Annotated in this window: 58 protein-coding genes and 1 pseudogene (1 of these 59 only partly in view); 19 read left to right on the top strand and 40 right to left on the bottom strand. The window is 61.8% G+C overall.

The features are described 5' to 3' along the window. Positions 1–372 carry the 5' portion of a PaaI family thioesterase gene (locus tag ACN50D_RS13515; protein ID WP_003945940.1) on the bottom strand. It extends 87 nt beyond the left edge of the window, so the window shows 372 of its 459 coding nt (coding positions 1–372); it begins with the start codon at positions 370–372; its stop codon lies beyond the left edge, outside the window. Positions 373–457: 85 nt separating this feature from the next. On the opposite strand from ACN50D_RS13515, the gene ACN50D_RS13510 reads away from it, so the two are divergent. From ACN50D_RS13510 to ACN50D_RS13500, 3 genes are all read left to right on the top strand, one after another. Continuing rightward, positions 458–1033: a TetR/AcrR family transcriptional regulator gene (locus ACN50D_RS13510; RefSeq protein ID WP_003945856.1), complete on the top strand. Its 576-nt coding sequence runs from the start codon at positions 458–460 to the stop codon at positions 1031–1033. Between the two features lie 72 nt (positions 1034–1105). Continuing rightward, the gene (locus ACN50D_RS13505) at positions 1106–1609 is read left to right on the top strand and encodes an SRPBCC family protein (RefSeq protein ID WP_042920475.1); all 504 of its coding nucleotides are present in this window, start codon (positions 1106–1108) and stop codon (positions 1607–1609) included. A 28-nt stretch (positions 1610–1637) separates the two neighbouring features. Continuing rightward, a complete protein-coding gene (locus ACN50D_RS13500) occupies positions 1638–2888 on the top strand; it encodes an NADH:flavin oxidoreductase/NADH oxidase family protein (RefSeq protein ID WP_211921462.1) in 1251 nt (416 codons plus the stop codon). Here ACN50D_RS13500 and ACN50D_RS13495 read toward each other — a convergent pair whose 3' ends face one another. Together ACN50D_RS13495 and ald are read right to left on the bottom strand one after the other, a co-directional pair. Then, positions 2889–3764 carry an aldo/keto reductase gene (locus ACN50D_RS13495; RefSeq protein ID WP_063315018.1) on the bottom strand — a complete coding sequence of 292 codons (876 nt, stop codon included), beginning with the start codon at positions 3762–3764 and terminating at the stop codon, positions 2889–2891. It abuts the gene before it with no gap. Between the two features lie 53 nt (positions 3765–3817). Beyond that, positions 3818–4918: an alanine dehydrogenase gene (ald, locus tag ACN50D_RS13490; RefSeq protein WP_003945541.1), complete on the bottom strand. Its 1101-nt coding sequence runs from the start codon at positions 4916–4918 to the stop codon at positions 3818–3820. A 109-nt stretch (positions 4919–5027) separates the two neighbouring features. On the opposite strand from ald, the gene ACN50D_RS13485 reads away from it, so the two are divergent. Then, positions 5028–5549, top strand: coding sequence for an Lrp/AsnC family transcriptional regulator (locus ACN50D_RS13485; protein WP_064443115.1), 522 nt, complete (start codon positions 5028–5030; stop codon positions 5547–5549). Between the two features lie 7 nt (positions 5550–5556). Here the strand turns inward: ACN50D_RS13485 and ACN50D_RS13480 are convergent, their stop codons facing one another. The 3 genes from ACN50D_RS13480 to ACN50D_RS13470 are packed head-to-tail and all read right to left on the bottom strand — an operon-like array spanning position 5557 to position 7964. Continuing rightward, positions 5557–6621, bottom strand: a complete 1065-nt coding sequence (locus ACN50D_RS13480; protein WP_211921466.1) for a maleylacetate reductase — start codon at positions 6619–6621, stop codon at positions 5557–5559. A 1-nt stretch (position 6622) separates the two neighbouring features. Continuing rightward, positions 6623–7411 (bottom strand): pirin family protein, encoded by a 789-nt coding sequence (locus ACN50D_RS13475; RefSeq protein WP_075832188.1) that lies wholly within the window; start codon positions 7409–7411, stop codon positions 6623–6625. A gap of 37 nt (positions 7412–7448) precedes the next feature. Continuing rightward, complete coding sequence (locus ACN50D_RS13470; protein WP_058039213.1) at positions 7449–7964, bottom strand: VOC family protein; 516 nt, start codon at positions 7962–7964, stop codon at positions 7449–7451. Positions 7965–8075: 111 nt separating this feature from the next. Here ACN50D_RS13470 and ACN50D_RS13465 point away from each other — a divergent pair, with 111 nt between their 5' ends. Both ACN50D_RS13465 and ACN50D_RS13460 read left to right on the top strand, forming a co-directional pair. Further along, positions 8076–8546 (top strand): MarR family winged helix-turn-helix transcriptional regulator, encoded by a 471-nt coding sequence (locus ACN50D_RS13465; RefSeq protein WP_064688596.1) that lies wholly within the window; start codon positions 8076–8078, stop codon positions 8544–8546. 62 nt (positions 8547–8608) lie between these two features. Next, entirely contained in the window at positions 8609–9427 is an 819-nt protein-coding gene (locus ACN50D_RS13460) for an HAD family hydrolase (protein ID WP_003945542.1), read from the top strand. 1 nt (position 9428) lies between these two features. Here ACN50D_RS13460 and ACN50D_RS13455 read toward each other — a convergent pair whose 3' ends face one another. The 8 genes from ACN50D_RS13455 to ACN50D_RS13420 all read right to left on the bottom strand — a co-directional run bounded on the left by ACN50D_RS13455 (position 9429) and on the right by ACN50D_RS13420 (position 17822). Beyond that, positions 9429–10316, bottom strand: a complete 888-nt coding sequence (locus ACN50D_RS13455; RefSeq protein ID WP_007734173.1) for an alpha/beta fold hydrolase — start codon at positions 10314–10316, stop codon at positions 9429–9431. A 225-nt stretch (positions 10317–10541) separates the two neighbouring features. Further along, positions 10542–11207 carry a hypothetical protein gene (locus ACN50D_RS13450; RefSeq protein ID WP_054188066.1) on the bottom strand — a complete coding sequence of 222 codons (666 nt, stop codon included), beginning with the start codon at positions 11205–11207 and terminating at the stop codon, positions 10542–10544. 122 nt (positions 11208–11329) lie between these two features. Continuing rightward, entirely contained in the window at positions 11330–12094 is a 765-nt protein-coding gene (locus tag ACN50D_RS13445) for an SDR family NAD(P)-dependent oxidoreductase (RefSeq protein ID WP_042449451.1), read from the bottom strand. Positions 12095–12240: 146 nt separating this feature from the next. Continuing rightward, complete coding sequence (locus ACN50D_RS13440) at positions 12241–13293, bottom strand: acyl-CoA dehydrogenase family protein (protein WP_003945931.1); 1053 nt, start codon at positions 13291–13293, stop codon at positions 12241–12243. Further along, on the bottom strand, positions 13290–14255 hold the full coding sequence (locus tag ACN50D_RS13435; protein WP_007734178.1) for an acyl-CoA dehydrogenase family protein: 966 nt from the start codon (positions 14253–14255) through the stop codon (positions 13290–13292). The genes ACN50D_RS13440 and ACN50D_RS13435 overlap by 4 nt, the downstream gene beginning before the upstream one ends. Continuing rightward, the gene (locus ACN50D_RS13430; protein WP_007734181.1) at positions 14252–15412 is read right to left on the bottom strand and encodes an acyl-CoA dehydrogenase family protein; all 1161 of its coding nucleotides are present in this window, start codon (positions 15410–15412) and stop codon (positions 14252–14254) included. Before ACN50D_RS13430 ends, ACN50D_RS13435 begins: the two co-directional genes overlap by 4 nt. Continuing rightward, positions 15412–16284 (bottom strand): enoyl-CoA hydratase, encoded by an 873-nt coding sequence (locus tag ACN50D_RS13425; RefSeq protein WP_054188068.1) that lies wholly within the window; start codon positions 16282–16284, stop codon positions 15412–15414. Before ACN50D_RS13425 ends, ACN50D_RS13430 begins: the two co-directional genes overlap by 1 nt. Further along, positions 16281–17822: a FadD3 family acyl-CoA ligase gene (locus tag ACN50D_RS13420; RefSeq protein ID WP_007734186.1), complete on the bottom strand. Its 1542-nt coding sequence runs from the start codon at positions 17820–17822 to the stop codon at positions 16281–16283. The genes ACN50D_RS13425 and ACN50D_RS13420 overlap by 4 nt, the downstream gene beginning before the upstream one ends. Positions 17823–17877: 55 nt before the next feature. On the opposite strand from ACN50D_RS13420, the gene ACN50D_RS13415 reads away from it, so the two are divergent. From ACN50D_RS13415 to ACN50D_RS13400, 4 genes are all read left to right on the top strand, one after another. After that, positions 17878–19107 (top strand): acyl-CoA dehydrogenase family protein, encoded by a 1230-nt coding sequence (locus tag ACN50D_RS13415; RefSeq protein ID WP_019746947.1) that lies wholly within the window; start codon positions 17878–17880, stop codon positions 19105–19107. Beyond that, positions 19107–19919, top strand: a complete 813-nt coding sequence (locus ACN50D_RS13410; RefSeq protein WP_003945582.1) for an SDR family oxidoreductase — start codon at positions 19107–19109, stop codon at positions 19917–19919. Before ACN50D_RS13415 ends, ACN50D_RS13410 begins: the two co-directional genes overlap by 1 nt. A gap of 76 nt (positions 19920–19995) precedes the next feature. After that, positions 19996–20667: a TetR/AcrR family transcriptional regulator gene (locus ACN50D_RS13405; protein WP_003945807.1), complete on the top strand. Its 672-nt coding sequence runs from the start codon at positions 19996–19998 to the stop codon at positions 20665–20667. Positions 20668–20678: 11 nt separating this feature from the next. Further along, positions 20679–21827, top strand: coding sequence for an acetyl-CoA C-acetyltransferase (locus ACN50D_RS13400; protein WP_007734192.1), 1149 nt, complete (start codon positions 20679–20681; stop codon positions 21825–21827). 54 nt (positions 21828–21881) lie between these two features. Here ACN50D_RS13400 and ACN50D_RS13395 read toward each other — a convergent pair whose 3' ends face one another. Together ACN50D_RS13395 and ACN50D_RS13390 are read right to left on the bottom strand one after the other, a co-directional pair. After that, on the bottom strand, positions 21882–22199 hold the full coding sequence (locus ACN50D_RS13395) for a DUF4333 domain-containing protein (RefSeq protein WP_020906277.1): 318 nt from the start codon (positions 22197–22199) through the stop codon (positions 21882–21884). A gap of 97 nt (positions 22200–22296) precedes the next feature. Beyond that, a complete protein-coding gene (locus tag ACN50D_RS13390; RefSeq protein WP_007734205.1) occupies positions 22297–23697 on the bottom strand; it encodes a cytochrome P450 in 1401 nt (466 codons plus the stop codon). A gap of 96 nt (positions 23698–23793) precedes the next feature. Here ACN50D_RS13390 and ACN50D_RS13385 point away from each other — a divergent pair, with 96 nt between their 5' ends. Further along, a complete protein-coding gene (locus ACN50D_RS13385) occupies positions 23794–24381 on the top strand; it encodes a TetR/AcrR family transcriptional regulator (RefSeq protein WP_211921469.1) in 588 nt (195 codons plus the stop codon). A gap of 47 nt (positions 24382–24428) precedes the next feature. Here ACN50D_RS13385 and ACN50D_RS13380 read toward each other — a convergent pair whose 3' ends face one another. Both ACN50D_RS13380 and ACN50D_RS13375 read right to left on the bottom strand, forming a co-directional pair. After that, positions 24429–25439 (bottom strand): ABC transporter substrate-binding protein, encoded by a 1011-nt coding sequence (locus ACN50D_RS13380; protein ID WP_047269720.1) that lies wholly within the window; start codon positions 25437–25439, stop codon positions 24429–24431. A gap of 82 nt (positions 25440–25521) precedes the next feature. Then, positions 25522–26400 (bottom strand): bile acid:sodium symporter family protein, encoded by an 879-nt coding sequence (locus ACN50D_RS13375; protein WP_003945620.1) that lies wholly within the window; start codon positions 26398–26400, stop codon positions 25522–25524. Positions 26401–26532: 132 nt separating this feature from the next. Here ACN50D_RS13375 and ACN50D_RS13370 point away from each other — a divergent pair, with 132 nt between their 5' ends. Genes ACN50D_RS13370 through ACN50D_RS13360 form a run of 3 tightly spaced genes read left to right on the top strand, consistent with a single transcriptional unit; the run spans position 26533 to position 28747 of the window. Then, positions 26533–26805 carry a DUF2277 domain-containing protein gene (locus ACN50D_RS13370; RefSeq protein WP_003945457.1) on the top strand — a complete coding sequence of 91 codons (273 nt, stop codon included), beginning with the start codon at positions 26533–26535 and terminating at the stop codon, positions 26803–26805. A gap of 5 nt (positions 26806–26810) precedes the next feature. Beyond that, a complete protein-coding gene (locus ACN50D_RS13365) occupies positions 26811–28232 on the top strand; it encodes an alpha/beta hydrolase (protein ID WP_047269605.1) in 1422 nt (473 codons plus the stop codon). 23 nt (positions 28233–28255) lie between these two features. After that, positions 28256–28747 carry an NUDIX domain-containing protein gene (locus tag ACN50D_RS13360; RefSeq protein ID WP_080961083.1) on the top strand — a complete coding sequence of 164 codons (492 nt, stop codon included), beginning with the start codon at positions 28256–28258 and terminating at the stop codon, positions 28745–28747. 384 nt (positions 28748–29131) lie between these two features. Here the strand turns inward: ACN50D_RS13360 and ACN50D_RS13355 are convergent. From ACN50D_RS13355 to ACN50D_RS13305, 11 genes and pseudogenes are all read right to left on the bottom strand, one after another. After that, a pseudogene (locus ACN50D_RS13355) lies at positions 29132–29458 on the bottom strand (transglycosylase family protein); the annotation flags it as partial. A gap of 484 nt (positions 29459–29942) precedes the next feature. After that, the gene (locus ACN50D_RS13350; protein WP_047269604.1) at positions 29943–30848 is read right to left on the bottom strand and encodes an oxygenase MpaB family protein; all 906 of its coding nucleotides are present in this window, start codon (positions 30846–30848) and stop codon (positions 29943–29945) included. 24 nt (positions 30849–30872) lie between these two features. After that, complete coding sequence (locus tag ACN50D_RS13345) at positions 30873–31430, bottom strand: mce associated protein mas1a (RefSeq protein ID WP_211921470.1); 558 nt, start codon at positions 31428–31430, stop codon at positions 30873–30875. Beyond that, the gene (locus ACN50D_RS13340) at positions 31417–32637 is read right to left on the bottom strand and encodes an MlaD family protein (RefSeq protein ID WP_058227636.1); all 1221 of its coding nucleotides are present in this window, start codon (positions 32635–32637) and stop codon (positions 31417–31419) included. Before ACN50D_RS13340 ends, ACN50D_RS13345 begins: the two co-directional genes overlap by 14 nt. Beyond that, the gene (locus ACN50D_RS13335; protein WP_211921472.1) at positions 32634–33698 is read right to left on the bottom strand and encodes an MCE family protein; all 1065 of its coding nucleotides are present in this window, start codon (positions 33696–33698) and stop codon (positions 32634–32636) included. The genes ACN50D_RS13340 and ACN50D_RS13335 overlap by 4 nt, the downstream gene beginning before the upstream one ends. Further along, a complete protein-coding gene (locus tag ACN50D_RS13330; protein WP_003945762.1) occupies positions 33695–34792 on the bottom strand; it encodes an MCE family protein in 1098 nt (365 codons plus the stop codon). Before ACN50D_RS13330 ends, ACN50D_RS13335 begins: the two co-directional genes overlap by 4 nt. Continuing rightward, complete coding sequence (locus ACN50D_RS13325; protein ID WP_007734231.1) at positions 34789–35844, bottom strand: MCE family protein; 1056 nt, start codon at positions 35842–35844, stop codon at positions 34789–34791. Before ACN50D_RS13325 ends, ACN50D_RS13330 begins: the two co-directional genes overlap by 4 nt. Continuing rightward, the gene (locus ACN50D_RS13320) at positions 35844–36875 is read right to left on the bottom strand and encodes an MCE family protein (protein ID WP_042449469.1); all 1032 of its coding nucleotides are present in this window, start codon (positions 36873–36875) and stop codon (positions 35844–35846) included. The genes ACN50D_RS13325 and ACN50D_RS13320 overlap by 1 nt, the downstream gene beginning before the upstream one ends. Beyond that, positions 36872–38095 (bottom strand): MCE family protein, encoded by a 1224-nt coding sequence (locus ACN50D_RS13315; protein ID WP_211921474.1) that lies wholly within the window; start codon positions 38093–38095, stop codon positions 36872–36874. Before ACN50D_RS13315 ends, ACN50D_RS13320 begins: the two co-directional genes overlap by 4 nt. A 3-nt stretch (positions 38096–38098) precedes the next feature. After that, positions 38099–38956 (bottom strand): MlaE family ABC transporter permease, encoded by an 858-nt coding sequence (locus ACN50D_RS13310; protein WP_211921475.1) that lies wholly within the window; start codon positions 38954–38956, stop codon positions 38099–38101. Beyond that, positions 38956–39765, bottom strand: a complete 810-nt coding sequence (locus ACN50D_RS13305) for an MlaE family ABC transporter permease (protein ID WP_003945485.1) — start codon at positions 39763–39765, stop codon at positions 38956–38958. Before ACN50D_RS13305 ends, ACN50D_RS13310 begins: the two co-directional genes overlap by 1 nt. A gap of 541 nt (positions 39766–40306) precedes the next feature. Between ACN50D_RS13305 and ACN50D_RS13300 the strand changes: the two genes are divergently transcribed. Continuing rightward, the gene (locus tag ACN50D_RS13300) at positions 40307–41566 is read left to right on the top strand and encodes a TetR/AcrR family transcriptional regulator (protein WP_230691623.1); all 1260 of its coding nucleotides are present in this window, start codon (positions 40307–40309) and stop codon (positions 41564–41566) included. Positions 41567–41600: 34 nt separating this feature from the next. After that, positions 41601–42806 carry a winged helix-turn-helix domain-containing protein gene (locus tag ACN50D_RS13295; protein ID WP_007734244.1) on the top strand — a complete coding sequence of 402 codons (1206 nt, stop codon included), beginning with the start codon at positions 41601–41603 and terminating at the stop codon, positions 42804–42806. Positions 42807–43051: 245 nt separating this feature from the next. Here the strand turns inward: ACN50D_RS13295 and ACN50D_RS13290 are convergent, their stop codons facing one another. Both ACN50D_RS13290 and ACN50D_RS13285 read right to left on the bottom strand, forming a co-directional pair. Then, positions 43052–44206: a Rieske 2Fe-2S domain-containing protein gene (locus ACN50D_RS13290; protein ID WP_211921478.1), complete on the bottom strand. Its 1155-nt coding sequence runs from the start codon at positions 44204–44206 to the stop codon at positions 43052–43054. An 83-nt stretch (positions 44207–44289) separates the two neighbouring features. Beyond that, positions 44290–45054 (bottom strand): SDR family NAD(P)-dependent oxidoreductase, encoded by a 765-nt coding sequence (locus tag ACN50D_RS13285; RefSeq protein ID WP_007734247.1) that lies wholly within the window; start codon positions 45052–45054, stop codon positions 44290–44292. A 250-nt stretch (positions 45055–45304) separates the two neighbouring features. Here ACN50D_RS13285 and ACN50D_RS13280 point away from each other — a divergent pair, with 250 nt between their 5' ends. Next, on the top strand, positions 45305–46024 hold the full coding sequence (locus ACN50D_RS13280) for an IclR family transcriptional regulator (RefSeq protein WP_050655743.1): 720 nt from the start codon (positions 45305–45307) through the stop codon (positions 46022–46024). 78 nt (positions 46025–46102) lie between these two features. On the opposite strand, the gene ACN50D_RS13275 is transcribed toward ACN50D_RS13280, so the two are convergent. Genes ACN50D_RS13275 through echA20 form a run of 4 tightly spaced genes read right to left on the bottom strand, consistent with a single transcriptional unit; the run spans position 46103 to position 49606 of the window. After that, entirely contained in the window at positions 46103–47164 is a 1062-nt protein-coding gene (locus ACN50D_RS13275; RefSeq protein WP_007734249.1) for an NAD(P)H-dependent flavin oxidoreductase, read from the bottom strand. Further along, complete coding sequence (locus ACN50D_RS13270; protein WP_003945796.1) at positions 47161–47916, bottom strand: CoA-transferase subunit beta; 756 nt, start codon at positions 47914–47916, stop codon at positions 47161–47163. The genes ACN50D_RS13275 and ACN50D_RS13270 overlap by 4 nt, the downstream gene beginning before the upstream one ends. Beyond that, positions 47913–48821 carry a cholesterol ring-cleaving hydrolase subunit IpdA gene (ipdA, locus tag ACN50D_RS13265; protein ID WP_003945662.1) on the bottom strand — a complete coding sequence of 303 codons (909 nt, stop codon included), beginning with the start codon at positions 48819–48821 and terminating at the stop codon, positions 47913–47915. The genes ACN50D_RS13270 and ipdA overlap by 4 nt, the downstream gene beginning before the upstream one ends. Before the next feature lie 8 nt (positions 48822–48829). Beyond that, positions 48830–49606: a (7aS)-7a-methyl-1,5-dioxo-2,3,5,6,7,7a-hexahydro-1H-indene-carboxyl-CoA hydrolase gene (gene echA20 / locus ACN50D_RS13260; protein WP_003945611.1), complete on the bottom strand. Its 777-nt coding sequence runs from the start codon at positions 49604–49606 to the stop codon at positions 48830–48832. A gap of 102 nt (positions 49607–49708) precedes the next feature. Between echA20 and ACN50D_RS13255 the strand changes: the two genes are divergently transcribed. Further along, positions 49709–50623: an SDR family oxidoreductase gene (locus tag ACN50D_RS13255; protein ID WP_211921482.1), complete on the top strand. Its 915-nt coding sequence runs from the start codon at positions 49709–49711 to the stop codon at positions 50621–50623. A 67-nt stretch (positions 50624–50690) separates the two neighbouring features. Here the strand turns inward: ACN50D_RS13255 and ACN50D_RS13250 are convergent, their stop codons facing one another. The 4 genes from ACN50D_RS13250 to ACN50D_RS13235 all read right to left on the bottom strand — a co-directional run bounded on the left by ACN50D_RS13250 (position 50691) and on the right by ACN50D_RS13235 (position 53581). After that, positions 50691–51362 carry a GNAT family N-acetyltransferase gene (locus tag ACN50D_RS13250; protein ID WP_003945460.1) on the bottom strand — a complete coding sequence of 224 codons (672 nt, stop codon included), beginning with the start codon at positions 51360–51362 and terminating at the stop codon, positions 50691–50693. 94 nt (positions 51363–51456) lie between these two features. Beyond that, the gene (locus ACN50D_RS13245) at positions 51457–51870 is read right to left on the bottom strand and encodes a hypothetical protein (protein WP_042449485.1); all 414 of its coding nucleotides are present in this window, start codon (positions 51868–51870) and stop codon (positions 51457–51459) included. Between the two features lie 57 nt (positions 51871–51927). Next, the gene (locus ACN50D_RS13240) at positions 51928–52416 is read right to left on the bottom strand and encodes a nitroreductase family deazaflavin-dependent oxidoreductase (RefSeq protein WP_050655745.1); all 489 of its coding nucleotides are present in this window, start codon (positions 52414–52416) and stop codon (positions 51928–51930) included. Between the two features lies 1 nt (position 52417). Next, positions 52418–53581 carry a steroid 3-ketoacyl-CoA thiolase gene (locus ACN50D_RS13235; protein WP_003945509.1) on the bottom strand — a complete coding sequence of 388 codons (1164 nt, stop codon included), beginning with the start codon at positions 53579–53581 and terminating at the stop codon, positions 52418–52420. 174 nt (positions 53582–53755) lie between these two features. Here ACN50D_RS13235 and ACN50D_RS13230 point away from each other — a divergent pair, with 174 nt between their 5' ends. Continuing rightward, positions 53756–55006, top strand: coding sequence for a cytochrome P450 (locus ACN50D_RS13230; protein ID WP_211921484.1), 1251 nt, complete (start codon positions 53756–53758; stop codon positions 55004–55006). A gap of 194 nt (positions 55007–55200) precedes the next feature. Here the strand turns inward: ACN50D_RS13230 and ACN50D_RS13225 are convergent, their stop codons facing one another. Continuing rightward, on the bottom strand, positions 55201–55581 hold the full coding sequence (locus ACN50D_RS13225; protein ID WP_020906296.1) for a VOC family protein: 381 nt from the start codon (positions 55579–55581) through the stop codon (positions 55201–55203). Positions 55582–55746: the final 165 nt, after the last annotated feature.

Below are 55746 nucleotides of genomic sequence, written 5' to 3'. Positions count from 1 at the left end.
CCCGCCCACGTGAATTACGCTGCCGTGGGCTGTCAGTTCGTCACCGTCGAGAGGCACCGTGCGGATGTAGTTGAGCTTGAGTTCGAGGGTCGTGTAGCCGACGCCGGCCGGAAGCATCGTGTGTACCGCGCAGCCCATGACCGAGTCGAGCAGCGTTGCGCAGATGCCGCCGTGCACAGTGCCGAGCGGGTTGCTGAAATCGGCACGCGGGGTCAGGGCGAAGCTCACCGATCCCTCGTTGACCTCGCGCATCTCCATGCCGAGGAGGCGTCCGATGCTGGGTCGGTCGTTGACCTGCGTTCCCATCCAGCGGAGAAGTTCGAGGCCTGTCATCTGCGCCGGATCGACAGTCGCGGTTGTCTCGTCACTCATTGTTTCATCCCATCACTATGTAGGTCGTCATACATAACGTAGCGTATGAGTCGACAGGTGTACCGACGGCCGAAGGATCTGTGACATGGCAGAGCTGAGCTCACGTGATCGCATGATTCGCAGTGCGGTTGAACTGATCAGCCGCAACGGTGTCGACGCGACGTCCTTCAGCGACGTCATCAAGCACAGCGGCGCACCCCGTGGGTCGATCTACCACCACTTTCCTGGCGGTAAGACCGAGTTGATGGTCGAAGCCGTGCGCGCGGCCGGTGCGATCATCACCAGACGGATCAGCTCGGCTGCGGCTACCGGTTCCACGGCCGACGTGATCGAAGCGGTCGGAGACATCTGGCGACTCAATCTCACACGCTCGGACTTCGCGATCGGCTGCCCGGTGATTGCCGGCGGGTTGGCGCGTGCCAGTGAGCCAGAAGTCGCGGAAGTGTCGGCTGAGGTCATGTTGGGATGGCAGAAGTTGATCGAATCGCAACTCGAAACTGCGGGTTATCCTGCAGTGCAGGCAAAATCGATGGCAAACCTGACGATCACGTCGGTCGAAGGTGCGGTGGCGGTGTGTCAGACGACTCGAAGTATCGAGCCGCTCGAACAGGTCATCGCTTCACTGCAGGGGCTCTCTCGTTCTGAGGCTTGGTCCGGCTGAGCCTTCGGGGGTTGACTTCGGTCGTCAAGTATCCGTAACTTCATGTAACGGCTAATTGGGCAGGAGTAGGCGATGACACATTGGTTCGACCTCGAACCGGTCGGTGTCGATTTCTTCGACACGGCACCGCATATCTTCACGTACTCGATCGACCTCACCGCCGAACCGGATGACGTCTGGGCTGGTCTGACCGCGGACGAACCGCTGTCGTGGTGCCGGCTGCTCACCAAAGTGCACTACACCTCGCCGCGCCCCTACGGCGTCGGCACGCGCCGAATCGCGGAGGTGGGCGGTGGTGCGATGCAGATGCGCGAAAAGTTCATCACCTGGGACGACGAAACGCGTCGGCACTCGTTTTACGTCGAACAGTCCAATGTTCCGCTGTTCCAATCCTTCGCGGAGGACTACCGCGTCGACGAGCTCGCAGTGGGTTCGAGACTGCAGTGGAATTTTGCATTCTCGCCGCGTCCGAAGCTGTCGCTCGCGGTGCGTGGCGGGCTACCGGTCAACTCACTGATCTTCTCGAGCTTCGTGCGCGATACCAAGCGGCACTTCGGTTCTGCGCCACGCCATTGACTTTCTTCCCTTCATACGAGAGGCATCCATGACCACACTCGGAGAATCGTTGACTTTGCCCTGCGGGCAGATCCTGCGGAATCGGACCATGAAAGCTGCGCTCAGCGAGGCTCTGGGTGACCGCACTCATGGACCGTCCACTCGCTTGGAAACGCTGTACGGTCGTTGGGGCAGTGGCGGGTTCGGTTTGCTGATCACCGGCAATGTCATGGTCGATCGATCGCAGATCGCCGAACCGGGCAATGTCGTCGTCGACGACGATCGTGATGCCGAAGCACTGACTGCCTGGGCCAAGACCGCCAAGAACGGCGGCGCCGAGATCTGGATGCAGCTGAACCACCCAGGGCGGCAATCCAACCCGATTGCCAGCAGAGGTAGACCGGTCGCCCCGAGCGCGATCGCGCTGAAGATTCCGGGAATGGCGACGCCGCGAGAACTCTCGACCGCTGAGATCGACGAGATCATCGACAAGTTCGCGGAAACCGCTCGCGTCGCCGAGTCCTCCGGCTTCGGCGGCGTGCAGATACACGCAGCGCACGGTTATCTTGTTGCGCAGTTCCTTTCGCCCTTGTCCAATCAGCGGACGGACGAGTGGGGTGGAGATCCCGAGCGTCGACGACGCTTTCTGCTCGAAATCGTTCGGCGCATACGCTCTGCCGTTGCTCCGGGATTCGCGGTCTCGGTCAAGCTCAACTCGGCTGATTTCCAACGAGGTGGATTCTCGGAAGACGAGTCGCGAGAAGTAGTGCGCGCGTTGACCGAAGAGTCCGTCGATCTCATCGAGATCAGCGGTGGCAGTTATGAATCGCCGGCCATGATGGGTAAAGCGCAGAAGCAGAGCACTCGCGATCGAGAGGCATATTTCCTCGAGTACGCCGAGACAGTCCGAGCGATTGCCGGCGACATTCCCTTGGCGGTCACCGGCGGCTTCCGCTCGCGATCGGCGATGGTCGAGGCACTGGCTTCCGGCGCGTGCGACGTGATCGGCCTCGGCCGGCCGACGATCACGATCCCCGACGCGGCAACCGTTCTCCTGGAATCGGATCGGGAACGATTGACCGTGCCGACTGTTGAGTTCGGAGCGCGGAAGTTGTTGGGGAAGGTTGCCGACATCTCGATGCTCGACGGTGCACTCGACCTGCAGTGGCATACCGATCAGCTGCACCGGATGGGCGACGGAAGCGAGCCGGATCCGGCTCGGCCGTGGTGGAAGACCCTCGGAACGATGGTGAGGCGAAACGGATTCGATGCGCTTCGCCCCACCAAACGAGCGGCTTGATCAGTTCGGTGCACCGATGTTGAGTTCATCGGGATGCGCGCCGACGCGGGTACCGTCGTCGAGCGTATCGATTTCGCTCAGGTCGAGATCGGTGAGTTCGAAGTCGAATACGTCGATGTTCTGAGCGATTCGAGCATCGTGTACGGATTTCGGGATGACGATCAGGCCGTTCTGAAGGTGCCAACGGATCAGGACCTGCGCGGCAGTCTTGCTGTGGCGGTCACCGATTCGAGTGATGATCGGGTCGGTGAGCAGGGTGTTGGGCTTGGACGCCTTACCCCAACCTGCGTTACTGGTACCGCCGAGTGGGCTCCACGATTCGACCTTGATCCCGTGCTCGGCGGCCTTGTCGCGAATGGCCTGCTGCGTGAGGTGCGGGTGCAGTTCCACCTGATCGACTGCGGGCAACAATCCACCGCGTTCGACGAGAAGCTGCAGATGATGCGGCTCGAAGTTGCACACCCCGATTGCCTTGGCGCGGCCCGATTCCGCGATCTTTTCGAGTGCGTCCCACGTGCGGAGGAGTCGGTCGTTGTCCTGCAGAGGCCAGTGGATGAGGTAGAGATCGACGTAGTCGACGCCGAGCTTGTCGATGCTGGTGTCGAAAGCCTTCAACGCCGGCTCGTAGCCCTGATCTGCATTCCACAGCTTCGTGGTGAGGAAGATGTCCTCTCGCGCGACGGACGAGTTGGCGATACCTCGTCCGACGCCCTCTTCGTTTCCATAGGCGGCAGCGGTGTCGATGTGCCGGTAGCCGGCCTCGTCGAGTGCGAACCGTACTGCATGCTCGGTTTCGTCGTTGGTGGCCTGCCAGACTCCGAGGCCGAGTTGCGGGATCGTGGTTCCGGAATTCAGCGTGATGTCAGGAATGCTCATGGATCAAGGCTAGCGATCTCGAGCTGTCCTTGCCTGGGTCAGAGCTGCCTGGGTCAGAGAGTGGTAGCCGAGTACCCATGCGCCGCTGCAACACTGTCGGACAGGAGCAGGCCGTCGTGTGTGCTCAGACCTGACCCCAGGCCGGGAACTGTCGCGACCGCGTCCTTCCACCCCTTGTCGGCCAAGGCGACGACGTACGGAAGCGTCGCGTTGGTGAGTGCGTAGGTGGACGTACGGGGGACCGCTCCGGGCATGTTCGCAACGCAGTAGAAGACCGAACCGTGAACCTGGTACGTCGGATCGGCGTGCGTGGTCGCGTGTGAATCCTCGAAGCAGCCGCCCTGGTCGATGGCGATGTCGACCAGGACAGAACCCGGCTTCATACGCGCCACCAGGCTGTTGGAGACGAGAGTCGGCGCCTTCGCCCCGGGGACCAGCACTGCGCCGATGACCAGGTCGGCGTCGAGTACTGCCTGTTCGAGTTCGAGGCTGTTGGACGTGATGGTCTTGACCTGGCCGTGGTACAGCTCGTCGATTTCCCGCAGGCGCGCGATCGACAGGTCGAGAACGGTGACGTCGGCCTGCATGCCGTAGGCCACGGCGATGGCGTTCTTGCCGGAGACTCCCGCACCGATCACCACGACCTTGGCGGGGCGCACTCCGGGGACGCCGCCCATCAGAACTCCGCGTCCGCCGCCGTGACGCATCAAGTGATAGGCGCCCGCCTGCGGTGCCAGGCGTCCGGCTACTTCACTCATCGGGGCGAGGAGGGGCAGTGAACCGTCGGAACCGACAACTGTTTCGTAGGCGATGGAGGTGGTCTTCGACGTCAGGAGCGCGTCGGTGCATTCCTTCGACGCCGCCAGGTGCAGGTAGGTGAAGAGAACCTGATCCTTACGGAGTCGCGAATACTCCTCTGCAATAGGTTCTTTGACCTTCAGGAGTAGATCTGCGTCCGTCCAGACCTGATCGGCAGATCCGAGGATCTGCGCGCCCGCGGCCTTGAAATCCTCGTCACTGAACGAGGAGCCGACGCCTGCACCCGTTTCGATGACGACTTCGTGTCCTCGGCCGACCAGTTCGTGGACGCCTGCTGGGCTGATGGCCACGCGGTACTCGTGGTTTTTGATCTCGCGGGGGATTCCGACCTTCATGACACGGCTCCGAACTGAGTCTGTTGTTTCTTCGAATGGCAGGTGCCAAGCATGAAGTTTCGTCGCCAGATAGTGAAGAGAAGTGAAGATAATTCTCTACGCTGTATGTATGGTGCGTGAAAGTTCAAAAATCGGTATTCAGACGGCTGCCTCGCCGAAGCATGTTCGGGCAGCAATGAAGTTGGACGAGATCGACCGGGTTCTGCTCGAAGAGCTGGTGAAGGATGCGAGGATTCCGAACAATGCGCTGGCCGCGATCGCGGGAATTGCGCCGTCGACATGCCTCGGACGTGTGCGCGCCTTGGTGGACAACGGCGTGATCAGGGGATTCCATGCGGACATCGACCCCGCCGCTCTCGGAATGGATCTGCAGGCGATGATCGCAGTTCGACTGCAGGCCAACGCACGGTCGCACCTCAGCCGGCTCGGCGACGATTTCGCCAAGCTGGACTCGGTGCTCAACGTGTACTTCGTTGCCGGTGTCGACGACTACATGCTGCACGTCGCAACGACGGATTCGGCGCAGTTGCGTGACTTCGTTGTCAACAATCTCTCGGCGCATCCGGCGGTTGCTGCGACCGAGACGATTCTGATCTTCGAACATGTCAGGCCGCGAGGCGGTACTGCCTGATTCGTTCTCACCTGATGGCGGGTCGACGCCCGGACCAGGCGTTCTCGAGGAGTTCGCTCAGGCCTGCCGGGGTGATCTCACGCGGGTTCGGATAAGCGGCGGCGTTCGCGAGTTCGACTGCACGGCCGATCTGATCGTGACTCATTCCCACCTCTCGCAGAGAGGTCGGTCCGCCGCACGAGGTGACGAGGTCGAAAACGCCGGTGGCGGCGTCGGATACACCCAAGGCAGTCGCTATTCGAGACATGACTTCCGGGACGCCAGGCGCGTTGAACGCCATTGCCTGGGGAAGGACAACGGTGTGGGTGGGAGCATGCGGCAAACCGAAGCTGCCACCGAGGGTGTGGCACAACTTGTGATGAAGCCCCATACCGACCGTGCCCAAGCAGGTTCCGGCCAACCAGGCTGCTTGCAGTAGTTCGGCCCTACCTTCCAGATTTTTCGGATCATCGACAATGCTCGGCAGCGCACGGGCGATCCCGGAGATCGCCTCGATCGCCATCAAGTCCGTGATCGGGTTGGACTCGGTGGAGTACAACGCTTCAACCGCATGCGCCATCGCGTTGACGGCGCTGGTGACGGTGGTATCCAGCGGCAGATCGAGAGTGAGGTCGACATCGTATACGACGGTTTCGGGTCGGATGTCGGGCGACGAGCGAGTTGTCTTGCGTCCGTTCTCTGTTTCACCCAACACCGGAGTGACTTCTGAACCCGCATACGTCGTCGGAACGATGATCTGATCGAACCCCGCTCGTAGTGCCAATGCCTTGGACAACCCGGTTGCCGAACCGCCGCCGATCGCGACGACGATGTCCACGTGATGGGTCTCGGCAAGCTTCAGCGCGGCTGTCGTGACTTCGATCGGAGTATGCATCACAGCGCCGTCGAAGCGGACGACGGCCATGTCGCCGAGAGATTCGGTCACGGCGGCGGCAACCGCGTCCAGTCGACGACTTGCCAGCACCATCACTCGGCTACGGCCGAGCCGCCGCACTTCTTCGGCGATCGTATCGATCATCCCTTGGCCGAAGACAATTCGAGCCGGTGAAGCGTCGTACGAGAAGGACTTCATGTCATCCCTGCGAAACGGTGGCGTGCATTTCCCAGACGATGACCTCTGCCCCGGTATCGGAACTGACCTGCTGGCCTCCGCCGCCGGACACGCGTACCGCGTCACCTTGTTCGAGCACTCCGACGCCTTCCATGGCGGCCTGACCGTCGGCGACAAAAACGTGCAGGAACGGTGCGTCGGGCAGGGTCACGGGCTGTCCGGGTTGCAGACGCGCAACGTGCATCGCGGCGTACTTGTTCTTGATCCGGATTGCCGAGTGATCGGCGTACGCGTCCATGCCGGAGGCGACGGGAACCAGTCCACCGGCAAGCAATTCGGCGTCGATCTCCAACTGCTCGTAGCCGGGGGTGATTCCGGCTTCGTCGGGGACGACCCACATCTGGATGAAGTGAACCGGGTCGCTGTGCTTGTCGGAATGCGCACCCGCCACGTCACCGAGTCGCCACGAATCGTTCTTCTCCGAATGCAGGATGCCCGTTCCGGCGCTCATCCGCTGGGCTAGACCGGGGTAGATGACACCCGAATGACCCATCGAATCCTGATGTACGAGAGAACCTCTCAGTACCCAGGTGACGATCTCCATGTCCTGGTGGGGATGGGTGTCGAATCCCATTCCCGGCGTGACGATGTCGTCGTTGTTCACCAGAAGAAGACCGTGGTGAGTGTTCTTCGGGTCGTAGTGATTGCTGAACGAGAACGAGTGCTTCGAGTCCAGCCAGCCGGCATTGGACTTGAAACGATCCCCGGATCGACGGATATCGAGGTTCGGCTGCGACAGAGTGGAGGTCATGGTGTGCCTTCCGAATGGTATGGGGGAGAGCAAGTTTTCAGAGGACGTGATTGCCGTACATCTCACCGAGTGGGTCTGCGATCAGTTCGAGTCGAGCGCCGTCGGGATCGCGGAAGTACAGCGAAACCTCACTGTGCTCGATCAGTTCGACGCCGGCCTCGGTCAGTCTGGTACGTAGCTTCGCCCACTTGGCGGGTTCGACGCTGATCGCGATGTGGTGGAGGCCGCCGAGTACTTCTTGGTACGGGCCCACGTCGAGACCCGGGAAGTCGAAGAACGCCAGAAGGTTGCCATTGCCGATGTCGAAGAAGAAGTGCGACGACCCGGGATAGTCACGGTTCTCGATCAACTCGGTGAGTGGGAATCCGAGGAGATCCTGGTAGAACTTCACGGTTCGTTCGACGTCACTGCTGATCAGGGCCGTATGGTGCAGGCCGCGTGCGGTCGATGCGGGTCGTTTGTCGGCGGGGAGCAGATGTCGATCCCTGATCTCGGCGCGGCGTTCCTCGAACCGCACTGCGTTGTCGACCTGCACTGCGTTGTCGTCGCTCATGGCGCCCGCCTCCCGGTTGAATCTTCACTTCGAACAAGTAGTTGACTGATCAACTACATTGAGAATAGCTCATTTGATTTCGTTGTCAACTACTTCGGATATGCTGGCGTTATGGAATCAGTGCGGTGGTTGACCGACTCGGAGCAATCGGCCTGGCGGGCGTATCTGGACTCGACGCGACTGCTGCAGCGTGTGCTCGACCAACAATTGATGCGAGACTCCGACATTTCGTTCACGGACTTCGAACTGTTGGTTGCTCTATCCGAAGCGCCTGGGCGGCAACTGCGCATGAGTGAGCTCGCCGATGCTGTGATGGCGACCCGAAGTGGTGTGACCAGGGCCGTCAATCGGCTGGTCGGTGGCGGTTGGGTGCGCAGGGTCGAGTGTGTCGACGACAAGAGGGGCGCTAATGCGGAGCTGACCGACCAGGGTGCCGAGAAATTGGCGTCGGCAAGCCCGGCGCATGTGGCCGCTGTACGGGAGAGCATGTTCGACCTGCTGAGCCCGCGAGATGTCGAGCGGCTGGGTGTGGTCTTCGGTGAGATGCGTCGGCACCTTCTCGAGGCCCAAGCAAGTAATTGACAGAGCAACGGCCCATGTCACGTAGTTGGTGAGGGCTGCGAACGGACTGCCATCATTGTCTGGTGACCCGTATTCGTATGTTCGCAACCGACCTCGACGGCACCCTGCTGCGCTCCGACCGAACGATTTCGGCGCGCACCGCGCAGGCCATGGAGAACGCGCGGCTCGCGGGGATCGAAGTTGTGTGGGCGACGGCCCGGGCCAGGCATTCGGTACACACGTTGGCGAGCTCGTGCGGATTTCGCGGTAAAGCTGTGTGTGCCAACGGAGCTGTCATTCTCGACCTGGCGGACGGGACTCCGGAGATCGTCGACACCGTTTCGATCGAAACATCTTTGGCTGCAACAGCTATGGAGCAGGTTCGTGCTCTGATTCCTGGCGTAGTGTTCGCGAACGTCGGACCCACGCAGTTCTTTGCCGAGCCGGAGTATGCCGCTCTGTGCGAGTTCGCGGACCATCACCGGCACCTGCACGAGATGGTGCTCGCCGATACGCTGCCGCTGGACGTGGAGCCGATGGTCAAGATCGTGGCCCGGCATGCCGAGGTTCCCAGCGCCGACCTGTACCGAACAGCGGTCGCTGCGGGTATCGAGGGTGTGGAGTTGACCCACTCCGGGGCCCCGTACATGGAAATGGCAGCGGCGGGCGTCTCGAAGGCCAGCGCTCTCGCGCAGTTGTGCGCGATCGACGGCATCGACGCGTCGGAAGTGGCCGCGGCCGGTGACGCCTTCAACGACGTTGCCATGCTGACCTGGGCCGGAACGGCTCTGGCGCCCGCCAACGCCAGAGCCGAGGTCATCGAGCTCGCCGACCGAATTTTGCCCACGAACGACGAGGACGGGGTGGCGAGCTACCTCGAAGAGCTGGTTGCGGGGAGCTAGTTCAGCTGCTGACGGCCTTGGGTCCGGTGCCGATACCGACTCCGCAGTCCGTCATGAATTCGGAGAAGACACGGTCGAAGCGATCCGGGTAGTCAAGGTGCGGGAAATGTCCGGCGCGCTTGAAGATCTCCACCCGCCCCAGCGGTAGTTCGGCGCGAGCGTTCTCGGTGTGGGCGTTGGGGATGATGGTGTCTTCCTCACCCCACACCAGTAGTGCCTGCAGATTCTTGAAGTTGGCGAAATGCGGAGTGGCATTGACGGTTTGACCGTTGTAATTGATGACCGATCGTGCCGTCGCCAGAAATGCCTGACGCGTCGACGCGTCCGACACCGAAGCAAAGCTCTTACGGGCCTCACTCGCGCTGGCACCGAGCTTGAACAGGCCGATCTTGTTGAAAAGTCCGAGCGCTTTGTCTGTCACGTCGGTCAGCGTCCGGGACGCGAGGACGGGAAGTACCAGTTCGCTGCCGGGCAGAGTTGCTGCACGCAGGAGTGGGCTCACCTCGGGGCCGAGTCCGCCGCTGGCTACCAGGCACAGCCGCTCCACACGCTCGGGGAAGAGATACAGTGTCTGCATCGCGATCCCACCACCGAGGGAGTGGCCGACGAGGGTGGCCGACGGAATGTCGAGGGCCTCGAGGAGGTCACGCACAGTGGCGGCGTGAGCGCTGAGTGAGTAGTCGCCGGCAGGCTTGTCCGACGCACCATGTCCGAAGAGATCAGGGGCGATCACGCGGTAATGACGCGAGAGCGTCTCGATCTGCGGCTCCCAATTGGAGTGCGCGCCCAGTAGGCCGTGAATGAGCACCACAACGGGGCCACTGCCTTGGTCGACGTACTTGAGCTGGTCGCCGTGCAATACAACCGTCTGTAGTTGGTCGGTTGCCATGATTGAACCTTTCGGAGCCGCCAGTGTCTGTGGCTGCTCGCGTGTTGTCGGACCGCACCCGCCCCGACGCGGATCCACGGGTATTTGTGACCGGGAGTAACCCCAGTTCCCTCAGTATGCCCACCGAGGGGCCCGATGTCGTCGCCATCGGGCGTGTTGTGACGAACCGTGAGCCGTCGGCTGAGGGGAGACGTACAACTCACCGCCGCGTGTCGGCGCCGCTGATCAGGCGAAATCGACCAGTTTGCCGAAAGTGAGGTTGATGTCCCACGGTGTGACGCCCCACGTCTCGATCGCTGATACCGCGAAGATTCCGGCAGCCTCGATGGTGTCCTGTGAGGCTGGTGCCGAAACGGAAACGCCGGTTTGTCCGCTCGGAACCTCCGGCCAGACGCCGGTTCCGGCGGGCGCGGGGGTGGCCTCCATGACCGCGTTGGCCAGTCCCGATTCGTCGACGGTCGTGAAGAGGCAGTTCGGCTCGTGCGGAGCATCCCACCCGCCGAGTTCCGCGAGCCAGAATTCGCCACGTCCAGCAGCGGAGATCGCGACCGACGCGAGTACCGATTCGAGATCTTCCCAAGCGTCGGACGTCGGGGCCGACGCCTCGGTGAGCTTGAACGGTGCGGCAAGTGCAGTGCTGTCAGGGGAAGCGAAGCGCGGCTGCACAGTGAGGGCCTGGGTCTGGGTATCCAGAAACGCAACCTCTCGGAACTTGTTGTCCGGCAGGGTCGTACGGGCTACGAGACCGCGTCCCAACTGTGCGCCGAGCGCCGCGGGATCGTCGACGCTCCACAAGCGGGTCTCGTCCTCGGACCACGTGCGAATCATTCCGCCGACGACGGGACTGATCAGCACGGGCTCGAGGTTCGTAGTGCCTGTTGACTCGCTCACCGCTGGCTCCCCACCGCACGTCGTACCGCCGGACGGGTTCCCGGCGGCCAGTTAAGTATGCCGCCTCGCTGCTGTGCGCCTTTATTAACCGCCGGGGGTTAATAAAGGCGCACAGCAAGTGGTCACATATGCGTGCCGCCGTCGATGCGGATTTCCGTTCCGGTGACAAACGAGCCGTCCTCGGAAGCGAGCATCGCGATCACGCCGGCGACCGCGGACGGGGGAGCGAAACCCTCACCGATTGCCGGGGCCAGCTTGCCGAGCAGCGTGAAGTCGATGTCGGCCGGGAAGCCGGGATCGGAGGTCATGCCCGAAGCGATGCTGCCGGGTGCGACGGCCACGGCGCGAAGGCCCTGCTTGCTGTACTCGAGTGCAAGTGCGTGCGTGAAGGATTGGATTCCACCCTTCGACGCCGCATATGCCGTCATATACGGGTGGGCGAAGGTCGCCGATGTGGAACTGAAGTTGACCACGACGCCTGCTCCGCTTTCGAGCAGTGCCGGCAGGGACTCCCTCGTCATGAGGAATGTTCCGGTGAGGTTGACCCCGATGACGGTGTTCCAGAAATCGAGTGTCATCTCGTGGGTGTGCGCGGAGCGCAGAATGCCCGCCGCATTGACCAGCACGTCGAGCCCGCCCAGAGCCTTGATCGCAGCGCCGACCTGTTCGCGAACAGACTCTTCGCTGGAGATGTCGACCTTCACCGTGGTCAGGCGATCGGAGTGTCCTGCGTCCTTCGCGGTGTTCAGCGTCTGTTCGAGGCCGGTCTCGGAAATGTCGGCGGCGACGACGGTGCCACCTTCTGCCAGGATGCGGGCAACGGTGGCCTGGCCGATTCCGGATCCTGCGCCGCTGATGAGGACGCGCTTGTCGTCGAATCGATTCACGAGAAAACTCCGGTCTGTGGGATGGACAGCTGTCTGGTGACCGATTCTGCGCGATCCAGAGCTATTAATCTGCTGGGCATTCCACTGACTGGGCACCAGTGGTGCTTGTTCGCTCGCAATCCCGAGCGAACAAGCACCGACGTCTCCTAGAGGCCCGCTGCCTGCGCGAGGCTCGGCAGGTAGGTGCTCGGCTGACCGAAAAGCTGAGCGCTGCCGTGTGCACGCTTGAAGTACAGCTGAGCGTCGTGCTCCCAGGTGATCGCGATTCCGCCGTGCAACTGAACCGCTTCGGAGGTGATCTGCTGCAAGGCTTCCGAGCAGTAGACCTTCGCCACTGCCGCGTCGTCGGCCGACTGCGTCGCCACGGCGGCGTACGTCATCGACCTCGCCGTCTCGACCAACGTGTACATGTCGGCCATCCGGTGCTTGAGGGCCTGGAAAGAACCGATCGCGCGACCGAACTGCTTGCGCGACTTGGTGTATTCGACGGTCTGCTCGACGATCGCTGCGGCCGCTCCGACCTGTTCCGCGGACAAGGCGATCAGAACGACGGTTCGGATCCGATCGACCAGATCTTCGGACCACTCCAGTGGCCGACCACGAACACCGGAGAACGTGACCTCCGCCAGCGTTCGCGTCGGATCCATGGTGGGGACGCGTCGGCGGGAGACGCCTTCGGCCGCTGGATCCACTTCGTAGAACCCGTCGGCCGTGAGAACGAGCAGGGTGTCTGCGACGTGTCCGTCGAGGACGTACGACGCCGTGCCGGTCAACGCGTCTTCGGTTGCCTCGACGCCGAAGGTGCTCCAACCCGCGGCACCTGCCCAGCACAGAGCGAGCGTGCTCTCGCCGGACGCGACACCGGGCAGCAGTCGCGAGCATGCGTCGTTGTCACCGGAAAGCAGCAGTGCCTGTGCGGCAAGAATCGCCGAACCCAGCATCGGTGACGGGGTCAGCGTGCGGCCCAATTCCTCCTGGACCACGTGTACCTCGCCCAAACCTGCTCCGACGCCGTCGAACTCCTCCGGAATCGCCAACGCGGCGACGCCGATCTGCTCGCACAGCTTGCTCCACAAAGCGGCGTCGTAGCCGATCTCTGTGGTGATGGCGGCGCGGACGGCAGCGGAGTCGGAATGCTTGCTCAGGAGATCGCGTACCGATGCGCGCAATGCTGCCTGGTCTTCGGTGTCGATGCTCATGATGCAACCAGCGCTTCGACGACGCGTGCGCGATGCTCGGACGGTGTGCCCCACGCGGTGAGCAGCGCCCGTACCTTGGTGAGCCACAAGGAGAGATCGTGTTCCATCGTGTAGCCGATGGCGCCGTGAACCTGGAGTCCGACGCGAGCGGCCTTGTACGCAGCATCCCCGCACGCGACCTTGGCCGCAGAGATGTCACGCGAGGCGTCGGCCGACTGATCGCGAACCGACAGTGCGGCGCCGTGCAGCAGGGGGCGAGCCATCTCGAGGGAGACGGCAACCTCGGCCAGGTGGTGCTTCATGGCCTGGAACTGTCCGATGACCTTGCCGAACTGCTTGCGCTGCTTCGCGTATTCGGTGGTGACCTCGAGCAGTGTCTGGCCCAGGCCCTGCAACTGCGCGGCAGTGGCAAGAGCGCCCATGTCGAAGGCGGCCGAGAAGTCGGCGGAGCCCAGCGATTCGCCGGCTGAAACCTCGTAGAGCTTGCGGGAGAGATCCACCGATGCCTTGGCTTCGCCAGGGACGCCGAGTGATACGGCACCGTCCTGCGCGAGCAGAACCAGATCCACCGCATCGGCGTCGAGCGCGAACGGTGTGCGCGGGGGAGCTGCGACAGTTGCCAGCGAACCCTCGGCGAGAGCAGAGAGACGTTCCGGTGCAACGGAGGCCAGGAGCGTCGGCGCCACGGCGATGGTCTCGACCACCGGTCCGGGTACTGCGTGCCGACCGAGCTGTTCGAGCGCAACGACCAGGTCGACGGCGTCGGCGCCGAGTCCGTCGTGCTCTTCGGAGATGACGAGACCGTTGACGCCGGTCTCGGCGAGGCGCTGCCAGAGCTTCTTGCCCGGCTCGGTGTCACCGTCGTTCCACGAACGGATGACGGCGGGCATGTCGGACTTGGTCAGCAGTGCATCGATGCTTGCAGCGAAGTCCTGGTGGGAGGAGTCGAGCGCGAATCTCATCGGTCCGCCTTCGGTAGGCCGAGCAGACGCTCAGCGATGACGTTTTTCTGAATCTCGTTGGTGCCTGCGTAGATCGGGCCGGACAGGGAGAACAGGTATCCGTCCATCCAGTTGTCGGCCAACTCGGCTTCAGGGCCCTGAAGTTCGAGAGCAGTCTCGTGGGTGGCGATATCCCACTCGGACCAGAAGACCTTGTTGATCGAGGACTCGGCGCCGAGCTGTCCACCGTCGGCCAGACGGGTGACGGTGCCGAATGTGTTGAGTTGGTAAGCGCGAGCGCCGATCCAGGCGTCGGCGACCTGGTTGCGCAGAGCGCTGTCGTCGGTGCGTCCGCTGGACTTGTACAGCTCGAGCAGGCGGTCGACGGTGGCGAGAAAGCGGCCGGGGCTGCGCAGCGAGAGACCACGCTCGTTGCTCGCGGTGCTCATCGCGACCCGCCAACCTTCGTTGACGTTTCCGATCACACCCGACTCACCTGGGTTGGCCGGGTCGTCCGGAACGAAGACGTCTTCGAGGAAGATCTCGGCGAAGCCGGGCTCACCGTCGAGCTGATCGATCGGTCGAACGGTGACACCCTTCGACCGGAGGTCGAACATGAAATACGTGATGCCCTTGTGGCGCTGCGCATCCGGATCGGAGCGGAACAAGCCGAAGCCCCAGTCGGCGTAACTCGCGCGTGAGCTCCACGTCTTCTGACCGTTGAGCAGCCAGCCGCCGTCGACCTTCTTCGCACTCGAACGCAGGCTTGCGAGGTCGGAACCGGACTCGGGCTCGGACCAGGCCTGGGCCCAGATGTCGTCGGCACGAGCCATGCGCGGCATGATGCGAGCCAACTGCTCGGCATTTGCATGCTCGAACAGTGTGGGAGCCAACAAGAAGATACCGTTCTGGCTTACGCGGCCGGGCGCGCCCGAGCGGTAGTACTCCTCCTCGAAGATGACCCATTCGAGCAGGGACGCATCGCGTCCGCCGAGTTCCTTGGGCCAGGAGACGACGGCGTAGCCGGCGTCGGCGAGTGTGTGCTCCCACTGACGGTGCTCTTCGAAGCCTTCGGCGGTATCCATCGACTTCAGGGGAGTCGCGGGCACATTCGCTTCCAGGAACGAGCGAACCTCGTCACGGAATGCGGTTGTGGCGTCGTCGAATACGAGATCCACTAGTTTGTTCCTTCCTGCGGTGCGCGAGCACTGGCAGCCATAGCTTTGGCGTCGAGACCACCAAGCGAGTCTTTGCCGACTTCGGCGTTGTGAGCGTGAGCGAAGTGATGCAGACCGAAGACGGAGTCGATGCCGTTGCGCATCCCCATCTGATCCTCGCACTGATTGACGGCCTTCTTGGTCAAAGCCAGTCCGAAGCGCGGCATCTCGGCGATACGTCCGGCGAGCTCGAACGTCTCCTTCTCGAGATGCTTGCGGGCGACGACGCGGTTCACCATGCCGATTTCGTATGCACGTTGCGCGGTGAACCGATCGCCGGTGAAGAGCATTTCCTTGGCGAATCGTGAACCGACCATCCACGGGTGCGCGAAGTATTCGACGCCGGGGATGCCCATGCGGACAACGGGATCGGAGAAGAAGGCGTCGTCGGCCGCGACGATCATGTCGCAGACCCAGGCGAGCATGAGCCCGCCGGCAATGCAGGCGCCTTGCACCATCGCGATGGTGGGCTTGGGGATCTCCCGCCAACGGCGGCACATGCCCAGGTAGACCTCCATCTCGCGGGCGAAACGCTGGTCACCGCCTGGCTTGTCGACGTGATCCCACCACATGGTGGCCTTGTTCTCGTACTCGACGTGATGGTCGCGTCCCGGAGTTCCCAGGTCGTGACCGGCACTGAAGTGAGGTCCGTTGCCTGCCAGGACGATCACCTTCACGTCGTCGTCTTCGACGGCGCGCTGGAATGCCGCGTCGAGGGCGTACGTGACCACCGAGTTCTGGGCGTTGCGGTAGTCGGGTCGATTCAAGGTCACGACGGCGACCGAGTCACGAACTTCGTAGGTCACGACGTCGGCTTCGAAGGGAACGGTCATGATTGTTCCTCGCGCAGAACCGTTTTGAGGACCTTGCCCGAAGGGTTGCGGGGCAGGTGATCTACGAAGCGCACCTCGCGGGGCACCTTGAAGCCTGCGATCTTCTCCTTGAGGAAGGCGATTACCGACTCTTCGGTGAGGCCGGCACCGTCGAGTTGGGCGATGTAGACGCGGCCCACCTCTCCCATCCGGTGATCGGGGATGCCGATGGCAGCAGACTCGTGGACGCCGGGCAGGCGAGCCAACATGCCCTCGATCTCGGCGGGGTAGACGTTGAATCCGCCGCTGACGTACATGTCTTTCAGACGGTCGGTGATGTCGAGATAGCCACGCTCGTCGAGGGTTCCGACGTCTCCGGTGTGCAGCCAGCCGTCGGCGTCGATTGCCTTGGCGGTGGATTCGGGGTCGTCGAGGTATCCGAGCATGACGTTCGGTCCACGAAGCAGGATCTCACCCTGGTCGCCGATCTTGACCTCGAAATCGGCTGTCGCGCGGCCGGAACTGGTGGAGACGGTGACCGGGTCGTCGTCGGTGCGGCACATGGTCGCAACCACTGCCTCGGTCAAACCGTATGCCGTGAGGACGGCGTCGAAAAGCTCTGCTTGCATGCGCTCGACGAGAGCAACCGGCACGGGTGCTGCGCCCGTGATCGCGATGCGGAGCGAGGACAGGTCGTATTCGCTGCGGCGGGGATGATCGAGGATGGTCTGGTAGATCGTCGGGGCGCCGGGCAGGATGCTGATCTTCTCGCTGCTGACCAATGCGAGGGTGTCGTCGATGTTGAAGACGGACACCGGCACGATCGTCGCACCGTTCAACAGGCAGACCAGGATTCCGGCCTTGTATCCGAAGGTGTGGAAGAACGGGCTGATGATGAGGAAGTTGTCGTCGGCGGTGACCTCGGCGCATTCACCCCACGACTTGGCGACAGCGATGGACTGACGATGCGCGGTGATCGCACCCTTGCTGCGCCCCGTGGTGCCGGAGGTGAAGAGGATGTCGCTGACGTCGTCTGGCTGCACCTTCGCAGCACGCGCGTCGGCTTCGGTGCGGGCGGCGTCGGTGGCGAGCGCGAGGAAGTCCTCGAACTCGATGACGCCGTCACGGTCGTCGTCCCCGTCGATCGGTACCTGGATGACGGTGGGGATCCTCAGGTCCGGATTGGCGTCGAGCAACTGCTGGTACCGATCGGCCTTGAGGAACGTGCCGACGACCACCAGGGCAGCTGCGTCGACGCGCTCGATGATGTCGAGTGCTTCGGTGCCGGTGTATCGCGTGTTGATCGGGATGATGGCTGCGCCGGCGTACTGAGCGCCGAGCAGGGCGATCACCCAGTGGTACGTGTTGGGCGCCCAGATGACGACGCGGTCGCCTGCCTTCACCCCACGGTTGATCAGTGCGCCGGCGAAATCGCGGACGCGCTGATGTAGCTGTGCGAAGGTCAGTCGGGTGTCGCCATCGGCGATAGCCGCGCGCTCACCGAACTCCTCGGCGGCCCGGATGAGGGCTGATGGGATGGTTCTCGGTTGTTCGGTCACTGGACTCCTACCTGACACGCTACCTAGCAAGTGCTTGGTAGGTTATCTTACATATGTGGACCAGAGCGAGAGCCCGGACGGGCAGATGACGGACGACGAGTTTGCGGCCACGGTCGCGCAGTGGTTGGCCGAGAACTTGACGGGCAAATTTGCCCAGCTCAAGGGTAAGGGCGGCCCCGGCAGTGAGCACGAGTTCTTCGAGCAACGACTCGAGTGGGACAAGCACCTCGCAGCCGCAGGGTGGACGTGCCTCGGGTGGCCGAAGGAGTTCGGCGGGCGGGGAGCCAGCATCTCCCAGCAGGTCATCTTCCATCAGGAGTACGCGAAGGCCGGTGCGCCCGCTCGCGTCAGCCACATCGGTGAAGAGCTGCTAGGCCCGACGCTGATCGCGTACGGCACCGACGAGCAGAAGCGCCGGTTCCTTCCTGGCATCAACACGGTCAGTGAACTGTGGTCGCAGGGCTACTCCGAGCCCGGCGCCGGTTCCGACCTCGCGAATGTTTCCACGACCGCACGCCTCGAAGACGGCAAGTGGATCATCAACGGCCAGAAGGTGTGGACCTCACTGGCCCACGTCGCGCAGTGGTGCTTCGTGGTCTGCCGCACCGAGGTGGGCTCCAAGCGTCACCAGGGGTTGAGCTTCCTGCTGGTCCCGTTGGATCAGCCAGGTGTGACAGTTCGGCCCATTCAGCAGCTCACCGGCACATCGGAGTTCAACGAGGTCTTCTTCGACGACGCCGTCACCGACGCCGATCTGGTTGTCGGGGAACCCGGCGAGGGCTGGAAGATCGCGATGGGGCTGCTCACCTTCGAGCGCGGCGTATCGACGCTCGGACAGCAGATCGGATTTGCCCGCGAACTCCAGGGCGTCGTCGACCTGGCGAAAGCCAATGGCAGTGACCAGGATCCGCACATCCGCGAAAAGATCGCCCGCGCGTGGGTCGGACTGCGCGTCATGCGCGCGCACGCGATGCGTACTCTCGACGCCGTCGACGCCGGAACCGGTGGCGGAGAAGCGTCCGTCGCAAAACTGTTGTGGGCCAACTGGCATCGTGACCTGGGACAGCTGGCGATGGACGTGCAGGGTGCGTCGTCGTTGGTTGCGCCGTGGGCGGATTCCGAAGGCAATGCCTCGGACATCACCGATCCCGAGCATCTCGAGCTCGACGAGTGGCAGCGACTCTTCCTCTTCACCCGCGCCGACACGATTTACGGCGGCTCCAACGAAATTCAGCGCAACATCATTTCCGAGCGCGTGCTCGGTCTTCCCCGAGAGGCTCGTTAATGTCTGACACCAAAGCCGCGTCCCCGCTTTCCGTTGCGCCCGAGGAAACCCCTGGCCACGGACTGCTCGCGGGTAAGAAGGCGATCATCACCGCCGCAGCCGGAACCGGCATCGGCTTCTCTACGGCGCGCCGGGTGCTTCTCGAGGGCGGCGACGTTCTCGTCTCCGACTTCCACGAGCGTCGACTCGGCGAGACGGTGGAGAAGCTGAAGGCCGAATTCCCCGGTCAGCAGGTCGAGTCGATCATCTGTGACGTGTCCAGCACCGAGCAGGTCGACGCGTTGTTCGTCGGCGCGGCCGAGAAGTTGGGACGTATCGACATCGTCGTCAACAACGCGGGCCTGGGCGGCGAGACACCCGTCGTCGACATGACGGACGATCAGTGGGATCGCGTTCTCGACATCACCCTCAACAGCACCTTCCGTTCGACGCGTGCCGCGCTGCGGTACTTCAAGAGCGTTCCGCACGGCGGTGTTCTGGTGAACAACGCGTCCGTTCTCGGTTGGCGGGCGCAGCATTCCCAGGCTCACTACGCCGCAGCCAAGGCGGGCGTCATGGCACTGACTCGGTGCAGCGCCATCGAAGCAGCGGAGTACGGAGTCCGTATCAACGCGGTCTCGCCTTCCATTGCGCGTCACGCGTTCCTGGCGAAGGTCACCAGTGAGGAACTGCTCGACCAGTTGGCTTCCGGTGAGGCCTACGGCCGCGCCGCGGAGGTCTGGGAGATCGCAACGGTCATCGCGATGCTCGCCAGCGATTACTCCACTTACATGACCGGCGAGATCGTCTCCGTTTCTTCGCAGAGGGCCTAGCGTCCCCGTGCGCGGTTAAGGAGTCCCTGGACTCGCTGACCGCGCACAGGGGAAGGCCCTGGATAGGATTGAATACATGACGCCACCTCGAAATTCCGACGAATCAAACGGCAAGTCCGGGCGCCGCGACGAGCTGCTCGAGATCGCGGCGGGGCTCTTCGCCGATCGCGGAGTGCGCGCGACGACCGTCCGCGACATCGCCGACGCCGCCGGGATCCTGTCCGGCAGCCTGTATCACCATTTCGATTCCAAGGAGTCGATGGTCGACGAGATCCTGCACCAGTTCCTCGACGAACTCTTCGGAAAATACCGCGAGATCGTCGCGGCGGGGTTGGACAGTCGCGCGACGCTCGAAGCGCTGGTCGTGACGTCGTACGAGGCCATCGACGCCTCACATTCGGCTGTGGCGATCTACCAGGACGAGGTCAAGCACCTCGTCGGGAACGAGCGCTTCGCTTACCTGGCCGAGCGCAACACCGAATTCCGGGACCTGTGGGTCGGCGTCCTCGAAGCCGGCGTCGCGGACGGGACCTTCCGCTCCGACATCGACGTCGAATTGGTCTTCCGCTTCATGCGCGACACCGTGTGGGTCGCGGTTCGCTGGTACCGCCCGGGTGGATCCCTCTCGGCTCACGCCGTCGCGGCTCAATATCTCGCGATCGTGCTCGACGGGCTCTCCGATCCGGCCACAACTTCAGACGCTATTGCTGAATCAACTTCAAGAACTATTGCTGCACAACGAAACTAGGAGCTAACGCTATGTCCGAGGTTTACATCGTCGACGCCATTCGCACACCGATCGGCAAGAGGGGTGGCGCGCTGTCCGGCGTGCACCCCATCGATCTCGGTGCGCACGTCGTCAAGGCACTGGTCGAGCGCACCGGTATCGACCCCAGTGACGTCGATGACGTGATCTTCGGTTGCGTCGACGCCATCGGCGGCCAGGCCGGCAACATCGCCCGTATGTCCTGGCTCGCAGCGGGATTCCCGGAGCACGTTCCCGGGGTGACCGTCGACCGTCAGTGTGGTTCGAGCCAGCAGGCAGTGCACTTCGGCGCTCAGGCCATCCTGTCGGGCACCGCGGATCTGATCGTTGCCGGCGGCGTTCAGAACATGAGCCAGATTCCGATCTCGGCAGCGATGATCGTCGGTCAGCAGTACGGATTCGACACGCCGACTTCGGGTTCGGTCGGTTGGACCGAGCGCTACGGTGACCAGGAAGTCTCGCAGTTCAAGGGCGCCGAAATGATCGCCGAGAAGTGGGACATCAGCCGCGAAGAGCTCGAGAAGTGGGCCCTGCAGAGCCATGAGCGCGCCAAGGCTGCAATCGCCGCGGGTCGCTTCGACAACGAGATCGTTGCCATGGGCGACGCGACCGTCGACGAAGGACCCCGCGAGACCAGCCTCGAAAAGATGGCGACGCTCAAGGTTCTTGTCGAAGACGGACGCATGACCGCGGCAGTGGCCAGCCAGATCTCCGACGGTGCGAGTGCGCTGCTGCTGGCGTCGGCGGAAGCGGTGGAGAAGTACAACCTCAAGCCCCGCGCCCGGATTCATCACCTCAGCGCACGCGGCGACGACCCGATCTTCATGCTCAGTGCGCCGATCCCGGCCACGAAGCATGCTCTCGCGAAGGCCGGCCTGAGCATCGACGACATCGACATCGTCGAGATCAACGAAGCTTTTGCCCCGGTCGTCCTGGCCTGGATCAAGGAAATCGGCGCAGATCCGGCGAAGGTCAACGTCAACGGCGGCGCGATCGCACTCGGTCACCCGCTCGGCGCGACCGGCACCAAGCTGATGGCGACACTGCTCAACGAACTCGAGCGCACCGGCGGTCGTTACGGCCTGCTGACCATCTGTGAAGGTGGCGGCACCGCGAACGCGACGATTATCGAGCGTCTCTGACGCCTTGCTGTGCGCCTTTATTAACCGCCGGCGGTTAATAAAGGCGCACAGCAGTTAGTTGTTCGGCACATCCGCAACCTTGATGTCGAAGTTCGCACTTTCACCGTCAACGCTGGTCACGGTAGCTGTGACGTCGTATTCGGTGCCCTGCTCGGTCAGGATGCACGTGATCGATGCGCCGACTTCGGCGTCGAGGTTCTCCGGACACGTCACGTCGTCGGGTGGCTCGCCGATCTTCTCGGCGAGTTGAGTGGAGATCTGACTTGCGACTTCGGACTTGTCCACTTGCGGCGTCCCGACGCTTGCCGAGCAAGCTCCCGTGGCCAATGCCGCCGAGAGTAAGACGATTCCCACTGCAGGCCTCTTTGTCATGTGAACTCCCAGGGTGCGCCGGTGCTCGCTGCTGCCACCTCAGGGATTACCGCATTCGGGACTGTTCAACCGAGTTGCGCGACGCAGTTTTGCGAGGTCAGCGTCGGCGGACCGTCAAGTTGAAGCCTTCGGGCATCAGGGTGAGCCGTTCGGCTACCTTCAACTCGTAGTCCGGATCGGCCTCGATCGTGTATTTCTGCAAGATGGTGCCCAACACGAGGACCGCTTCGTGAATAGCGAATTGTCTTCCGATGCAGGCGCGTTCACCTGTTCCGAACGGCTTGTACACGTGCGCCGGCCTGGCTTTGATGTTGGCGGGCAGGAAGCGATCCGGATCGAACGCCTCGGGATCGTTGCCCCACACCGGATCACGATGAAGTGAGGGGATGAGCACGAGCATCCAATCGCCCTTCTTCATCGGATACTTGCCGACGAGCGTCGTGTCTTCGAGCGCCGCGCGCCCGTAGGCGGGAGCGGTCGGCCACAGACGCAATGATTCGTCGAGGACGCGTCGTACGTATCGAAGTTTCGCGATCTTCTCGAAGGCGGGCTCCTCGCCCTCCCATACCTTGTCGACCTCGGCTTGCGCCTTGGCCAGCACGTCAGGGTTTCGTGACAGGTAGTACAGCGCGAACGACAATGCGCCGGAGGTCGTTTCGTGTCCGGCGACGAGGAAGGTCACGACCTGATGGCGGATGTTCAGTTCGTCGATACGGTTGGGATCGTTTTCGCGTGCCGCCCGCAGCATCAGTTCGAGAAGATCTTCGGGCCCCGGTTCGGTACTTGTCCGCCGGGCACGGATCACTTCGTCCACAACCTCGGCCATGTACGCCTTGCGGACCTCGTCACGTTGATCGGCGCGACGTGCGAGCACTCGCCCGAGGGCGGTCGACTTCAGGAACGTCGTGCGCTGCGAATGGGAGAGTGCGCCGACCATTGCCTTGACGAACGGATGCTGTTCTTCACGTTCGAAGGAGTCGAACGAGTAGCTGAATCCAGTGCGTCCGATGGTCTCCAGCGTCAGCTTGGTCATGTCTGCGGAGACGTCGATGGGGGAGTCACTTTCACGACTGTCCCAATGGTCGACCAACTCGCCGGCCACGTCGAGCATGGTGCGGTGGTACGAGCGCATCGCAGTCTGGCTGAACGCCGGTGCCAGGAGATTGTGCGCCTTGCCCCAGTTGGGTTCGTGGTTGTACGCCGTGAACAGGCCGTCGCCGCCGATTCCGCGGAGTGCTTTGACTCCAGGTGCAAGGTGCTTCGCGAACCGGGACTCGTCGGACAGTTCTGCCACCATGTCCGCGCCCGAGGCGAAGACGAAGCGATTTCCCAGGACATTTCTCTCGAAGATCGGGCCGAGTTCGCGGCCGATGCTCACGGAGTTCTGCAGCGGTGTCCGGATATTGATCCCGAGAACGTCCCCGAGGACCGGCAGACGCCACGCCGGATGCGGGATCCGAGCATCGGTCGTCGCCTCTGGAGTGGTGTCGACGCTCATTGTGTGTCCCCCGGGGTGAGATCGCTTACTGAATTGATGTCTAGTACGCAAAGTACGCCTTACTGAATCGGTGTCAAGTAGTAATCTGACTTGCCTATGGTCGCACCACGAAAACGCCTGGACCGAGAGCAGCGGCGCACGCAGTTGCTCGACATCGGCGCGCAACTTTTTGCCGATCGCTCGTACGAGGATGTGTGGATCGAAGAGGTCGCCGAGATTGCGGGCGTCTCGCGCGGGTTGATGTACCACTATTTTCCGACCAAGCGAGACTTCTTCGCCGCAATCGTCGAGCGCGAATCGCAGCACCTGCTCGAGGTGACCGCACCCGACGCGACGCTACCGGTGCGCGAACAGGTGGCAGCCGGGTTGGACGCCTACTTCGCGTACGTGAAGTCGCACAGCAGGGGAGTGCGCGCCATCAACGTCGGGACGCTCTCGGCCGAGGCCGGTATCCGGGCGATTGTCGAGCGCGAACTCGAACAGCAGCAGATTCGAATCCTCGATTCACTGGGATTCGAGGGCGAAAGAAGACGGCTCGCTGCCGTTGCAGTTCGGGGATGGATCGCGTTCGTCCGAGCTGTCTGCCTCGACTGGCTCGATCAACCTTCCATACCGCAGGAAGAGTTGAGAGTGATCTGTCTGCGGACCCTCTCGGGAGCGTTGGGCATCGACCTCGAAACGTGAAAAGCCGACCGCGCGGGAGCGGCCGGCATTTCCACGGACAAGTCTGATCAGTCGAGCGTCGAATAGAGATCGTCCCAGCCCTTGGCCACGTACATGTTGGTGTAGATGGACCCGTAGTACGTACTTCCTTGCAGAACGGTGACGTTCCCGGCCTGCACAGCCGGAAGTCTTTGCCACAACTTGTTGTCCGAGAGTTGATCGAAGGTGGTGTCACTGCTGTCGGTGACAGAAACCATGAACGCGTCGCAGTCTTGCAGTCGATCCATCTCTTCGATGCTCAGTCGTCCCTGATTGTCGAAACCGGTTGTGCTCAATGTTCTTCCGCCGATATCGGCGAGCGTCATGTCGGTGGGTTGACGATTCTTCTTACCCGTTTCCTCCGACACGGGCAGGCTGTCGATGTAGATCGTGGCCTTGTCCGGGCTGTAGGACAAGCTTGCGACGGTCTTGCCCGCGATCGCCGAAGCGTGTCGAGAGCGGATGTCGGTGATCAGAGCGTCATAGTCGGTGATCAGGCGATCCATGGTGGGTGTTCGGCCCAGCCAATCGGAGAGCCGGGTCAGGTTCTCCCGCCACGTCTGCTTCGATTCGGTCGTCAGGACAGGAGCGATGGCTTGGAGCTTTGCGGCGGGCCAGTACTCGTTGTCGGCGTTGACGCAGATGATGAGATCGGGTGCGAGTCCGAGGATCTGCTCCAGATTGGGCTTGTCGCTGAGGTATTCGGCCGAGCCGTCGACGGGAACCCACTTGGTGACGGGCGAGATGTTGTATCCGAACACCGGTAGTTCCAGGGCAATGGCGAGCTCGAGGTCGGTTCGGGCGTCGACGGCCAAGACCCGCTTGGGGTTGGTAGGTATGTCGTAGGTCCCCAACGGCGTGGTGACGGTGCGCATTTGAGCGTCATCATCGGCCCCTGAACCGTCGCTGGAACTGCAGGACGACAGAATAGTTGCGACTGCTGCCATCCCGGCTCCGATGCCGAATTGGCGACGGGTAAGTGCGTCGACTAGCTCTTGCCAGACGCGTTCGTCCGGCACGGTAGGTGTGTTGGTCAGCATTTTTTCGATACCCTTCGGTCTGAGTCCGTATCGATCGTAGGGTTGGCGATACCAGATCACCTATATCGAAAACCGCCTGATATTAGTCGATTTCGGCCATGGTCCGTGACTTTCGGGTGATGGCGGCGCCGAAGGCTGCAGCGAGCGGGAACATCAGAACGCCGTACACCGCGGCCGGTACTGCCAATTGCACGTTGTCGAGGAGACTGACGGCGATGGTGATCGCCAACGTGCTGTTGTGGATGCCGATTTCCATGGAACTGGCGATGGCCTGACGATCCTCGATGCCGAATATCCGGGGAACGACGTAACCGATCGAGAGGCTCAGTAGGCAGAACAAGGCAGCGACGACGCCGATGTCGACGAGATAGTCCGCGATGTTCTCGCGCTCGGAAACAACCGTTCCGACGATCACCAGTGCCAGAACCACCGCGGATCCGATGCGGACGGGCTTGTCCATGCGCTCGGCAAAGGCGCTCGAGCGCAATCGAACCCACATTCCGAGGGCGACAGGAATCAGTACGACGGCAAAGACCTGAAGTACCTTCGTGAACTGCAGTCCGAGGGTGCCGTCCGCGTCCTCGGGTTCGAAGTAGCCCAACGCGAAGTTGGTGATGAGCGGAAGGGTGACCACCGCTATCACCGAATTGACCGCAGTGAGTGTCACATTGAGAGCGACATCGCCGCGGAACAGATGGCTGAACAGGTTTGCCGTGGTGCCGCCCGGTGATGCGGCGAGGAGCATCATGCCGACGGCGAGCAGTGGGTCGAGGTCGAACAACGTGACCAGACCGAAGGCCGCGGCCGGGAGCAACAACAACTGACAGATCAGGGCAATCGAGACGGCTTTCGGCGCTTTTGCCACGCGGGCAAAATCTCCGACCGTCAAGGAAAGCCCGAGGCCGAACATGATGATGGCGAGTGCGGCGGGTAGGCCGACGGAGGTGAGTGCAGAGTCCATGAGTTAGTGGCTACTTCCAGTCACTGGGGGAATTTCACTGAAACTACCGTGACGCCCGGATCTGCGTGGCAGTTTGGATACATTGATGTATCGAACCGTGACGGCGTCGGTGAGCAGGGTTATCGTCGAATTATGTGCCGAAACATCACTGAACTTCGTGGACTCGAGCCCGCTGCTACGCCGGAGGAGATCGAGGCGGCCTCTCGCCAATACGTACGTAAGGTGAGCGGAATAGCCAAGGTGTCCGACGCGAACCGAGACGCCTTCGAACAGGCGGTGCGTGAGGTGACCGAAACGACGACGCGCCTGCTCAGTGCGTTGCCGCCTCGCAGACAGCCACCTCAGACCGTCCCTCCGTTGCGTCGCCCGGAAGTACAGGCTCGGATCGCTGCTCGTTCGTCCTGACCCGAGTGGATCTCACAGATATCGACGTATGGGACGTCGAAGCCTTGGATCAACTGTCTGCTGGGTTGGAAGGCGTTCTGGTCGCTCACCGCGTTCGCGACATCCGTCGACGGCTGGATACGCTGCGCAAAGAGGCCGTCGCCGACGACTTGCATATTCGTCAGGATGGAACCGTCTCTGCCATTGCGCCCATCGCCGACGGTCACCCGCTCCACGTGCACGCCCAGTTGCTCGAGGTCGCAGTTCGAGAACTGATCGGTGAGGCACTGCTGGTCAGCGCGGATCTTCATCATGCGTTGTCTCTGCGGTCTCAGGTCGGCACCGACCTCCGTGACAAAGCTGTGCGTGTGGGGGAGGAGTGGCGAGCGTTCAGCCCTGATCGGCAGCGTCAGATGTTGCGTCATGCACCAGGCCTGATCGCCAACCTCGACGGCATTCCTGCTGCGATTCGCAGCCCGGCCAATCTCGATCGAATTCAATCGGAACGAGCACGGCTGCAAGATGATTCAGTCCGAATCTCGCAAGAACTTCACCGCGAGTTCTTCGGCGGCAGACTGAGTAACACCGGGGCGGGCCAGTGGTACGCCGAACGCAAACTCGAGGATCTGGACGCGCTCGACGAGTTGTTTCGCGCCGAACCTGATCGACGGTTACTGCTCATGGACATGCGCTCGGGCGAACGCGGCTTCGCTGCAATTGCGATCGGTGATCCGGACACAGCGGATCACATCTCCGTGACGATTCCCGGACTGAACACCAACGTCAAGGACTCGATGCGCGGAATGGTCGGAGAGGCAACGCGATTACGAGCCGAGGCGATGCAGCAGCTCGAACTGGCCGGCCGAAAGGAAAGCGTGGCCACCATCGCCTGGATCGGATATGACGCGCCACAGGTGATCGGGCCGGGAAAGTTCGACATCGGTCGGGCCAGCTTCGACGTCAGTCGATCGTCCAAAGCAGGCATAGCCGCCGACGCATTGGGTAGCTTCTTTCACGGTCTTCGTGCCGCGTCGGTCAACGACGGAGTCCATATCACCGCGTTGGGCCACTCCTACGGATCCCTCGCGACTTCTCTTGCGCTGCAACGCGGGGCAAGCGCAGCGGTCGACGACGTGGTGTTCTACGGTTCACCCGGGGTGCGAGCCAAGGTGGAGTCGGACCTCGGTATCGCCGACCGGCACGTCTACGTCATGAAAGCGGAAGGCGACAGTATCGCGGGGTTCGGCCGTTTCGGTGGCGATCCGACGCGCACCGAGTTCCATCGGTTGTCCACGGCCGAGGGGATCACCCCGGATGGAGTGAAACACGAGCGGGCGTTCGGGCATGCGGAGTACGCGAGGACCGGAGACAACGGAGAACTGCGGATGTCGGGATACAACCTCGCGGTTGTGGTTGCCGGACTGCCGGAGTTGGCCGTTATGGCCTGACCTGCTGGCTTACAGTGGCACTCATGCGTCTGAGGCATTCGGCCAGGGGGTTGGTCGTTGACGACCAGTCCCGTCTTCTGCTTTACCGATTCATCGCGCCCGGGGGAGGGCTGACGGTCTGGTGTCCTCCGGGCGGAGGCTTGGAAGGAGACGAAACCCCGTCCGAGGCGCTCGCGCGCGAATTGGACGAGGAGATCGGCTTGCGCGACTACGGCGCAGCCACCCATGTGTGGCATGAGGAGATCCGTGACCCGGCGATATTGCCGGGTTGGGGTGGTGCGATCAACGACTACTTCCTCGTGCCGGTGGCGACCGCATTCGAGCCCTGTGGGTCGTTGGGGCGCGAAGCGCTGGCCGCCGAGCTGGTCGAGCACTTCGAGTGGTGGAGCGTTGACCGTCTCTTGTCACACAGTGGTCGAGAAGTGTTCGGGCCACGCGATTTACCCGACCGGTTTGCACGCCTGGTCAAGGATGGGCCATCGAGTGCGCCGGATCGATTTGTTCGGTCGCCGTGAGGGATGCGAGGTAGCGATTGAAAACGAACATTTCGGCATCGAAACACGGCTACGCTGGGGTTATGGAGCACTACGTGCGTAAGGACCCCATCCCGTACGCTTCTACGGCTGCGCTGGTCAGTTCTCACAACCGGTTGGCGAGGGCGGCCCAAAAATTGTGGATGGCTCTCCGAGGGCTGATGCGTGATCGGAAGGCGAGTCGGTACACCTCGCTCGCTCCGCGTCATCCCGACGGATCACGTACCGCCGTAATGTCTTTCAACAGCAGCGGCGGAGGGGCCGGATCAGGCGGGGCATGAAGGTCGCTAGTGCGACGCTGCCCGGGGCCCGTCGAATTCTCGACGAACACCGGGCAGTGACGCACTACTCGAACTGGGGTCAGCGGAGGTACTGTCCGCACACCGGCCACGCGCCGGCGCCCTGACCGGCAAGGACGTTTTCAGCAACGCGGACCTGTTCTGCCTGGCTGGCGTTGGCGGCGCTGCCCGCTCCGCCGTAGGCCTCCCACGTGCTCTGGCTGAACTGGAGTCCGCCGTAGTAGCCGTTTCCGGTGTTCGCGGCCCAGTTGCCCGAAGATTCGCATTCTGCGACACCCGACCAGTCGTGGGTGGCTGCGGATGCGGTGCCTGCGCTCAGTCCGAGGGCTCCGGCCGCGAGGGCTCCGGCTGCGGCGACAGAGGCAAGTGCACGGGTAACGGTGGTCTTGGTCATTTTCGGTAAATCCTCTCGAGTCCCGCCGACGGAGGACGGTGACCGTCTCAGCTCCGCTCCCACCACTAGGAATGTTGTCGAGTCCGAACCGCGGAGTGGGACGGGCGGTGGCGATTCGGTAATGCCCGGTTGATCGGGCTGTCACCAACCATAAGAGATGATTACGGATTGGTCACGGGTCGGCGTGTCGACACATGTTTGTGCAACAGAAATGCATCAAAGAGTGTTTTCCCAGGTCGCATGGCGATATGCCACCTCTCCCGGCGTTACATAAACGAGATAAAATGTGATGTAAGTCACCTTAAACGTGCCTCGACGGCGTCGATATGCGGCGAATGTGACACTCAATCAGCCCGGTTTGTCGGCTTTTCGACCCGGTTTCCAGTCGTGCTGGAACCCATGTCCAGCCGTGATCTGTTGTCGACCGACCGGCCCGATTTACCTGTAGGGCAGCAGAATTGACAACGAATAACGCGCCGCTGGCTCAGACGAGATTCTTGCTCGCCTTGATCCGGCGGCGAATGTCGCGCATCTGAATGGTGTTGCCGGCCTGACGAACGGAGCGTGGGATGAACCTGTTGACGAACGACACGAAAATGAAGAGGTGTTCGAACCGGCGGCGGTCGTCTTCGGTCCACTCGAGATCGAGTTGGTCGCGGTAGATCGGTGGAAGGAATCCGACCGTCAGGAACCGCAACAAGTTTCGGAACACCAGGCGTATCGGCCACGCGATCATCTGTAGGTTGACCAAGTCGATCAGGTACTGCTTGGTGCGTTCGTCGATGACGACGCGTTCGCAACCGAGGTTCCAGTAGCGCTCGAAGTCGGCACGTGTGGCCGGCCACATCTCTTCGGTGACCTGCAGCGTCGTTCCCAAAGTTGACGCGGACTTGTAGAACGACTCCGCCTGTTCATCGGACATCTTGCCGTGCAGCAACTGATGACTGTCCTCGAAACCGATGAACAGGCATGCAGCAACCCATAATTGGAGTTCGCGATTGAAGGCGTTGTACTTGACCGGGCTGTTTGAATCCGACTTCACATGTCGGTGCACCGAGTTCACGGCCTCGCGGTAAGCCTTTCGCTCTTCCTCGTCACCCAGGATCGCGACCGTCAGGTACTGCGTCGTGGTTCGTGCACGCTTCCACGGATGCGCTGTCAGAGCACCCGATTCGACCTTGCTCTCCATGACGCCGTACGCCACCTCGGGCCAACCGAGTTGCAGGATGACGTTGGCAGCGGCTCCGGCGAACGACCAGAAATCGAGTGCGTCGGTGATGTGTGCGGGCTTACGTGCCCACCGTCTACGCTCGGCCGTGATGGTGATGCGTGTCTGATCGGTGCGAAGCGACGACTCGGACTTTTCCGAATCCAGGTAGTGAGTGGGCATGGATCTTCCTCCGCGTGTGGTGAGTTACTTGGTCTCGACGTTGCTCACGAGCCACCGGTCGCCCGAGCGGACCAGGGACACGACCATGCGGTACTTCTGTGTGTTTCCCTCTGGCGCTGCGACATTCTTGGCTTGTTGGTCGACGAACACGAGCACCTTGGCCGACGAATCGTCCAGTGATCCGATGCCGACGTCTGTCGCCGTCGCGCTCGCCTGGCCTTGGCCCCCGGCAACGACTTCCCTCAGGGAATCCACCATCGTTCGGTAGGTGCCGGCAAACTCGTCGGTCGACATCGAGGCGATGGTGTCCTTGATGACATCGAGGTTCTGATAATCGAAGGAGGACATGATGGTTGAGTAATCCCGTGCGGTGTCCAAAGCCTCCTGCCGCAGCGTGTCTTCCTGATTCGCCGAGTACATCTGGAATCCGAGCACCGCCAATGCTGCGACCAGCGCTACCGCCATTAGTGAGATCAGTGCGTTGCGTGGCTCCTTCAGGCGGTGAAGTAGCGACGGAGAAGTCGGATGTTCGGCCACCTCGGCTTCTGTCTCGTCGAGTAGTGCGTTGTCACCGTGTGCCATTTCCCAGTCCTTCCAACATCAATCTCCAGTAGTTCAGGGCGTCGACTCCGGTCGGGACGAGAATCGGATCTGCGACGACGGGCGGTCCGATCGGAGTGCCCGGGACGGTCGAGTTCTGCAAACCGAGGTCGTTCGGACGCGGAGCATTCTGTGCTCCGCGTTGGACGAGGTCGTCGGCGGGGGGACAGTACATCGCCAGACTCGGACTGGTGGGAGACAGATCGCCGACCTCACGCCGAGGGGTGTCGTAGTTGCAGACCGGCCCCTGGGTCGCAACCAAGGCAAAGTCGGCGCGATCGCCTTTGACGATGGATGCCAGTTTGGCGAGACCTTCAGGAATCGTGACAAGTCCGGTTTCCAGGGCCTCTGTGCGGTCGGAGATGATCGGTGCGACAGTGACGAGATTGGCCAGGACCGCTCCGAAAGTGTTGTGGTACTTGTCGAACAACTGTTGAGCGCTGTTCAGGGCGGCGGGCGAATGATCGGTGAGGTAGATCAGCACCGGCGCATTGGATTCGAGTTGTTCGGTGAAGTTCTTGGCAGCTGCCATTCCCCGGACGAACGAATCCGATTGTGTCGCCATGGAGTCCACCAACGTGGAGGTTCGCGACAGCAGCGCAGCGAGTTCGGCCGACTGGTCGTTCAACTGCGCCGACATGGTCCCACCGTTGTCGATCATCGTCGCCAAGCTCGGGCCGAGCCCGTTGAACGAATTCCCCAGCTCGGTCCCGATGTCGCTGATCGCTTGTGGATCAATCCCTTCCAAGACACCGGACGCCTGAAGCATCAACTGGCTCATCTGGACCGGTTGCTGATCCGCGGGCATGGCGATCTCGTCGCCGTCCCTAAGATACGGGCCGTGGTCTGTGTTGGGGTAGATGTCGACATTCTGAATTCCGGCTGCGGTCCCCATCGTCACCTTGGCGACGCTGTCGGTAGGTATCTCGGTGTTGTCGTTGAGTGAGAGTTCCACCCGAGCCGTGCGGGTGCCTGCGTCGAGTTCGACTTCACTCACTTTCCCCACCTGTACGCCGCGATACGTGACGACCGTGCCCTTGGTCAGTCCGAAGGCGTCGGACATGTTGGCGTGCAGCAGGATTTGACCCCCGAAACCCTGAGGGCCGACCACGTAGACGATCCCGAAAGGGATGACCACAGCAGCGATCAGAGCGAACAGGACAAGTTGAACAAGCGCAAGGCGACTCAACGCAGACCTCCCTGAAGTAGATCGGTGAGAGTTCCCGCTGGTGCGATCGATTGACCGGCCATACCGCCGCTCCAGAGCTTGTCGATCGTTCCCGGAATATCCAGGGCGCCGTCGAAAACGAGGTAGTCGCCCTGCACTGCACCGGTGAAGTTTTCGAGCAACCCGTTCATGTTCGTCAGCGTCTGGCCGATCTCCGAGTTGAACGAATCCAGAGTCCCGACAACGGTCGACGCATCGTGCAGCATCGCGTCGAGGCCGTTGGGAGACGAGTCGAGAATGGTGTTTGCGTTGGTGGCGAGCTGAACGGTCGAGTTCAACAGGCTCGCAATCTGATCCTTCTGTCCCACGAGAATCGACACCACCTGTGGAACGGAATCGAGGTAGTTGTCGACAACTACGCGTTGGCCGGCCAGTTGGGAGGAGACCCGGGCAGCGAGGTCGACGGCCTCGTCGAACTCGCTGCGGTGACTGCTTGCCTCTGCCATGAGCGAGGTGAGGGTCTCGGTCAGAGAACGAACTTCACCGGAGCGCCCGGAAAACGCGGTGTTCAGCTCGCGCACCACGGTATCGAGTTGGTCGATGCCGCTTCCGGTCAGAACCGTGCCGAGGGTGGCAAGCGCACTTTCGACCTGCGGACCGATCTCGGTGCGAGACTCCGGAATTGTGTCTCCGTCGCTGAGCGTGGAGCCGGACGGAACTTCCGGCACCAAGAGTCTGATGAACGGATTGCCAAGTGCGGACGGGAGTTCGACGGAAGCTTCGACGTTGTCGGGCAATGGCGTCGCGGCGTCCAGACTCAGAGTCACATCGGCTCCGACGACATCGGCTGACAGCGCGGATACTCGACCGATGACTTTCTGGCCGCTGCGGACGTCTGCTCCCAACACCAGGCCGTCGGCGCCGGCCAGCTGCAGCGCCACGTTGTACGCGTCACCGTCGGCCGAACGACCCAGGGGTAGGTCTTGAATGCCTGCGCTCCAGCCGCCGAAGGCGAGCACGGCCGCAGAACCCACACCGATGATCACGATACCGGCGATTATTCGAACCGATTGCCGCGTCAATTGCCACCTCCGGGGACGGCTCCGCCGGAAATCGCGGAGGCGATGCCGAGCGGATCAGAAGTGCTGAGGGGGAAGGAAATCGGATTCGTGAACCCGGCTCCGGTGCAGATCGGCAACTTGTAGGTGTCGCACAGCGGTTTCGCCACCGCGAACTGAGTCAATGCAGTCGAGACGTTGAGCCGAATGCGCCCGCGCTGATCAGGACCGATTGTCTGGGAGAGGTTCTGCATCATCAACGGCACCAGGTCCATGAACTCGGCGAGGCCGGGTTCTTTGGCAGCCAGAGTGTCACCGAGAACTCGCACGTTGTCGGCTATGGCACCGACATCATCGCCGTGAGTTGTCATGAAACTGTTCAACTGGTCGAAGACCACCTGCAGATCCTGCAGAGGCTGTGAGATGTCCATGTTCTGGCTCGCCCATTGATCACCCAGGACGCCGAGGTCGCCGACAAGTTCGTCGAGGCTGACCTGCCGTGCGTCCAGAGCATTCATCAAAGTGTTGAGATTGTCGACAAGGGCACCGATGTCTTCCGACCGAGCGCCGACAACTCCGGTTGCTGTGCTGAGGTTGCGAATTGCGGTGTTGAATTGATCGCCCTGGCCCTGCCACCCGGCGGCGCCGCGGCTCACGAGATCGCCGAGATTGCCCCCATCCCCGGCAAATGCGTCGGCCAAAGTGCTGACGCTTCCCATCAAGCCGTCGAAATCTATGGGGGAGTGGGCACGTTCGATCGGAATCTGGTCGCCGTCTTTCAGTGTCTCTCCGCCGGTGTACGCCGGGCCGAGTTCGATGTGTCGATCGCTGATCACCGATGGATTGAGGACATAGGCCGAGGCGTCGGCGGGCAGGTCCACGGAGTCGGGCATCGACATCGCTACTCGAACAGAAGTTCCGCGAGGTTCCACCGACGTGACCGTCCCGACGCCGACTCCGAGGACGGTGACCTTGCTTCCCTCGTAGATTCCGCCGACGTAGCTGAAATCGGCGTAGACGGTCTTGGACTGATCTGTTCGTCCGAATATGTACCAACCGGGCAGGGCGATCGCCAAGGTCACTACCAGCATGGCCGTGACGGCTTTTCGTGTATTCACTTGCAGCCCTCCATGATGCCGAGCGCGCAGAGCAGATTGTCCGGGATCACGGCCGCCGGCGCGTTGACGTCGGTCCAATTGCCGGTGCCGGTTGAATCGGTGACCGAACGCAGCGCGGAAGGAAGACGAGTCAACAGCAGGTCGATCTGATCTGCGTTGTTCTTCAGCGTGGTGGTGACCGCGACGAGGTTGTCGGTCATGGCTCCGAACTCGTCCTGACGATCGACGAAAGTGGTGGAGAGCTTCGAGATGATGATTGTCAGGTTGTCGACCAGCTGAGTCAGTGCGTCCTTGCGCATCGCAAGAGTTCGAACGATCGTCTGAGCATTGGCCGCAGTACCGACGATCGAATCGGTTTGTGCCGCAGCCATGTCCGACAGCTCACGAGACATGATGAGAATCTGGTCGATCTGTTCACTGTTCTGCGCGAAAGCCGCCGAGGCGCCGCTGATTCCGGCCAGAGCCCGGCCCACCTGATCGGAATCAGTGGGAATCACCTGCGAAAGGGTGTTCATCATGGACTCCATCGCCTGTAGGTCGACGCCTGTTGCCGCAGTGGTGGCATCACTGCTGACGTCGTCGAGGCTGTACGGCACGGTTGTGCGGGAGAGCGGGATGACCCGCGCCTCGGAGTCGTCGACCACTCCGGCCGGCACGATCTCCAGGTAGCGCTTGCCGAGGACCGTCTTGAGCCTGACCGTCGCCGTGCTCTGGTTTCCCAAAGGCTGGTCCTTGTCCAAGCGGAAGTTGACGACGACGTGGTCGCCGGCAAGGTCGATCGAATCCACTCGGCCCGCGGGAACCCCGGCCACGTAAACCGGATCGGTGTCGGAAAGCCCGCTGGCATTGGCTAACTCGGCTGTGTATGCCGACGTGCGTACGTTGTACCAGAGCTTCGGAATGCCCAAGGCGGCGCCGAGTCCCACCACCAGAACGAAGATTCCGAGACTGCCCAGGGCGAGAGCGGTGCCGCTACCGCTGCGACGGCGATCCCCTTTGAACAGGAAGAGCATGATGCCGACGAACACGTCGATCAGCTTGACCAGGAACATCATGAGCACACCGGCGAGTGTGTCGGACCGAAGATGTTGGCTTCCATGTCGCCTGCCTTCAGAGTGAAATTGCACAGATACAGGCTGATGAAACTTCCGTAACTTCCGATCCGGTTGGCGGCGTCGGCGAACTGGGGAAGGTTGACGAGAAGTCTGTTGAACTCGTCGGTGCTCGCAATCCAACTCCCGGTGACACTTTCGAGTTGTTGCACGGTCTGACCGAATGCACCGTTCGACCCGGCCATGATCTGAGCCAACGACGAGACAGTGCGGTTTCCCTGATCCAAGAGCGAGACCAGTTGATCGTTCTGCCCGACGACGGAAGTACTCAGATCGTTCAAACCGTCCAACAGGCCGACCAATTCGGGTTGACGCTCGTCGACGGAGGTGAGAAGAGTGTTCATGTTCGTGAGTAGTTGCGCGAAGACGTCCTGACGGTCGACCAGGCCGGAACTCATGGTCGCGATCTGGTCGAGCAGGGTGGTCATTGCCTGGCCCTGGCCGTTGAAGGTTTCGACAAAACTTCGCGTGAGCGTGTTGACCTGCTCGGGCTGCAGCGCGGCGAACAACGGTTTGAACCCGTTCATCAGGGCCGTCAAGTTGATCGGCGGTGTTGTCTGCGCCAGCGGTATCGTGTCACCTGGTTCGAGCTGTCGTGCGGATACCGTTGTTGCGCTGTCGTCCTGCGTCAGTGCCAGATATCGAGCACCGAGCATGTCGCCGTAGCGCACGGCGGCACGGACATCCGACTCGAGGGAATATCGCGACTCGATTTCGACGTCGACGATCGCCTTGCTCGTCCCGCCTCCGTTGTCGGCGAACGCAACCGAGTCCACGCGGCCGATACGCACACCCGACATGGTGACCGGGTTGCCCGGGTTGAGTCCTTCGACGTCGGTGAACTCGAACGAGTACGAATCGGTGCTTCCGCGAACCGGGACCGACAACGTGTTCGCCACGAACGACGCGCAGGCGACGCCGGTGAGACAGAAGAGTGACAACCGAATTACCTGGCCAGGACGGACCTTCACGGGACGGTCACCTCGTTACCTCTGACCATCGGCCCCAACATCAGTGTTGTTGCCGGGTTGGGGGTATCCGAGGGTTCCGGCGATCCGCCCAGTAGTTGATCTTCGAGGTACCGCAGGGGGGCCGCTTCGGCTACGCCGCCCACGACCGGGGCACTGACGGGTTGTTCAGGCGTCAGGTTGGAGCCCGAACACTGTGCTCCGCGCGAGTCACCGTACTGCGGGCAATCATCACCCGTGTATGGGAGCGGTTCGGCGAACGTGGCAACTGCTGTGATGTCGAACTTTCCGGTGGCGAAGACCCGAGCGCCCGCGGCGCCGAACGTACTGGCATTCGCGAGGGTGGAACGCAGTCCTCCGGGATTGGCCGCGGTGGTTGCGAGTATCTTTCCGGCGGAATCGATCACAGTGATGATGTTTCGGTTGTTCGCCCCGACAAAATCGTCGACGGTAGCGGCGAAGACTGCGGCCGCGCCGATCGAGGACTCGAGATTCGCTCTGTTGGCGACCATGTCGTTCGAGACAGTTGTGGCGGCTGCCAAGGTATCGAGAATGTCGGGGGTCGCACGGTCCAACGCGTCGACGACCGACTTGAATTCGGGTGTCGATTCGAGGAATTGGTGTGCGGCGGGTGTCAGTACGCCGGACGCGGCACTGAGATTGTCTATCGTGGCTCCGATCTCGGCTCCGTTTCCGTCCAGGGCTTGACCGAGTGCGGTCAGAGCCGTTTGAAGTTTCTCGGGTTGCATCGCGGTGAGGACTCCGACCAATTTGGTGTACACGTCGTAGAGGGCGACGGCCTCGGGTCCGTCGTCCATGTGGATCTCGTCTCCGTCCGACAGAGTCGTCTGGTCCTGCTCATTCGGACTGTCCACGAGCTGCATGTAGATGTCGCCGAAGAACGTGCGCGGAACGACGCGAGCCACCACGTCAGCGGGAATCTTCGACGCGTCATCGGTCTGAATCTGCAACTGCACAACGGATTCGGCGGTTCCTGATTCGATTTCGCCGATTCGGCCGACGTTGACGCCGTGGTACCGAACCGGAGCTTCACCGCTGATGAGACCGGCTGTGGCTGGAACAGCGACGAAGATGTCGGTGCTCTGCTCGAGATTTCCCGAACCGCGTAGAACCATTGTCACGGCGGCGGCGACGGCTACGACTATGGCGATCGCGCCGCGAAGGGCGTACACGATCTTCGTGCGTGTAGTGAGTCTGTCCACGGCTCAGACCCCCATTCCCGGGATCTGGGGCACGAGGCCCCACAGCGCGAAAGTCATCAGTACGTCGAGGATTCCGATCGCGAGGATCGCAGTCCGGAGCGCGCGCCCGGCCGCTTGCCCGACGCCGGCCGGACCGCCCGATGCGTAGTAGCCGTAAGCGCAATGAACCAGCGCGACAACAGCGGCGAACACCACGGCCTTGAGACCCGAGTACAGGAGATCCTGCGGAGAGATCGCCAGATGGAAGAAGTAGTCGTAAGTACCTGCCGATGCGCCGTTGAAGAACACGACGACCAGTCGGGTCGAGAGGTAACTGGCCAGGAGTCCGATCATGTAGATCGGGATGACACAGATCATGGCAGCGATCACCCGGGTACCCGCGAGGAAGGGGATCGATCGGATCGCCATCGAGTCCAGCGCGTCGATTTCGTCGGAGATACGCATGGCCCCGATCTGGGCGGTGAAACTCGTTCCGACCTTGGCGGCCAACGCGATCGCGACGACAACAGGGGCCAGTTCACGGGTGTTGGCAACCGCGGACAGCATGCCGGAGAGCGAGGTCATCCCGACAAGCTCGAGGCCCCGGTGGGTCTCGACGCCCAACATCATCGCCGCGGCCAGCGACATCGCGAAGACGATCCCGATGGTGCCGCCGCCGGACAACAAGGAATTCGTGCCGAAGCTGACCTCGCTGATCTGACCGAGTACATGCTTGCGGTACTTGGTGAGCGCAAAGGGGATCGATGCGATAGTGCGGACGTAGAAAGTGACGTGCTGACCGAGGGAGACGAGGCCGTCGCCCGCGGTTCGCAGGGGTCTGCTCGCTTGACGTGCTCGAACACGGAGATCGACGAGCGACATCAGAATTCACCGACTGCCGGGACGATTACGGTGTAGAGCGCGGACAACACTGTGTTCACGATGAAGACGAGCGCGAACGCGATGACCACGGCTTCGTTGACTGCGTCGGCAACGCCGCGTGGGCCACCTTTTGCATGTAGACCTTTGAAGGTGGCGACCAAAGTCGAAGCGATGCCGAAGACCGCAGCCTTCACCAAAGCCATGACGAAGTCGGAAGATCGCCCGTACTGACTGAACGTTGCCATGAACGTTCCGGCCGGAAGATGCTGGACGTAGATGTGGTACAGGTAGCACGCGATCACACCGCCGAAGGTGACCATCGAACACAGTGCAAGGGAGACGATCACTGCCGCAACCAATCTCGGTGCGACGAGGCGCTCGATCACGTCGATGCCCATCACTTCCATCGCGTCGATCTCTTCCCGGATCTTTCGTGAACCCAAATCCGTGCAGATCGCCGATCCTGCGACACCGGCCATCATCAACGCGCACACCAGCGCCGCGGCCTGACCGACGATGATGAAAGCTACGACAGCTCCGGAATATCCACCGGCTCCGATCCGGCCGGCCAGTTCACCGACCGAGACGGCGATGAATACACCGATCGGAATCATGAGAAGCAGCGACGGGCCGGTGCTGACGCGACCGATGAACAGGGTCTGAGTAACCGTCTCGTGCAATGAGAGTCGTCTGCGCAGGATTGCCGTGAACAGGCCGAAGAGTGCCTGAACCGAGAATCCGATCAGATAGCCCCCCTGTAACGCTACGTCTCGCACCGGGCCCTTCGCGGCTGGCAGCTCGTACGTCATCTAATTGAATTCCTTTGCAGATCAACAGTGTTCGGCACGGAGTTCGAACTGTTCGAGCGCTGGCGGTCGAGCGAACTGCCTGTGAAGCATCTCACACATATATGTGTCCAAGCAAGCATTATGTGAACCGAAATTCTCGTCGAACTGTCAGCCCTGTTGACCGAGTTTCCTTCATTGACGTGGAGATATCGGAACTGTTCATATCGACATCCTGTGTATGTTTACGAATATTCCGAATCTGTCAGTCGGATTGCTTCGTGGATGCGGGCTGGATGCTTCGAGCGGTGACCCTACCCACTGCTGGTGGCCACAGGCAACGTTTTGTTAACGAAGATTCTCGGTGGAAGCAACGGGGGAGGTGGCGAAGGGTGAGTGGTGTGTTCTGATCAAAGGCAGCGTTACCTGCATGTATGAAACTCTAGACGCGCGATGTGCTGAAATCGGTGTACGAGTTTTCAGAATCATGCTTATGCTGATTCTCGTCTGATGAGCAGGCGGATCGAAGTGCTTTGTGCGTGAGGGCTGGAGAGTGGGGTACACGGTGAGCCTGAACGATCAGTTCGTCGACGCGCAGACGTCGAATGGGATTGTTCGGCAGCCGAGGTCCGACTCCGTCAAGAGGCGACCGAAGGACCGCAAGGCGCAGATCGCGGCTGCAGCGGCAATCGCGTTCAGTGAGCGCGGATATCCTGCTGTCAGTGTCGACGACATCGCGTCGGCGGTCGGTATTTCGGGTTCGGCGCTCTATCGGCACTTTCCGAACAAGTACGCGATGTTCCGCCACGCGGCACTGGAGTTGACCGGAGCGCTCGCCAGTGCCCTCGATGCCGTTTCGGTTGCGCCTGCGGCAACCGATGCGCAGCGGTTGCGCGAAGATCTGATTGCAGTGATACGAACGACGATCCGCAATCGGCGTACGGCCGGAATCTATCGTTGGGAGAGCCGGTTTCTCGACACCGATGATCGGAAATCCGTTCGAGCGCAAGCCAGTACGGTCAATCGCCGAGTAGCCCGGTATCTTTCGCGCTCCGAACCCGCGATGACGGCGAGGGACGAGACCCTTGTCGTGGCAGCGATGTTCAGCGTCATCGGCAGTATCACCGTCCATAACCTGTTGCTGCCCCAGCGAGCGATGGAGAAGGTTCTGCTCGACGCGTGTCTGGCGATAGATCAAGGTGAGGCTGCAATCACCGCTAGCCGCTTGGAGCAGTCCTCGTTACCTCGAACCGTGACCACGAACAAACGTGAACGTCTCTTGCAGGAAGCCGTGCGCCTCTTCGACTCTCGCGGGTATCACGACGTCAGCATCGAAGAGATCGCCGCGGCCGCCGGCTTGAACGCATCCGGTATGTACCGCTACTTTCCCAGCAAGGCAGAGCTTCTCGGCGCCGTGTTCTATCGAGCTGCAGATCGCTTGGACTTGGCGACGGCAGCGGTCTTCGACTCCGCGACTTCGCACGAACAAGTGCTCCGGTCACTGTCGGCGATGTACGTGGAGTTGTCGTTTGCACAGCACGAATTGATGTCGGTCTACTTCTCCGAGATGAACAACCTTCTGCCGAGTCATCGAAGCGATCTGAAGAATCGCCAGAAGCTTTACGTGGTCGAATGGGCGCGAGTGCTCGGCGAGATTCGTCCTGAGCTGTCGGCAGTAGAGGCGAAGTTCGTAGTTCATGCTGCGCTCAACCTGGTCCCGGATGTCGGCCGCATGATGAAGTTCGACGCTGCCGCAGAGAACGCGGCCAGGTTGCAGGTGTTCATGTCGGCAGTACTGTTCGGCCGTCGGGCTTCGGCCGCCTGAAGCGTGTCGGTGGGTGTGCGTAGTCTGGCCCACTATGAGCGAAGTCGTGTCACTGGCAGCTGCCCGTCGCATAGCGCTTGCCGCTCAGGGATTCGGCAAATCGCATCCCACGACGGTGACGCGTCGCAATCTGGTCGGCGTGATGGACCGGCTGCAGGTGCTGCAGATCGACTCGGTCAATGTCTTCGAACGCAGTCACTACCTACCCGTTTATGCGCGATTGGGCGCATACGACAAATCCAGACTCGATCAGCTTGCCTTCACCCCCGGTTCGGGATACCTCGAATACTGGGGTCACGAAGCAACGTTCTTGCCGGTGGACATGTGGCCGTTGTTCCGCTGGCGGATGGACCAGTTTCGCGCCAAAGCGTTGAGTGACAAGGACGGGTGGGCTTCCGATCGGCGCGTCTTCCTCGATTGGTTGCGGCAGGAGTTGCGCGACAACGGTCCGATGGCGGCGAGCGAGATCGAACACGAGGCGAACACGCGGCGCGGTCCGTGGTGGGGGTGGTCCGACGTGAAGGTCGGGCTCGAGACGCTGTTCCGTTGGGGCGAGGTGGTCTCGGCGGGGCGCGCCGGTTTCGAGCGTCGTTACGGCCTGGCCGAGCAGATGCTTGCACCCGAGATACTCGACGCACACGTCGAGCGGTCGGAGGCGATACGCGAACTGGTGCTGCGGGGTGTGAAGGCACACGGTCTCGGCACCCTCGACGACATCGCCGACTACTTTCGTCTGCCCAGCGCAGAAGCACGAACGGCCTTGCAGGAACTCGAAGACGCCGGCAGCGTGCGCCGGGTGTCCGTCGACGGCTGGGAGCGTCGAGGCAAGGCAAGGGAGGTGTGGATCGATCCGCGAGCGAAGCGTCCCAGGTCCATCCGTGCGGATGCGCTGTTGTCACCCTTCGACCCGGTAGTGTGGGCACGCGATCGAGCGTTGCGGCTCTTCGACTTTCACTACCGGATCGAGATCTACACTCCGGCGCACAAGCGAGTTCACGGATACTACGTGCTCCCGGTGTTGATCGACGACAAGATCTGCGCCCGAGTCGATCTGAAGAACGACCGTCAGAACCGTCGACTGCTTGTCCGCGCGGCGTGGGCCGAACCCACCGCGGACGCCGACACTGCGCCGCGGTTGGCGGAACTCCTTCGGAGAACTGCGCGTTGGCAGGGCTGCGACACCGTCGAGGTGGAGAACAAAGGTACGTTGTCTCAGCAGTTGGCCGCCGCTATGACGTGAGCCTTAAGGTCGCGAGGACGATTGTCATTCGGGAACTGTTATGCGTCCGTCGGTAGCTGCCTGATTGATGGAATTTCTCAATGCGGAACAACTTCCGGATCGAATTCTCGGCGGTTCAGCATCGTCGCGGTACTCCAAACATGCCGTGCGCGAATCTGATCGCCACTGGGTCGACGTGTGATGCCAGCTGTTCTTCTCCACGAGGACGTATGTTCCGCACCGCTCGCAGTCCAGCGGTTCCATGGTCATTGCCCTACTCCTGCGGCGGCCCTGCGTGCGATGTTGTCAGCGACTTCCTGCTTCCACACTTCGATGGGTTTGCTTGTGTCCATCTCGAATTCGAAACGGTCGACCATCTCGGGCGTGACGTCGGCGACGTCCACGTAGAACTGTTCATACCACCGCCTCAGTTGGTATACCGGACCGTCCTCGGTGCAGAGCAGCGGATTGTCGATGCGGGTCTTGTTCTTCCAGATCTCGATGTCCTGCTCGAACCCGACACCGATGTATCCGATCATCGCGTCGACAAGTTGATCGGCGAACTCGGCGGGCATCTCTGCGGACTTCTGGACGGTAATGCCGTACATGAGTACGAATTTGTTCGGGCTCACCGGGTAGTGGCAGTTGATCAGCACCGAATCGGTCGTGAAGTTCTCGTAGACGTAGCGCAAGTCGTCGATCATGAACGACGGTCCGTGGTAGGCCGCTGTCGAAAGATTCGACACCAACTTCGGTACGTCGGGGTCGGTCCAGGTCACGATGTCGTCGCGGTTGATGCCGCTCTGCTCCTGGATGGCGACGTGTCCTTCGAAGACGTTCTTGAAATAGGTGGGGAACGAGAAGTGCACGTAGAAGAAGTGCGCCATGTCAACGACGTTGTCGACGATTTCTCGGCAGTTCGTATCGATGACTATCGACTTCCAGACCCAATCGGTCCACTCGTGCTCCGCAGACTTGATGATCGGTATGGCGACTTCGGTAGGAGGCGGATTGCCTTCGGGGTCGTGCCAGACGAAGAGCAGCCCGTCTTGTTCGAGCGCAGTCCAAGCGCGGGTCTTGGCAAGCGGGGGGACACGTCGAGCATAGGGAATCGCGGTGCACTTACCGTTGCCTCCCCACCTCCAGTCGTGGAAGGGGCACGCGATCGAATCGCCCTTGACCGTGCCCTGACTCAGGTCGCCGCCCATGTGACGGCAGTACGCGTCGAGGATCTTCAGTTCGCCATGCGAGTCGGAGAAGACGACCAGTTTGGTACCGAAAGCTTCGACGGAATGCGGGTTCCCGTCGCTGTAGTCCTTGGCGAGGCCGAGGCAGTGCCATCCGCGGGCAAATCGAGTGGGAGGTTCTCCCTGGTCGATGATGCGAACCTCTTCCGATTCATTGACATCCGCAATTGTCATGTTCTTCCTTTCGTGAGTGCACCCGGTGGGCTGGACCGAGCGACGTTGTACGACAGTCGAAGGGGTGTAAATCTCTGGGCAAGTCACATACGTTGCGACGAGATGTTGCCGCCGTCGACAACCAATTCCGTTGCGGTGATGTAACTTGCTTCGTCGGACAGCAGGAAGCGGACAGCGTGTGCGATTTCCTCCGGGCGACCGAGCCTGCCGAGGAGGATGCGTCGTTCGAATGCCCCGTCACCCAATGCGTCTACGGTCGGCTGAAGCAGAGGGGTCAAAATCTGTCCGGGAGAGACGCAGTTGATCCGAATGCCGTCCGGGCCCAGTCGGTCCGCCAGCGATCGGACCATCGACAACATCCCACCCTTTGCAGCGGAGTAGACAGGGTTGATTGCATTGCCCAAAGTTGCGTTGATCGAAGCGATTCCGACTATTGCCGAACCGGGATTGGCCGTGAAATCAGGCATCAACTGTTGAACCAACAGGATGAGCGGACGTAGATGGGTGTTGATACCCGTCTCCCACACGTCGAGCGTCACTCCTTCGAGGGATCCGATATCGACGACCCCGGCGGAGTGAACAAGTCCGCCGATGGAGGGAAGTGAGGAACGGGTTGTGGCCAATGCGGCCGCGTAGTCGTCCGCTCTCGTGAGATCGATTCCCACTCCGATGGCGTCGATGCCGAATTCGGAGGAGATCACTGCTGCCTGATCGACCGCTTTTGCCTCGTCGATATCCCAGAGAGCGACTGGTCGTCGGATCGCCGCGAGCGCGCGGGCGGAGGCCAATCCGATTCCGGATGCGCCGCCGGTGATGATCACGCCTGTCGACGGGGATGAAGCATTCATGTGTCCTCCTGATTTTGAAGCGTTCTGCTCGGCGCCGCATGATCTGATGGGCTCCGGTCATCACTGTGACGAGGGATGGATTCGGGCTCAACGAACATGACCGATCATCGGTATAGGTGCTGGTGAGAGCCCATGAAGATGCATCTCCCGCTGCGTGGGAAACGTACTGGCGTCGTGTGTCAACGGAAGCTCAGATGGGCGGAACGAATGTTGGCTGCCGAAGCGGCGGGCCACCGGAACGGAGACATCGATGTTGATCGGACCGATCACCGAAGAGTCCATCCCCATGTCAACTCTCGACAGACTGTCGGTGGTGGTGGACTGCTTTCGTGACGCGCCTCGGCTGACATTGGGGGAGGTGGCGCGCCGAACCGGGATTCCGCGATCGTCCGTGCACCGGATGCTACTGAAACTCGTGAGGATGAACTGGCTACGCCGCGAAGGACTCGAGTACGAGATAGGCGACAAGCTAGGAGATCTGGGCGCGCTCTCGCTGTATCGAAACAAAGTGGATCGAGTGGTTACGCCCCTACTTCAGCAATTGCATTTCGTGACTGGACACGCCGTGCACCTCGGGGTGTTGGAAGGAAACCATGTGCGCTATATCCAGAAGATCGGGAGCCTGATGGTCCCCGACCTTCAGACTCGCGTCGGCTCACGTATCCCAGCGCAAGCGTCGACCATCGGGAAGTCACTGTTGAGCGCCGGCAACAGATCGGTGGCATCGTCGCACAACGCCAATGGCGTTCGCCAACACGCAGTTGCGTTCGGAATCTGCAATTCCGGGATGGGCTGTATCGGCGCGCGAATCGGGGTGCTCGACCACATGCCAGTAGGTCTCTCGATTTGTGGGCCCTTGATTCGCGGCACGATAGACAAGAGGAACGCCGCTCCCGTACAGATGGCGGCAGCAGCGATCTCGCAGTATTTCGGAATGATCGACGGGTTCGAGCAGGAGAAGACGGGATAGTCCGACAAACGCAAAGAGTGCGCCTCCCCCCACTACGCGTAAAGCGCAGTGGGGGAGACGCACTCGGATAGAGCTGTGTCAGCGAAGAGCCGCAAGCGCGTCGATACGCCCCGCGGCACCTTCCATGATGCTTTCGATCAGTTCCTTGCAGCTGGGCAGATCGTTGATCATGCCGACAACCTGACCCGAAGCAAGAACACCGGCTTCCGTGTTGCCCTCGACCAGTCCGGCCTTGAGCAACATCGGTGTGTTGGCTGCCATGATGATCTGCATCAGCGTGCGGTCACCCGACCGCTTCATCGCGAGACCGTCCTTGGCGAGGGTCGACCACTTCATGCCCGTCATGGCCTTGAACTTCGTGGCATTCTTGGCCGCGGCGATCAAACCGGTTGCATAGCTGGAACCTTCGAGGCTGTTGACCAGGTCGGTGTTGAGCACACGATGAGGCATGCCGTCGACCTTGCGGGAGACAGTCGTATCCGTCAGTCCGCGCTTGAGATACTCCTGTTTGACGGAATCGGGCACCGAAGAGTCGCTGGTGAGAAGGAATCGCGTTCCCATCGCGACACCGGCAGCGCCGTACGCCAGTGCGGCAGCCAGCCCGCGGCCGTCGAAGAATCCGCCACCGGCGATGACCGGAATATCGACCGCGTCGAGAACCGAGGGGAGAAGCAATGTCGTGGCCACACCGCCGGTATGGCCACCACCTTCGCCGCCCTGGACGATGACGGCGTCCGCGCCCCAGGATGCAACCTTGACCGCGTGCTTCGCGGCACCGATCGAGGGCACGACGACGATGCCGTGGTCCTTGAGCTTGGCGATCAGTTCCTTCTTGGGAGCCAACGCAAACGACGCGACCTTGACGCCTTCACGGATCAGCAGATCCGCGCGTTGCGGGGCGTCAGTGGCGTCGGCACGCATGTTGACGCCGAACGGCTTGTCCGTGAGCTGCTTCGTCTTCTTGATCGCGTGCTCGAGCTCGTCGTACGTCATCGTGGCCGAAGCCAGGATGCCGAGACCACCGGCGTTAGCCGTTGCCGACGTGAGAGCGGGACCGGAAACCCAGCCCATACCCGTCTGCACGATCGGGTACTCGACACCGACCAGTTCGGTCAGCGCGGTCTTCAGGGTGGGGGTCATGCCGAGACCTCACGGTCCCGGAGGTTGCGCGGATCGAGGGTTTCGCGGATGAGGTGAAGTTCTTCGGCGGTGGGGTCACGGGTGATACCGGCCTCGGCGAGTCCGGCAACCTCGAACGAGGTGTTCTCGGCTACCTCTTCGGCGGTGACGCCGGGGTGAAGGCTCAACGCGCGGAAGGTGTTTCCTGGTCCGCCGAAGTCGAAGACACCGAGGTTGGTGACGACGCGGGGGATGTTCAGGTACTTGTAAGCCGGATTCTCGGGATCGATCTGGTCGTAGCCGACACCGCACACCACGTCGACCTTGTCGACGAACACTCGCTTGGAGTGCTTGGGGACGAAGTAGCTCGTCGCGTGGTTGATGGTGTTACCCGGGGCGCCGCGCACACCGAACATCTGACGCGTCGGCTGCTGAAGCGGGCCGAAGGCGGAGAGGTTCTGGTTGCCGTGGCGATCGAGCTGATTGGCGCCCATGACTACGTGACGGCGGCCGGAAGCGACGACGTCGAACACCTTGCGGAACGGCATCCATCCTTCGACGGGGCCCTTCGTTCCGACGGCCGGAGTGTCCTCGAGAATGAGGGCTTCACCATCGGTGATCAGCAGGTCGGGCTCGGTGGTGAGTCGAGCCAGGCGAGCGCCGATGGTGGACGACGTCGACATCGGGCTGGCCATGATTTCGCCTGCACCGGAGAAGATTTCAGCGCAAGCGAGAACAACGTACTCTGCGCGGGTGACGGTGGATTCGCTCATTTTGCCTGCTCCCCTGCCTTTGATGAATCGGCAAACTTCTTTACTGCGGCTTGGTAGTCCTCTTCGCTGCCGGAGAGGAAGGTGTCGACGAACGCCTGCCACGACTCGGGGGTCTTGGCGGACTCGGCGTAGTGACGCTGGAACTTCTCGTCGCGGCCGTAGCTTTCGCCGGCCAACGTGAAGTGCGCACCATTGGGTGCCTCGACGACGGCGTCAACCATCATGCGGTTGAGCAGAAGGTTTTGCAGTGGAACGGATTTGACCAGTTCCTCGGTCTCGACGATGCGTTCGACGGAGACGTAACGCTTTTCGGCCGCCATGCAGTACAGGTCGTCGAAGTACGGGTCGACGCCGTTGTACGCGGCGTTGCCGTGCTTGTCACCGAGATTGAGATGAACGAACGACGCATCGAGGTTGAGCGCAGGCATCGCGATCAAGGTCTCGGAGCGGCCGTCGGCCTCGGGGTACGGGGAGGTGACGGTCTTGAGTTCGTCGCCCCAGAAGTTGCGGACGTCCGAACCCAGGCCGGCGCGGATCGGGAGGAAGGGAAGGCGAGCGGCAGCTGCTTCGAGGCCGCACTTGACCATGCCCTCGTCCATCTCGCGGACTTCGATCTCACCGGCGGTGCGTGCCTTGGCAAACCACGGGTCGTAGAACGGCGCGGAGTCGAGGGACACGAAACCGTAGTACGCCTTCTTGACCTTGCCGGCCGAGCACAGCAGTCCGAGATCCGGTCCGCCGTAGGTGACCACGGTCAGGTCCTTGATGTCCGAACGCAGAATCGCACGCACGAAGGCCATCGGCTTGCGGCGAGATCCCCAGCCGCCCAAGCCGATCGTCATTCCGCTGCGGAGTTCGCCGACTACCTCGTCGAGCGACTTCGTCTTGTCACGCTTGCTAGCCATGTTTTGTCTCAGCCTTCCTTCTGGGTTGCGTTCTCGCGCGGCTTGCCGGTGGCGACGAACTCGTCGCGGTGTTCGTCGGACACGCCGAGGAGGTTGAGTTCGAAGGTGTAGCCCTGCTCGAGGCGGTAGCTGCCCTTGACGTCCACCGGGTCGATGCCGTTGATGGCTTCCTTGGCGCACCGGATGATGCGGGTGTCCTTGGCAGCGATCTTCGCGGCGATCTCGCGAGCGCACTCGTCGAGCTTCTCGCGCGGGACCACGTCGTAGACGCTGCCGAACTGCTTGAGTGTGTGCGCGTCGACGCTCTGTGCGGTGTAGTAGAGCGTGCGCATCATGTGCTGTGGCACCAGCCTCGAGAGGTGTGTGGCAGCGCCGAGTGCGCCGCGGTCGACCTCGGGGAGGGAGAAGATCGCGTCGTCGGAAGCGACGATCACGTCCGCGTTGCCGACGAGTCCGATGCCGCCGCCGACACAGAATCCGTTGACGGCCACGACGACGGGTACAGCACAGTCGTAGACGGCCGCGAAGGCCGCGGCGCAACCGCGGTTGGCGGCGACCAGCGCGTCGAATCCCTCGGTGGCCTGCATCTCCTTGATGTCGACGCCGGCGTTGAATCCGCGTCCCTCGGCTCGCAGGATCACCACGTGAGTGTTGAGATCCTTGCCCGCGTCGAGGATGGCGTCGGCAAGCTCGAACCATCCCTTGGACGGGATTGCATTGACCGGCGCGTAGTCGATGGTGACCGTGGTGATGCCGGTTCCGTCGGAGGAGGTGCTGATGCCCATATCGGGATTCCTTACGTCTGTGTACCAAACCAAGCGATTGCTTGGTAAGTTAGCACACAAGCGGAGCCGACAAGCCCGAGCAGAGTGCATTAGGAGACAAATATGAGTGGATTGGTCGACGGACGCGTAGTCATCATCACCGGGGCTGGCCGCGGTATCGGACGTGCGCATGCATTGGCATTTGCTGCCGAGGGCGCCAAGGTCGTCGTCAACGACATCGGTGCGGGTGCCGACGGTTCCGCGACCGGTGAGAGTCCGGCCGAGCAGGTTGTCGCGGAGATCATCGCCGCCGGTGGCCAAGCAGTGGTCAACGGAGACGACGTCGCCGACTGGGTGGGCGCCGAGAATCTGATCAAGACCGCGATCGACACCTTCGGTGGCCTGGACGTACTCGTGAACAACGCAGGCTTCCTGCGGGACCGCATGCTGGTCGGTATGAGCGAAGGCGAGTGGGACGCGGTGATTCGCGTGCACCTCAAGGGGCACTTCGCGCCGCTCCGTCACGCTGCTGCCTACTGGCGCGCCGAGGCCAAGGCAGGCAAGACCGTCGACGCACGCATCATCAACACCAGTTCGGGTGCAGGACTGCAGGGTTCGATCGGCCAGGGCAACTACGCTGCGGCCAAGGCCGGCATCGCCGAGATGACCATCCAGGCCGCCGCCGAGCTCAAGAATTACGGAGTCAGTGTCAACGCGATCGCGCCTGCTGCGCGCACACGCATGACTGTCGGCGCGGGCGGGGCGATGGCAGAAGCGATGGCAGCTCCGGAAGAGGGCTTCGACGCCATGGCTCCCGAGAACATCTCGCCGCTGGTCGTCTGGCTCGGTAGCGCCGAGTCCAAGGACGTCACGGGCCGGGTGTTCGAGGTAGAGGGCGGAAAGATCACCGTCGCGGAGGGCTGGCGTCACGGCCCGAGCGAGGACAAGGGAGATCGCTGGGACCCGAAGGAGATCGGGCCCGTCGTGGCAACGCTGTTGGAGAAGGCGGAGATTCCGACGCCGGTGTACGGGGCGTAGGGCCTCCGGCCCTGTGAGTGGTTAAAGAGTGCAGGAACTCCTCAACCACTCACAGGCGGCGTGCCGCCTACGCGGGCGCCCGAACCACCAACACGGTGCCGGGGAACTCAGCTGCGAGTTCGCGCCGCGAATGCTTCACGCAGGCGGTGCCGTAGCCCTTCTTGCGAGATTCCGGCGCGATCCAGATCGCCACGTTCACCTCTTGGCCGTCGAGTTCGCCGAATACCAGGCCGACGCTCTTCGGGCCGTCACCGGAGACGTCCTCGGCGACGAACCAGGCAGCGCTCTCGTCGTCGATCCGACCGAGACCGCCGACGCGCTCGGCTTCGATCCGATCCTCGCTCCACGGCTTGCCGTCTTCGCCGAGCTGCTCGGCCGAGCGAATCGTGAACAGTGCCTTGTCTTCTGCGCTGTCGCTGAACGGACGCAGGGTGAAGTTCTGCCCGCTGCTCGCGGGACGATCGAGCGTCGTCCATTCGAGAGTGGCGTCGAGATTCTCCAGCTCGCCCTGGATGCGATCGCGCGCTGCCTTGGTCAGTGCGCTGAACTTGAGGCTCAGAACTGCTTCGGCATTTGCTTCCGACGTGCCGAGGAGTTCCGCGACGGTGGTCAGTGCCTCCTGGTGGTCCTTGCTGTCGACCACTGCGTCCAGCACCTCGTGGCGACGCTCCAGCGCACGCACGAGGGCTGAGGTGATCTCGCGTCGGTCCAGGATTTGATCTTGAATATGCGTCGTCATATATGCGACTCCTTGCTGTGTTCGAGGCTCTGTCGAAACGCCGTGCGGACCGTACGAGTCAATAGTGCTCCAACTCGCCGGTTATGGCACGCGTTCAGCCTCCGGTGCGGCGAACGAGCCGTTCGTAGCGCTGGCGGGCGGCTTGAGTGCTTCCGAGTCCCAGCCCGAAAGCGATGTCCTGCCAGGTCATGCCCCGTTCGCGGGCAATCCCGAGGAACAGTGCTTCCAGCTGTTCCATTTCGGCTCGGGCCTTGGGGATCAGAGTCAACGCGGCCATGACGTCGGCATCGTCGACCTCGGGTTCGTTCGGCTCAGGTATGTCGGTTCCGCCCGCAAGACGAGCCACGACGCGCACCGCGCCGTAGGGCTCGAGCATCTCCGGATGAGATTGCCGCGCGCGCTGGCTTGGGGTCGCGCCGTGGCGCTCGCTGATTCGAAAGAGTCCGGCGTACTCGCGATGTGCGCGTTCGCGGCCGGAATCGATCGGTCTGAACTGGTCATCGGTCATGAACCCAGGGTGGCACGAACCCGGGTCAATGTAAACGTTTTGTTGTAAACAGTTCGTTTAACTCTTCAGTGGCTCGCACACGATGACGGGAATGACCCGGTCGGTCCAGGCCTGATAGTTGTCGAAATCCGGATACATCGCCCTCAACATCGGCCACAGCCGAGCGCGCTCGTCCTCGGCCGCGACGCGGGCTTTCATCGAGCGGATCCGAGACTTGATCTGCACCGTCACCACCGGGTCTGCCTTGATGTTGAGGTACCACATCGGGTTCTTCGGAAGACCGCCTTGCGACGCCACCAGAATCACGTTCTCGCCGTCCTCGAGGAACAGCAACGGACTGATCCGCTCCTCGCCGGATTTGCGACCGGTGGTGGTCAGCAGGCAGATCGGCAGCCCGCGAGGGAACGCGCTGCCGACCCGCCACTTGCTACCCAGCCGCCCGTCGGTGGCGCGATACATGGCGACGTTTGCCTTCGACATCCACTTGATGATCTTGACCGTCGCCGGAGCGTCGAGTCCCTTGGGTTTGGCTGGGGGAGTGGTCATCTCAGATACGCTCGATGATGGTTCCGGTGGCCAGTGCGCCGCCGGCGCACATCGTGATCAGAGCAGTCGAGCCGTTGCGACGCTCGAGTTCGTGCAGTGCGGTGGTGATCAAGCGAGATCCCGTGCTGCCGACCGGATGGCCGAGAGCGAGCGCGCCGCCGTTGACATTGACGTTGTCGAAGTCAGGTTCGTGAACCTGAGCCCAGGACAGTGCGACGGATGCGAATGCTTCGTTGATCTCGAACAGATCGAGATCGCCGATCTTCATTCCGCTCTTCTCCAGGACACGGCTGGTTGCCTGCACCGGTCCGTCGAGGTGGAATTCCGGTTCCGAGCCGACCAGCGCCTGGGCGATGATGCGGGCGCGCGGCTTCAATCCGAGCGCGCGAGCCTTGTCCTCGTCCATGAGCAGGACTGCGGCCGCGCCGTCGGAGATCTGGGAAGACGTTCCGGCCGTGTGAATCCCGCCTTCGAGGACGGGCTTCAGTCGGGCAAGGGACTCCGCCGTCGTATCGCGCAGGCCCTGATCGCGATTGACGACCTTGGTCTCGCCCGTGAGGTTTCCTTCCTTGTCGACCTGGGGTGCCGAGAGTTCGAGAACCTCGCGGTCGAAACGTCCTTCCTCCCAAGCCTGCTTGGCCAGCGCCTGCGAGCGGACGCCGAGGGCTTCGACGTCGTCGCGGGTCAGTCCGCGTCGACGCGCGATGCGTTCTGCAGCTTCGAACTGGTTGGGCATGTCGATGTCCCACGTCGCGGGTCGGCGCGGTCCGGCCTGATCGCCGACGTTGGCGCCGAGGGGAACCTGGCTCATGGCTTCGATGCCGCAGGCGATTCCGGCGTCGATGGCGCCGGTGGCGATCAGACCGGCGATCAGATGGTTCGCCTGCTGGGCCGAACCGCACTGGCAGTCCACGGTGGTTGCGCCGGTCTGCCACGGAAGTCCGGCGTGCAGCCAGGCCGTGCGCGTGATGTTGTTGGACTGAGCGCCGGCCTGGGTGACGCAGCCGCCGATCACCTGCTCGATCAGCAACGGGTCGATTCCCGACCGGTCGAGAACTCCCTTTTGTGCAGCTCCGAGGATCTCGGCGGCGTGCAGACCGGCGAGCCAACCTCCGCGCTTGCCGATCGGTGTACGGACAGCCTCGACGATTACTGGTGTGCCCACAGCGGGCTCCTTTCCTTGTAATGAAAAAGTAGAACAGGTTCTCTGCGGGAAGCAAGACCTGCCGACGTTTCCTTTCCTAGTAAGCAGGCTTGTGTTTCAATGAGAGTAGAACGTGTTACACATCACGGATCCCCATCACCCCTGTGATGAAAAGGCTTAGGGCAGGAGACATCAGTGGCACAGCCCGCATTCCCCGAGGGAATCGACTTCACGGACCCCGACATCTACGCGGAACGCATGCCGTTCGAGGAGTTCGCCGAACTCCGGAAGACGGCCCCCGTGTGGTGGAATCCGCAGCCCCCGGAAATCGGTGGATTCCAGGACGAGGGCTTCTGGGTGGTCACCCGTCATGAAGAGGTCAAGGAAGTTTCGCAGCGAAGCGACATCTTCTCGACCCACGAGAACACTGCGATTCCTCGCTTCGCCGACGACATCCCGCGCGAGAACGTCGAGATGCAGCGATTCATCCTCATCAACAAGGACGCTCCGGAGCACACCAAGCTTCGCAAGCTGGTTTCGCGTGGATTCACCCCGCGAGCCATCAACAGCCTGCGCGAGGAACTGACCGAGCGCGCCGAAAAGATCGTCACGACCGCGGCTGCCGGTGGTGCCGGTGACTTCGTGGTTCAGGTCGCGTCCGAACTTCCGCTGCAGGCAATCGCCGAGCTTCTCGGTGTGCCGCAGGAAGATCGAATGAAGCTCTTCGACTGGTCCAACCAGATGACGTCCTACGACGATCCCGAGTTCGACATCGACCCGCAGGCAGCGTCGATGGAGATTCTGGGATACGCGTACCAGATGGCGGATCAGCGCAAGAAGTGTCCCGCCGATGACATCGTCACCAAGCTCATCGAAGCTGACATCGACGGAAATGAGCTCTCCCCAGAGGAATTCGGCTTCTTCGTGATTCTGCTTGCGGTCGCGGGTAACGAGACCACTCGCAATGCCATCACACACGGCATGGTTGCCTTCCTCGACAATCCCGACCAGTGGGAGCTGTACAAGAAGGAACGCCCGAAGACTGCGGCCGACGAGATCGTTCGTTGGGCCACCCCGGTGACCTCCTTCCAGCGCACCGCGCTCGAAGACACCGAACTCGGCGGACAGAAGATCAAGAAGGGCGATCGCGTCGTGATGATGTACGCGTCGGCCAACTTCGACGAGGACGTCTTCGAGAACCCGACGAAGTTCGACATCATGCGTGACCCCAACCCGCACCTCGGATTCGGCGGCACGGGTGCGCACTTCTGCATCGGCGCCAACTTGGCTCGTCTCGAAATCGATCTGATCTTCAATGCGATCGCCGATCACCTACCCGACATCACCAGGCTCGGCGATCCCCGTCGCCTGCGCTCGGGCTGGCTCAACGGCATCAAAGAGTTTCAGGTTGATTACAAGACATCGGGCTGCCCGGTCAAACACTGATCCGGACATATACTGACCTGGTAACCGGCGAGTAGGTTCTGTGTAGGTTTTCGGGAGTTGCCTCTGCACTCTCGAACACGGAGAACTACAGTAGACGTTCCGGGGAGCCACTTGTTGGCAACCTGGAACTGCGGCGGCGTCTGCGGGATCCCTCATCTCCCGTAGGCGCCGCCGTTTGTAGTTCGATCTCCAATTCAGCCGCCGTATGGTTTGGTGATGGCTTCCAGGAAATGTCCCGACGGGTCGAGGAAGTAGACCCCACGCCCACCGTCGTTGGTGTTGAAGCCGGTACTCGACTGGCGCGGATCGGCCCAGTGATCCAGTTTCAGCGCCTGTATCCGCTGGTAGATGCCGTCGAAGTCATCCTCGGAGACGAGGAAAGCATAGTGCTGAGACGCAACCTCGGCGCCTTCTTCCACCTGTGCGAAGTCCAACGTCACGCCGTGCTCGAGTTCAACGCCGAGAAAGTAGCCGGCTTCGACTGGGCCTGGAAGACCGAACATGTGAGTGAAGAACCACGCAGACTCTTGTCGGTCTTTTGCGGCGATGATGGTGTGATTGAACGAAATGGTCATGAGTGACCCCTTGCGGTACGACGCCTCCATGCCTGACGCAGTCCGTCATCGACACGCGACGTTGGGAACCAGGAAACCATTTCGAGGTTCTCGGTGCAAGTACGACAGGCTGATTCGAATACGACGAGCGGGGGGGGGGGGGGGGGGGGGGGGGGGGGGGGGGGG

This window comes from Rhodococcus sp. SB1D, from assembly GCF_048573875.1.
GTDB lineage: Bacteria > Actinomycetota > Actinomycetes > Mycobacteriales > Mycobacteriaceae > Rhodococcus_F > Rhodococcus_F qingshengii.
Note: the sequence above shows the minus strand (reverse complement) of the source record. Positions and strands in the feature narration are given on the sequence as shown.

Excerpts from the sequence above, each read along its gene's own strand:
- ACN50D_RS13510 (WP_003945856.1), top strand. The coding sequence starts at position 458 with ATGGCAGAGCTGAGCTCACGTGATCGCATGATTCGCAGTGCGGTTGAA.
- ACN50D_RS13505 (WP_042920475.1), top strand. The coding sequence starts at position 1,106 with ATGACACATTGGTTCGACCTCGAACCGGTCGGTGTCGATTTCTTCGAC.
- ACN50D_RS13500 (WP_211921462.1), top strand. The coding sequence starts at position 1,638 with ATGACCACACTCGGAGAATCGTTGACTTTGCCCTGCGGGCAGATCCTG.
- ACN50D_RS13495 (WP_063315018.1), bottom strand. The coding sequence starts at position 3,764 with ATGAGCATTCCTGACATCACGCTGAATTCCGGAACCACGATCCCGCAA.
- ald (WP_003945541.1), bottom strand. The coding sequence starts at position 4,918 with ATGAAGGTCGGAATCCCCCGCGAGATCAAAAACCACGAGTACCGCGTG.
- ACN50D_RS13485 (WP_064443115.1), top strand. The coding sequence starts at position 5,028 with ATGGTGCGTGAAAGTTCAAAAATCGGTATTCAGACGGCTGCCTCGCCG.
- ACN50D_RS13480 (WP_211921466.1), bottom strand. The coding sequence starts at position 6,621 with ATGAAGTCCTTCTCGTACGACGCTTCACCGGCTCGAATTGTCTTCGGC.
- ACN50D_RS13475 (WP_075832188.1), bottom strand. The coding sequence starts at position 7,411 with ATGACCTCCACTCTGTCGCAGCCGAACCTCGATATCCGTCGATCCGGG.
- ACN50D_RS13470 (WP_058039213.1), bottom strand. The coding sequence starts at position 7,964 with ATGAGCGACGACAACGCAGTGCAGGTCGACAACGCAGTGCGGTTCGAG.
- ACN50D_RS13465 (WP_064688596.1), top strand. The coding sequence starts at position 8,076 with ATGGAATCAGTGCGGTGGTTGACCGACTCGGAGCAATCGGCCTGGCGG.
- ACN50D_RS13455 (WP_007734173.1), bottom strand. The coding sequence starts at position 10,316 with ATGGCAACCGACCAACTACAGACGGTTGTATTGCACGGCGACCAGCTC.
- ACN50D_RS13440 (WP_003945931.1), bottom strand. The coding sequence starts at position 13,293 with ATGAGCATCGACACCGAAGACCAGGCAGCATTGCGCGCATCGGTACGC.
- ACN50D_RS13435 (WP_007734178.1), bottom strand. The coding sequence starts at position 14,255 with ATGAGATTCGCGCTCGACTCCTCCCACCAGGACTTCGCTGCAAGCATC.
- ACN50D_RS13425 (WP_054188068.1), bottom strand. The coding sequence starts at position 16,284 with ATGACCGTTCCCTTCGAAGCCGACGTCGTGACCTACGAAGTTCGTGAC.
- ACN50D_RS13410 (WP_003945582.1), top strand. The coding sequence starts at position 19,107 with ATGTCTGACACCAAAGCCGCGTCCCCGCTTTCCGTTGCGCCCGAGGAA.
- ACN50D_RS13405 (WP_003945807.1), top strand. The coding sequence starts at position 19,996 with ATGACGCCACCTCGAAATTCCGACGAATCAAACGGCAAGTCCGGGCGC.
- ACN50D_RS13400 (WP_007734192.1), top strand. The coding sequence starts at position 20,679 with ATGTCCGAGGTTTACATCGTCGACGCCATTCGCACACCGATCGGCAAG.
- ACN50D_RS13395 (WP_020906277.1), bottom strand. The coding sequence starts at position 22,199 with ATGACAAAGAGGCCTGCAGTGGGAATCGTCTTACTCTCGGCGGCATTG.
- ACN50D_RS13390 (WP_007734205.1), bottom strand. The coding sequence starts at position 23,697 with ATGAGCGTCGACACCACTCCAGAGGCGACGACCGATGCTCGGATCCCG.
- ACN50D_RS13385 (WP_211921469.1), top strand. The coding sequence starts at position 23,794 with ATGGTCGCACCACGAAAACGCCTGGACCGAGAGCAGCGGCGCACGCAG.
- ACN50D_RS13380 (WP_047269720.1), bottom strand. The coding sequence starts at position 25,439 with ATGCTGACCAACACACCTACCGTGCCGGACGAACGCGTCTGGCAAGAG.
- ACN50D_RS13375 (WP_003945620.1), bottom strand. The coding sequence starts at position 26,400 with ATGGACTCTGCACTCACCTCCGTCGGCCTACCCGCCGCACTCGCCATC.
- ACN50D_RS13370 (WP_003945457.1), top strand. The coding sequence starts at position 26,533 with ATGTGCCGAAACATCACTGAACTTCGTGGACTCGAGCCCGCTGCTACG.
- ACN50D_RS13360 (WP_080961083.1), top strand. The coding sequence starts at position 28,256 with ATGCGTCTGAGGCATTCGGCCAGGGGGTTGGTCGTTGACGACCAGTCC.
- ACN50D_RS13350 (WP_047269604.1), bottom strand. The coding sequence starts at position 30,848 with ATGCCCACTCACTACCTGGATTCGGAAAAGTCCGAGTCGTCGCTTCGC.
- ACN50D_RS13345 (WP_211921470.1), bottom strand. The coding sequence starts at position 31,430 with ATGGCACACGGTGACAACGCACTACTCGACGAGACAGAAGCCGAGGTG.
- ACN50D_RS13325 (WP_007734231.1), bottom strand. The coding sequence starts at position 35,844 with ATGTTCCTGGTCAAGCTGATCGACGTGTTCGTCGGCATCATGCTCTTC.
- ACN50D_RS13310 (WP_211921475.1), bottom strand. The coding sequence starts at position 38,956 with ATGTCGCTCGTCGATCTCCGTGTTCGAGCACGTCAAGCGAGCAGACCC.
- ACN50D_RS13305 (WP_003945485.1), bottom strand. The coding sequence starts at position 39,765 with ATGACGTACGAGCTGCCAGCCGCGAAGGGCCCGGTGCGAGACGTAGCG.
- ACN50D_RS13295 (WP_007734244.1), top strand. The coding sequence starts at position 41,601 with ATGAGCGAAGTCGTGTCACTGGCAGCTGCCCGTCGCATAGCGCTTGCC.
- ACN50D_RS13290 (WP_211921478.1), bottom strand. The coding sequence starts at position 44,206 with ATGACAATTGCGGATGTCAATGAATCGGAAGAGGTTCGCATCATCGAC.
- ACN50D_RS13285 (WP_007734247.1), bottom strand. The coding sequence starts at position 45,054 with ATGAATGCTTCATCCCCGTCGACAGGCGTGATCATCACCGGCGGCGCA.
- ACN50D_RS13280 (WP_050655743.1), top strand. The coding sequence starts at position 45,305 with ATGTTGATCGGACCGATCACCGAAGAGTCCATCCCCATGTCAACTCTC.
- ACN50D_RS13275 (WP_007734249.1), bottom strand. The coding sequence starts at position 47,164 with ATGACCCCCACCCTGAAGACCGCGCTGACCGAACTGGTCGGTGTCGAG.
- ACN50D_RS13270 (WP_003945796.1), bottom strand. The coding sequence starts at position 47,916 with ATGAGCGAATCCACCGTCACCCGCGCAGAGTACGTTGTTCTCGCTTGC.
- ipdA (WP_003945662.1), bottom strand. The coding sequence starts at position 48,821 with ATGGCTAGCAAGCGTGACAAGACGAAGTCGCTCGACGAGGTAGTCGGC.
- echA20 (WP_003945611.1), bottom strand. The coding sequence starts at position 49,606 with ATGGGCATCAGCACCTCCTCCGACGGAACCGGCATCACCACGGTCACC.
- ACN50D_RS13255 (WP_211921482.1), top strand. The coding sequence starts at position 49,709 with ATGAGTGGATTGGTCGACGGACGCGTAGTCATCATCACCGGGGCTGGC.
- ACN50D_RS13250 (WP_003945460.1), bottom strand. The coding sequence starts at position 51,362 with ATGACGACGCATATTCAAGATCAAATCCTGGACCGACGCGAGATCACC.
- ACN50D_RS13245 (WP_042449485.1), bottom strand. The coding sequence starts at position 51,870 with ATGACCGATGACCAGTTCAGACCGATCGATTCCGGCCGCGAACGCGCA.
- ACN50D_RS13240 (WP_050655745.1), bottom strand. The coding sequence starts at position 52,416 with ATGACCACTCCCCCAGCCAAACCCAAGGGACTCGACGCTCCGGCGACG.
- ACN50D_RS13225 (WP_020906296.1), bottom strand. The coding sequence starts at position 55,581 with ATGACCATTTCGTTCAATCACACCATCATCGCCGCAAAAGACCGACAA.